Source organism: Herbidospora sp. NBRC 101105, from assembly GCF_030269205.1.
In the GTDB taxonomy this organism is placed as follows: domain Bacteria; phylum Actinomycetota; class Actinomycetes; order Streptosporangiales; family Streptosporangiaceae; genus Herbidospora; species Herbidospora solisilvae.
The window spans coordinates 568,071-624,057 of record NZ_BSSX01000001.1 but is presented as its reverse complement, the minus strand read 5'-3'; the positions used below and the strand labels follow the sequence as shown (position 1 = coordinate 624,057).

Here is a 55,987-nt window from a genome sequence, read left to right as displayed (position 1 = left end):
ACGTCTTCCGCTTCTACTCGTTCGTCACCTACCGCCAGCGGCTGGCCGGGGAACGCGCCGCCTCCGATGCCGAGGTGGCGAAACTGGCCGCGCTCACGGTCCGCTGGCCGCACCTGCTGTCGCGCCTGTCGGGTGGCAGCGTGCTGGGGAAGCTGGAGGAGGCCGCCCGCGACGGCGGCCGGTGGGAGGAGGCCCTGGCCGCCGCGGGCCTCGAACCGGGGCCGCGATGGGACCCGCTGAAGGTGCTGCTGGCCGCCCCACCTTCGGTGACCGACCTGGCCAGACGCCTGCTCTGAACACACCGATGCCGCGGTCTCGAAAGACCGCGGCATCGGTTCCCGGTGACCCAGGTTGGCGCCGCCGCTCCTGAAAGGATCCAGCCAATCACGTCAGGCGCGGCGGCCGTCTCGGTCGGGGGTCAGCGCTGGGCCTGGATCATCCAGTGCTGCTTCTCCAGCTCCCGGCAGATCCCGATCAGGAGGTCCTGGGTGAGCAGGTCGCTCTTCTCCGTCGCCTCGATGCGCTCGCGCATGCGGCGCACGATCGACTCCAGGATGTCGGTCATCGCGGCGATGACCTTGCCGTCCTCGATGTAACCGGGGTCGAGCTGGTGCAGGTGCGTGTGCTCGGCCAGCGTGCGCGCCCGGCCGTCAGGGTTGACGCCGATGGCGATGGCCCGCTCGGCCACACTGTCGGCGCTGTCGCGCGCCAGACTGACGATCTCGTCGAGCTGCAGGTGCAGCGAACGGAACGACCGTCCGATGATGTTCCAATGGGCCTGCTTGCCGAGCAACGACAGGTCCAGCAGATCGACAAGCGCCCCCTGAAGCGCCTCAGCCGTGACCTTCTTGTCTTCCGCGCTCAGAAGGCTGGTGATCGAAGCCATGAAAGCGGATCTCCCTCCCACATAAGTCGGTCTATTCCGCACAACAGTGGACGAATCGCCCGTATTCCCTAGTTGACAGTGTCATCGTGACAGTGTCACTGTGGAGGTATGGACGAGACCTGGACCATCGCCGAACTGGCCGAGCGCGCGACCGCCGCGCTCGCCGGGCTGGCGCCTGCCAACGGCCGGGTCAGCGACGTGCCGAACGAACGCCTGATCCGCTACTACACGACGATCGGCCTCCTCGACCCGCCCCTCGCCCGGCGCGGCCGGATCGCCCTCTACGGCCGACGGCACCTTCTGCAGCTGGTGGCGGTCAAGCGCCGCCAGGCCGAAGGCGCGTCCAACGCGGCCATCCAGCGTGAACTCCTCGGCGCGACCGACGACCACCTCGCCGCCCTGGCGGGCGGCCGCGCGACCTCCCTGAGCACCCACGACGCCGGAAGACCCACAGGCACCAGGCCCACGCCGGACATGGGCGACCTTGCCGCGCTCCCGGGCAACGGGGCCGGAAGACCTCCGGGCACCGGGCCCGCGCCGGAAGCGGGCGACCCGGCCACACTCCCCGAAAACCAGGCAGGAAGACCTCCGGGCACCGGGCCCGCGCCGGAAGCGGGCGACCCGGCCACGCTCCCGGCCAACGGCTCCGTCCATCCGCGTGACGCCGGGAGTCTCGCGGGCGACGGACCCTCCCGTGAGAGCCGGGAATCCGAAAGGACCGCCGCCGGCGACGTCGGCGGGCGGGCGGGCCCGGCGCCGAACCGCCCGCCGGCCCGGCAGGCCCCCGTGGAATCCCGGCCCCGGTTCTGGGCCACCCCGCCGCTCCCGTCGCCGCCCCGCCCGATCTTCCCGCCCGTGTTCCACGGCGTCAGCCTGACCCCGGAGGCGGCTCTGCTGCTCTCCCGCCCGCTCACCGACGACGAGCACGCGGCCGTCACCGTGGCCGCGCAACCGTTGATCGACCTCCTGACCGAGCTCGGTTTCACCGAAGGGATCCCGTCATGACCGTTCCCATCACGCCGATCAGGCCCGATGAGGTGCTGCCGGTTCCCGACGCGGGGTTCGGCGCCCTGGAGACCGAGAAGGGCAACCTGCCCCTGGAGTCGGTCGACGTCCGCGCCTCCGTCTCGGCCCTCACCGCCGGGGTCGCGGTCGTGCAGGGGTTCCGCAACCCGCACGACGTGCCGCTCGAAGCGACCTACGTCTTCCCGCTGCCGCCGCGCGCGGCCGTCACCGCGTTCCGCATGGAGGCCGACGGCCACGTTGTCGAGGGCGTGCTGAAGGAGCGCGGTCAGGCGCGGGCCGACTACACCCGCGCCCTCCACGAGGGCCGGCGGGCCGCCATCGCCGAGGAGGACCGGCCCGACGTCTTCGCCATCAGGGTCGGCAACATCGTGCCGGGCGAGCGGGTGACCGTCCACCTCGACCTGAGCCAGCCCCTGCCCTACGAGGACGGCGCGGCCGAGTTCCGCTTCCCGCTGGTCGTGGCCCCGCGTTACATCCCGGGCGCTCCCTTCGACGGCGAGCCCGCCGGGCCCGGCGTCGAACCCGACACCGACGCGGTCCCCGACGCCTCCCGGATCACGCCGCCGGTGCTGCTGCCCGGCTTCCCGAACCCGGTCCGCCTCGGCCTGAGCGTGACCGTCGACCCGGCCGGGCTCGACATCACCGAGATCCAGAGCAGCCTGCACGACGTCGACCGCGAGGGCGACACCCTCACGGTCCGGCCGGGCGAGCGGCTCGACCGCGACTTCATCCTCCGGTTCCGCTACGCCGCCTCGACCTCCCTCACGCTCACCCCCGACGCCGAGGGCGAGGAGGGCACCTTCGCGCTGACCGTCCTGCCGCCCGACGTGGCGCAGCGGCGCACGCCGCGCGACGTGGTGCTGCTGCTCGACCGGTCGGGCAGCATGTCGGGCTGGAAGATGGTCGCCGCCCGCCGGGCCGCCGCCCGGATCGTCGACACCCTCACCGCCGACGACCGGTTCGCGGTGATCTCCTTCGACCACGTCGTCGAGCAGCCCTTCCCCGGCCTGGCCGAGGCGAGCGACCGCACCCGCTACCGCGCGGTCGAGCACCTGGCCCGCCTGGAGGCCCGGGGCGGCACCGAGATGCTCCGGCCGCTGGAGACCGCGCTCGACCTGCTGGCCGACCCCCGCCGCGACCGGGTGCTGGTCATGGTCACCGACGGCCAGGTCGGCAACGAGGACCAGATCATCGAGCGCGTCGGCGCGCGGCTCACCGGCGACGTCCGGGTCCACACGGTCGGCATCGACCAGGCGGTCAACGCCGGTTTCCTGGGCCGCCTGGCGCTGCTCGGCGGCGGCCGCTGCGAGCTGGTCGAGTCGGAGGACCGCCTCGACGCCGCGATGGAGCACATCCACCGCCGCATCGGCGCGCCCCTGGTCACCGACGTGACCCTCCACCCCGAGGGCCTGACCGTCTCCGGTGTCACCCACGTCGGCTCGGTGTTCCCGGGCGTCCCGCTCACCGCTTTCGGCCGCTACCGGGCGGCGTCCGGACAGGCCTCGATCTCGGTACGCGGCCAGGCGGCCACCCCCTGGTCCGAGACCGTGACCGCGCGGGAGAGCGCCAACCCGGCCGTCCGCGCGATCTGGGCGCGCGCCGAGCTGCGGCGGCTGGAGGACCGGTACACGATCGGCGAGCACACCCTGGAGAAGCGCATCGTCGAGACGTCGCTGGCGTTCGGGGTGCTCTGCCGGTTCACCGCGTTCGTGGCGGTCGACGAGCGGGTGGTCGGCGACGGCCCGCCCGTCCACCAGGTGATCCAGCCGGTGGAGACCCCGGCGGGCTGGGAGGCGGCCGCGCCCGTCCAGCTGACCGCCGCCGGTGGCGTGATGCCGATGATGGCCCAGGCCAGTCTGGGGTTCAGCGCCCCGCCGCCCGCCGCACCCGGCGGCCCTCCGCCGATGCCGGCGCCGATGTCCCCGCCCATGGCCCCGCCGATGCCGCGCTCGGCTCCGAAGGCCGCGGGCAGGCTGCGCCGGGCGTTCGGCGGCGGAGGTGGCGGAATGGACCGCATGATGCCCCACCCGGGCCGGGAGCAGGCGCCGCAGACCGACCTGAGCGGCATCGTCCCGCTGCTGGAGGGCGAGCTGACCCGGCTGGCCCAGGCGAAGGGGCGGCCCGACGACGAGCGCCGCCGCTACCTGGCCGACCTGGCCAGCCGGTTGCGGGTGGCCGCCCAGATGGTGGGCGGGCACCACGAGCTGACCGCGCTGGCCAGCGAGCTCGAATGGGCCGAACGGGCCGACTTCGACCTCGCGCGCGGCTGGGCCAAGACCGAGGAGCTGCTGACCCGGCTGACGGGCGGCGCCCCGGAGCCGAAGCCCTTCTGGAAGCGCTGAACACGGTGAAGGGCCCGGACTTGACGAAGCCCGGGCCCTTTACAAAGTAGATCACTGGTTCTCTTTGGCCGCCTTCGCGGCGCGGACCATCTCGACCTTCGCGCTGGCCGCGTACTTGTCGACGTATTCCTGACCGGAGAGTTCCATGAGGGCGTACATGATCTCGTCGGTGACCGCCCGCAACACGTGGAAGTCGTTCTCCATCCCGTAGTAACGGGAGAAGTCGAGCGGCTTGCCGTAGCGGACGCCGGGACGGATGCCGAGCTTGGGGACGAGCCGGCCGGGCGGCATCATCTCGAAGGTGTTGACCATCGCCCACGGGATGACCGGCGCCCGCGATTCCAGGGCGAGCCGGGCCACGCCGGTCTTGCCCTTGTAGAGGCGGCCGTCGGGCGAGCGGGTGCCCTCGGGGTAGATGCCCAGCACGTTGTCCTCGCGCAGCACCCGCAGGCCGGTGTTGAGCGCGGCCTCACTGGCCTTGCCGCCCGACCGGTCGATCGGGACGGTGCCGACCCCGGAGAAGAACGCCCGGCTGACCAGGCCCTTCAGGCCGGAACCGGTGAAGTAGTCGGACTTGCCGAGGGAGATGACCTTGCGGGGCAGGAACAGCGCCCCGAAGAAGTGGTCGGCGAACGACAGGTGATTTCCGGCCAGGATGACCGGCCCCTCTTTCGGCACGTTGTCCACCCCTTCCGCCCATGGGCGGAAGACGAAGTGGAGGAAGGGCCAGAGGATGGCCTTGACCACCCAGTAGAACACTCAGGGGCTCCTTCTCTCGGCATTGCCTGTGCCATCTGTTCGTGTCATCTTGCCACGCCGACTCCCCTCGCACGACTACGCCTTAACGTGCGACTATCGGGCATATTTCCCATCGGGAGGTGCCATGCCGTTGTTGCCGGGCGCGGAGCCCTACCATCACGAGGGCGGACCGGTCGGGGTGCTGCTCTGCCATGGCTTCACGGGGACGCCACAGTCGCTGCGCCCGTGGGGTGAACACCTCGCGGATGCCGGGCTGACGGTCTCACTGCCCCGATTGCCGGGGCATGGAACCACCTGGCAGGAAATGAATCGAACCCGCTGGGAGGACTGGTACGCCGAAATAGACCGGGCCTTCACGGTGCTGAAGTCCAAGTGCGCGGACGTTTTCGTGATGGGCCTGTCGATGGGCGGCTGCATGGGCCTGCGGCTGGCCGAGGTGCACGGCCCCGCCGTGCGGGGCCTGGTGCTGGTCAACCCGTCGGTCGTGAACGACAACCCGGCGCTGAACTTCGCGCCGGTCCTCAAGTGGCTGCTGCCCTCGGTGGCGGGGGTGGCCAACGACATCAAGAAGGCGGGGGCGACCGAGCTGGCGTACACGAGAACGCCGGTGCGGGCGGCGGCCACGCTGCCGAAGCTCTGGCGCCTCACGCAGTCGCAGCTGTCGAAGATCACCCAGCCGGTGCTCGTCTACCGTTCCCCGGAAGATCATGTGGTCAAAGAGGCCAGCGTGGCGTTCCTGCGCGACAGAATGGGAGAGAACCTGGAAATCCGGGAGTGCGTGAACAGCTATCACGTGGCGACACTCGACAACGACGCCCCGCTCATCTTCTCGGGGAGCCTCGACTTCGTCCGCACGCACGCCTCGGTACCCTTGACCAAAGACCTGTGACCTGGGATCGATGTGACGCCGCAGAGTGACGAAGACGAGGTCTGGCGTCAAATCGTCGCCTCATTCAACGAGAGCGCCGGAGACGATCCGGCCGACCGGCCATGGCCCGACCGGGAGAACGTCCCGGACGGCGAGGAGCCGACGCCCAAGCCCACGCCCGAAGAGCTCGACGAGGTCGACGAGGTCGACGAGCCCCGCGACGAGACGGGCGACGAACCGGCCGAAGACGACGACCACGACCACTACGTCCCGCCGCCTCCGCCACCCCTGCCGAAGGCCGACCTGGTGACCCGGGTGGCCTGGACGGCCCTGTTCGGCGGGCCCGCCTACCTGCTGCTGGCCGCGATGCTGAAGCTCCCGATGGACCCGTGGATCGTCTTCACGGCGGTGGCCTCGTTCATCGGCGGCTTCGTGGCGCTGGTGGTCCGCATGGGCGACGGCCCGCCCAACGACTCGGGGTGGGACGACGGGGCCGTGATCTGAGCCCGGCCGCCCTAACGGACGGGTGAGCCGGCCGCCGGGCCGAAGGTCTCGACCAGGTCGCTGTAGTGGTCGTCGGCGAGCACGTGGCCGACGGCCATCGTCATGTCGTCGGTCCGGACGACCGCCTGGAGCCGAACCGACCGGTCGCCCGCGCCGGCCTCGCCGCGCAGGGGCTTCCACTTCTTGTCGGTGTAGCGGAGCAGGAAGGCCTCGCCCGGACGTTCGGCGTCGTAGCCCGACGCCCAGTAGCCGCCCTTGCCGTCGCCGGTCACGCCGTAGAGTTCGGCGTCGCCGGCGGGCAGGGTCTCGCGGTGCCACTTGCGGCCGTCCCAGCGCAGGATCAGCGGGAAGGTGGTGCCGTCTTCGGTGAACACGCCGCCGACCGCGACCGCGCGTTTGGCGCTGGTGATGTAGACGTCGCGCAGGTAGCCGCCCTCGATGCCGGGCAGGCTCACCGGCTTCCAGGCCCCGCCCGCCATCCGCAGGATCAGCGGCTCGTCGCCGTTGTTGCCGACGGCCCAGCCGTCCTTGCCGCGCAGCGCGACGCCGTGGAGGACGCCGTCGGGGCCTTCGTGCACCTTCCACGCGGGCCCGCTCGTCACCACGAGCACCCGCCCGCCGCGGCTGCCGACGATCACCGCCTTGCCGGGTTCGGCCGCCACGGCACGCAACCAGTCGCCTGCCCTGACCTGGGGAACCACGACCCGGTCGATGCCGCTGCCGCCGCCCCGCCCGACGTAGGGCACGCCGTCGTGGCCGTCGCCGACCACCCACACCTCGTTGTCGGAGACCGCGCTGACCGAGCGCAGCGGCCCGGCCCCGGTGGCGTCGCCCCGTGTGGGCACCTCGGTCCAGGAGGCGCCGTTCCAGCGGGTGACGATGCCACGGTTGCGCCAGACGTCCCACAACCCGGTCTGCCCGACGGCCCAGACGGCCGTGCCGGACACCCCGCTGACGTCGGCGAGCGCGGCGTCCCGGCCGAGGCGCGCCGACGAGGCCTGCCGCACGACCTCTTCGGGAACGGTCGCGGACCAGGCGGAGGCGGTGGACACGTGCGCGAGCGATGGTGCGAGCGGGAGCTGGCCGGCCAGCAGACCGGCGAGGAACACACACAACGGCACCGCACACCGCATCAAGCGGCGGGGCATGAACAAATCGTACGGGGACGCACGGCCCCCGCGGGCGATAGGACGGAATTCCCCCGGTCAAGACCACCTCCGAGAGCCCCCATCCAGGCCTAGATCGCCAACCTCAAACCCCAGAACCACCCAGGTCAGGGGAAGGACTTCGGCAATCGCGAGACAACCGGCCCACGCGGCCGCGTCCCCCTGGACCCGCACGGCGGACCGGATCGGCGCCCGGAACCCGGCGGATTCGCCGTTCACCCCGATGACGGCGACTAACAGAGAATAGGCCGGACGATCGGGCCGGCCGTATTCTTCTCGATCGCGAAAAACGACAAAGTCCGACATTGAAGACTTGTCAGATTCCGCAGGTCGTCAGCCCGGGACAGCGGCCAGGATCGCTCCCCGAAATTCCGAATCGCAACCTTTTCTCGAATGGGATCGGTCATCCCCGCGTTATCCGTGTCACTACCATTTACTCGTGCTTCCTGAGGAATATCCGACAAAAGCCGTCTTCGTGGATCAGAGCGGCCGCCGCCGCCGGTTGATGACGATGGTGTCGATCGGGTCGGGCATCCCGCTCGTGGCACTGGTCGTGATCCTGGTCGGCGGCCTGTTCTCCGACACGGGGCTCTCGGGGTTCGGATGGCCGGGCGATTCGCGCGGTGGGCCCGCCGACAAGGCCACACCCGATCCCGCCAGGGAAGCCCGCCCGAGCCGGCCGGAGCGACCGACGCCGACGGCCCGCCTGGGGAACCGTCCGGCCGTCAGCACCGCCCGCCCGGTCTCGCCGTCGGCGCGCCCGCGACCCCGGAGCAGCCCCCGGCCCAAGCTCAGCCCGCGGCCCTCGCGCGACCCTGCGCCACACCGGCGGCCAGAGCCTCCTTCCGGCTCCCCGAGCGCCGCGGCGCCCGACCTCACGACCGCCCCCACCCCAGGCGGCACGACGAACCCCTCCCCCGACGGCCCCACCGCACAACCCACGACCGGTGTGACGACCGAACCCACCGGCGGCTCAGCCACCGATCCCGCCACCCGCCTCACCAACGGCAGCCGACCACTCGGCCCGGGCACCACGACCCCAGACCATGACCAGGCGGCCCGATGACGCGCACCCGCTCCGGCCGCGCGCGCCCCTCCCGGTCCGGCGACGGTCAGGATTCGCGCGGAACGAGACCTCCGCCCAAAGGGCGCTCACCGCGCGGGCGACGCCGGCCGCCGGTGGCCAGGACCGCCACGGCCAACGGCCTGCCGTCCGGCCCCCGGGGGCACTGGTTCCTGGTCGCCGCCGGCCTCCTGGTGGTCGCCGCCGCGCTGACGCTCGACGGATACGCGGCCAACGTCGTCGGTGAGACGCGGCCGGGCCCGCCCGCCGGTTTCGCGTCCGCCGAGGCGGCCGAGGTCCGGCGTGGCGGTCCCGTCGTCAACGTCACGGGAGACCGGCCCGCCAGCGTGCGGCTGCCGGGCAGGACGGTCGCGCTGACGTTCAACGACGGCCCCGATCCCGAGTGGACCCCCCAGGTCCTCGACGTGCTCGCCCGGCACGGCGCCAAGGCCACCTTCTTCGTGGTCGGGTCGAAGGTCGCCAGGCACCCCGATCTGGCGCGGCGCATCGTCGCGGAGGGCCACGAACTGGGCAACCACACCTATTCGCACGCCGACCTGGCGGCCGTGCCCGCCTGGCGGCTGCGGCTGGAGTCCTCGCTCACGCAGCGGGCGCTGGCCGGAGCGACGGGGTTGCACACGACGCTGGCCCGGCCGCCCCACTCCCCCGCGCCCCCGGTGGTCACCGACCTCCAGTGGGCCGCCATGAAGGAACTTGCGGCCGAGGGCCACCTCGTCGTCCTGACCGACCTCGACGCCAAGGACTGGAGCCGCCCCGGCACGGCCGAGATCGTGGCGTCGTCGCTGCCCGCCGGGGGCGAGGGCGCGGTCGTCACGATGCGCGATTCCGGCGGCGACCGGCGGCAGACCGTCGAGGCCCTCGATCTGGTCCTGGAGAGGCTGAAGGGCGAGGACTACCGGGCCGTCACGGTGACCGAGGCGATCGGCATGCCGTCGGCGCACCGGCGGGCCGGCGCGGTCGACCGGTTCTTCGGCGCCGCCCTCAACCTGGCCCAGCGCGCCTCGGAGACCTTCACCGGCGTGCTGCGCTGGGCGCTGTTCATCGCCGGTGCGCTCACGCTGGGGCGGTTCGGCTTCTTCATCGTGCTCGCGGGCGTGCACGCGCACCGCACGCGCGGGGGCACGAGACGGAGGAACGCGGTGGGCGGATGGCCGATCCCTCCCCCGGTGACCGTGATCGTGCCCGCGTACAACGAGGCGGCGGGCATCCAGGCGACGCTCCGCTCCCTGGTCGCCACCTCCTACCGGGGCGAACTGGAGATCCTCGTCGTCGACGACGGCTCGACCGACGGCACCGCCGACCTGGCGGCCGCACCCGGGTTTCCCGGTGTGCGGGTGATCCGCCGCCCCAACGGCGGCAAGCCGGCCGCGCTCAACACCGGCATCGCGCAGGCCTCGCACGAGCTGCTCATCATGGTCGACGGCGACACCGTCTTCGAACGCGCCACGATCGGCCGCCTGGTCCGCCGGTTCGCCGACCCGGCGATCGGCGCGGTGAGCGGCAACACCAAGGTCGGCAACCGGCGCGGCGCGATCGGCCGCTGGCAGCACATCGAGTACGTCATCGGCTTCAACCTCGACCGCCGCGCCTTCGAACTGCTCGACTGCATGGCGACCGTGCCCGGGGCCGTCGGGGCGTTCCGGCGTTCGGCGCTGGTGGCGCTGGGCGGGGTCAGCGGCGACACGCTGGCCGAGGACACCGACCTGACGATGGCGTTGTGCCGGGCCGGGTGGCGTGTGGTCTACGAGGAGAACGCGGTGGCCTGGACCGAGGCGCCCGCGTCGCTCGGCGAGTTGTGGAGACAGCGGTACCGCTGGTGCTACGGCACTCTCCAGGCGATGTGGAAACACCGGCGCGCGGTCGTGGAGCGCAACCCGTTCGGCCGCCGCTGCCTGGGCTACCTGACGCTGTTCCACGTGCTGCTGCCTCTGCTGGCGCCCGTCGTCGACCTCATGGCGATCCACGCCATCGCCGTGGACGACCCTCTGCCGGTCGTGGCGGCCTGGGCCGGTTTCGTCCTGGTACAGGGGTTGATCGGCTGGTACGCCCTGCTCCTGGACGGCGAACGCGCCTCCGCGTTGTGGATCCTGCCGCTCCAGCAGTTCGTCTACCGCCAGCTCATGTATCTGGTGGTCATCCAGTCGCTGGCGACGGCGCTGCTGGGGGTGCGGCTGCGCTGGCACGGCATCCGCCGGGAGGGCACGTTCAACGAGTTCACGCAAGCCGCAGGTCGGTCACTACCGGCCGGTGGTCCGAGGCGACCGTGAGGTCGGCCTCGTCCGCGCCCGCGACTCCCCGCGCGAGCGCCGCCACGCCGCGCCCGGTGAAGATCGCGTCGATGCGCTTGCCCGCGAAGGTCGGCCCGTCGCCGCCCTCGTCGTACCGCGAGGCGAGGTGTCGCCACGCCGCCGCCTCCGGCAGTTCGTTCAGGTCGCCCGCCAGGACCGGCACCGCGTCGAAGCGGGCCGCCACCGACTCGGTCCGGCGCACGATCTCCACCGCGTGCGCCAGCCGGGCCCCCGCGTGGAGGTCGAGGTGGAAGGAGACCGCGGCCAGGCGCACTCCCTCGGCCTCGACCACGGCGACCGCCATCGACCGGCGTTCGAGGCCCGGGAACCAGCGCAGCCGGCGGTGTTCGGCGTGCACGACCCGTACACCCGGCCTGACCAGCACCGCCACCCCCGAGAAGCGGGAGTGGCAGGCCGGTTCCAGGCCGGTCAGCCGGGAGAAGGCGAGGCCGAGGCCGCGCTCCTGCACGCACAGCACGTCGGCGGCCAGCGCGCGCACCACCCGCGCCAGCGCGGCGCGGGAGTCGCGCAGCCCGTGCAGGTTGTAGGTGGCGACGCGGATCAGGGCAACCGGGCCAGATCAGCCGCGCCCACCACGCCGGCGGAGGCGCCGAGTTCGGCCAGCCGCACCTCGGCGACGGGGCGGTGGCCCCGGCCGGTCAGGCGTTCGGCGAAGGCCTCGCGGGCCTGGTCGAGCCAGAGGTCGGCGGCGTTGGAGACGCCGCCGCCGAGGATGAAGCAGCCGGGGTCGAGGATGGACGCCAGGTCGGCCAGCCCCTGGCCGATCCAGCGGGCCATGGTGGCGAACGCGTCGAGGGCGACCGGGTCGCCGGCCCGGCCGGCGTCGGTGACCTCGCGGCCCTCGATGCTCTCGGGGGTGCCCCCGGCCAGCTTGAGCAGCACCGCGGCCCGGTCGGGGTCGTCGGCGGCCATCCGCCGGGCGTCGCGGACCAGCGCGTTGCCGCTGGCGTACTGCTCCCAGCAGCCGAGGTTGCCGCAGCCGCACCGCACGCCGTCGGGCACGGTCTGCATGTGGCCGAGCTCGCCGCCCATCCCCCAGCGCCCCCGGTAGACCGAGCCGCCGAGGATGAGGCCGCCGCCGATGCCGGTGCCGACCGTGACGGCGATGAGATGGCTCTCGCCCCGGCCCGCGCCGAAGCGGAACTCGCCCCACGCCATCGCGTTGGCGTCGTTCTCGACCACGATGGGCAGGCCGGTCATCTCGGTGAGCTTGCGCTGGAGGGGCTCCTCGCGCCAGGCGAGGTTGGGCGCGAACCGGACGACGCTGCGGGTCTCGTCGATGAACCCGGCGGCGCCGACGCCGACGGCCTCGACCTCGTACGAGTCGGCCAGCTCCTTGATCGCCTCGGCCACGGTCTCGGCGACCTTGGCGGGGTTGTCGGCCGGGGTCGGCTTGAGGAGACTCTCGACGATCAGGCCGTGGGCGTCGACCACCCCCGCTGCGACCTTGGTGCCGCCGATGTCGATGCCGATGGTCAGCGCCATGTCGTCTCTCCCGTCAGGCTCAGCCCAGATCGATGTGCTCTACCTTCGAGTCACCCGCCGGATCGGCCGGCCCGCGCGGAGTCGCCGGGCGCTGCAGGGTGTCGACCGCCTGCCGGAAGGCCGCGAGCAACTCGCTTCCCGCCGCCATCAGATGGTCGCTCACGTCGCCGCCGGCGTCCCGTCGGGCCGCGATCACCCGGCAAACCGGGCAAGCCCGGCAGATGTACTCCTCGTGATCATGCCCTGAAACCGCCTCGCTCCACACATCCTGCGGGGCGGAAGTCGTGCGGGGGCGCTGGGTGGTGCCGGTCACCCCGGAGAAGGCGCCCTTCACGAAGCCCTTGCCGAGCTCCCGGCCGACCCGCTGCTGCAGCGCGTCGAGCAGCTTCAACGCCTCGTCGGCGGCCGAGCCGAAGGGGTCGGGACGTTCGTTGCTTTCCGTCATATCTCGAACCGTACCCGGAGGCGGCCGTCGCGGAGCGCCGCCTGCGCGACCTCTCGGCGGGCCAGTGCGGCGGGCAGCGCGATGACCCGGCGGTAGGGCCCGGCGGTGATGATCAGCTCGTCGGCCTTGCGGGCCAGGTCGATGTCGTTCTTGCCGGCCAGGGGCAGCGAGAGCACCACCTCGTCGGCGGTGAAGCGCAGCGGCGGCTCGCCGGTGACCGGGCCGAACGCGTCGGCGGTGCCGTAGAGCTCCTCGGCGACGACGGCCAGGGCCTCGACGCCGACCGGTTCCCCGGGCAGGTAGGGCACCCGCAGGATCGGCAGCGGCTCGAACGACTCGCGCACCGTCTCCATCTGGCGGGCCTGCGCCTCGACCCATCCGGCCCGCCACGGGTCGGCCCCGCCCTCGGGGAAGACGCGGTTGGCGATGACGGCGTCGACGCGGTATCCGTACAGGGAAAGAGAGGTGAGCGTGCGCCGGGCCTCGGCGACCACCACCGCCTCGGGGGTGAGCACCAGCCGGACCGACGCGTCGTCGCCGGTCAGCAGGACGCGCACCTCCATCAGGCCCTTGTGGAGCCGCTCCCCCGCGTTGAGCACGCCCTCTTCGGGCGCGCTGATCTTGGCGACGGCGCGGATCACGGGGGCGGCGGCGCGCATCACCCGGCGGCCGATCGGCAGCAGCCGGGTCACGTGCCAGTCGAGCGCCTCGGGCAGCGCCAGCAGGCGCAGGGTCTCGGCGGTGGGCGCGCAGTCGACCACGACGACGTCCCAGCGGCCGGTGCGGGCCTGCTCGCGCAGCTCCAGCAGCGCGATGATCTCCTCGGCGCCGGGCAGCACGGTCACCTCTTCGGAGGTGATGGCGTCGAGGCCCAGCTCGCTGAACAGGCCGCGCGCGTATTCCTGCAGGTCGCCCCAGTGGCGCTCCATGGCCTTCTGGGTGTCGACCTGCTGGAGGTAGAGGCCGCGGGCGACCTCGGCGGGCTCACCCGACGGGGTGGCCGCGAGCGCGTCGGCCAGCGAGTGGGCGGTGTCGGTCGAGACGACGAGGGTCTTGAGCCCGCGTCGGGCGGCGAGGGTCGCGGTGGCCGCGGCCGCCGTCGTCTTGCCGACGCCGCCCTTCCCCGTGAAGAGGAGGGTCCTCATGCCTTCTCGACGCGCTTCTTCAGCCCCTTCAGGGCCGTGTCGATGATGACCTTCTCGGCCTTGCGCTTGATCATGCCGATCATCGGGACCTTCAGGTCGACCGCCAGCTCGTAGGTGACCTCGGTCGAGGCGCCCTCGTCGGCCAGGCGGTAGCTGCCGGTCAGGCCGGACACCATCTTCCCGGCCTCGGCGATGCGCCAGCTCACGAGCTCGTCGGACCAGTCGTAGGCGAGCACGTAGTCGTCGCTGATCACGCCCGCGTCGAGGACGAACCGGACGGTCGCCGGCCGGCCGTCGCCGCCGGTCGTGAGGACCTGCGCCGACTTCACCTGCCCGGCCCACTCCGGATAGGAGGGGAAGTCGGCGATGACGGCCAGGATTGTCGACCGGCTCGCGCCGATCACGATGCTCGACGTGGTGCGATCAGCCATGCAGCCGACCTTAGCTCACAGGTCCAGGGTGAACGGTGTCCCGCGTCCCCGGAAATGCCCGACATTCAGGCATTCGGTACGCCCTATTCGTGTCCTCGGCGCCAGAGGTTGGTGGACGTGCCCGAAGAGGGCGTAGCGGGGCTGATAAGTCCGGATGTAGTCGAGGGTGGCCTCGCTGCCCCGCTCGAACCGCTTGGCCACCACGTCGTAGAGCAGGTCGGGGACCGCCGGGGGGATGTGGGTGCACAACACGTCGACCGGGCCGAGGGCGGCGACCTTGGCGGCGTAGACCTCGTCGGGGAGCTCGTAGGAGGTGCGGTAGCGGGTCTGCAGCCCGCCGCCCACGAAACCGAAGGTCAGGCCGCCGATCTCGGCCGTCTCGCCGTCGAGGACGTGCTGCCCCTCCCGCACGTAGTCGGGCCACAACGACGGCACGTCGACGTTGCCGTAGGTCAGGTAGGAGGGCACCGGCATGGCGGCGAACAGGTCGGCGTACTGGGCCCGGACCGCCTTCTCGATGTGCTCGCGGGGGTCGCCGCCGAGGTCGGCCCACAGGACCGCCGACAGGGCCCTGGCCTCGTCGAACCGTTTCTCGGTGCGCAGCCGGACGTACTCGGCGGCGCGCTCGTGGCCGAACAGGTCGGGGAAGATGCCCTGGGAGGTGTCGGCGTAGTCGATGAACAGCACCAGGTCCCCGAGGCAGATCAGGGCGTCGGCGCCGACCCCCGCCTTGGCGAGGGCGTCGGCACGGCCGTGGACGTCGCTCACGACGTTGATGCGCATGGCCGACATGATATTCCCGAGCAAGCGATTGGTCCCGATTTGGTGCCGGTGGGCGTTCGGGCAGTCACGGACTGATACCTTGCGATTGACCGGATAACGCCTGTGTGACGGCTCTATCCCTATCTCGTGTCACGCGGTAGCGTCCCGGGAAACCTGACCGAGCCGGGTCTCATGAGGAGTGACCGTGCAGGAGTACACCGTTCCCGTGCTGGTGGACGTTCCCTTGTCGGCCAACTGCACCGACGCGGTGTTCCAGCGGGCCGCCGACACGCCCAGCGCCGTCGTGATGAAGGTGCAGGACGGCGCCGAGTGGCGGCCGGTGACCGCCGCGGAGTTCCGGCAGAAGGTCGCCGGGGTCGCCAAGGGCCTCATCGCCACCGGCGTCGAGCCCGGTGACCGGGTCGCCCTGATGAGCCGCACCCGATACGAGTGGACGATCGCCGACTACGCCATCTGGGCGGCCGGCGGCGTCGGCGTGCCGATCTACGAGACCAGCTCCACCGAGCAGGTGCGCTGGATCGTCTCCGACTCGGGCGCGCGGGGCGCGTTCGCCGAGACGGCGAGCCACCGGGAGACCCTGCGCGAGGCCGCCCCCGACCTCCCCCACGTCTGGACCTTCGACGAGGGCGCGATCGAGGCGCTGATCGAGGCCGGCAAGGACGTCTCCGACGACACCCTGGCCGAGCGCCGGGCCTCGCGGGGCGGCCACGACCTGGCGACCATCATCTACACCTCCGGCACCACCGGCCTGCCGAAGGGCTGCCAGATCACCCACGACAACCTGCTGTTCACCGCGCGGAACGTGGCGCAGGGGCCGCTGGAGAAGATGTTCTCCATCGACGAGCGGGCCGTGCTGCTGTTCCTGCCGCTCGCGCACAGCTTCGCCCGCATGGTCGAGATCGTGACCGTCGAGACCGGCACCGTCCTGGCCCACACGCCGAACATGAAGAACGTGGCGCCCGACCTCCAGGCGTTCAAGCCGACGTTCCTGCTCGGCGTGCCGCGCGTGTTCGAGAAGGTCTACAACGGCGCCGAGCAGAAGGCCACCGCCGACGGCAAGGGCAAGATCTTCGCCACCGCCGCGCAGGTCGCCATCGACTACAGCAAGGCGAAGAACGACGGCGGGGCCGGGCTCGGCCTGCGGCTCAAGCACGCCGTCTTCGACAAGCTCGTCTACACCAAGCTGCGGGCCGCCACCGGCAGCCGCCTGACCCACGCCGTCTCCGGCGGCTCGGCGCTGGGCGAGCGCCTCGGCCACTTCTTCCGCGGCGTCGGCATCGAGGTCCTGGAGGGCTACGGCCTGACCGAGACCTCCGCCCCCTCCACGGTCAACATCCCCGGCGCCAACAAGATCGGCACCGTCGGCCGGCCGTTCCCCGGCGTCACGATCCGGATCGCCGACGACAAGGAGATCCTGGTCAAGGGCCGCCACATCTTCAGCGGCTACTGGAACAACGAGAAGGCCACCGCCGAGGTCATCGACGCCCAGGGCTGGTTCCACACCGGCGACGTCGGCGAGCTCGACTCCGACGGCTACCTGCGCATCACCGGCCGCAAGAAGGAGATCCTGGTCACCGCGGCCGGCAAGAACGTCGCCCCCGGCCCGCTGGAGGACAGCATCCGGGCCCACCGCCTGATCAGCCAGGTCCTGGTCATCGGCGACGACAGGCCGTTCGTGGCCGCGCTGGTCACCCTCGACCCCGAGGCGATGGCGGGGGTGAACCTGACCGAGGAGCAGATCCGGGCCGAGGTGCAGGGCGCGGTCGACAACGCCAACAAGATGGTGTCCAAGGCCGAGCAGATCAAGAAGTTCGTCATCCTCGAGGGCGACCTGACCGAGGAGAGCGGCCACCTGACGCCGTCGCTGAAGCTCAAGCGCAACATCGTGATGCGCGACTACGCCAAGCAGGTCGAGGAGATCTACGGCTGACCGACCGGCGCCCTCAGCAGTTCCCCGAAGCGGGCGGCGACCTGGTCCCAGGTCCACTCCCGTTCGATCCACTCCCGGCCGCGCGCGCCCATGGCCCGCGCGGCCTCGGGGTTTCTCAGCAGCTCGATCAGCGCGGCGGCGATCTGCCGTGCCGAGCCGCCGTCGACCACCAGCCCCGTCTCGCGGTGCCTGACCGCGTCGGGGGCCCCGCCCGACGCGCCCGCGACCACCGGCAGCCCGGTGGCCGAGGCCTCCAGGTAGACGATGCCGAGCCCCTCGACGTCGAGCCCGCCGAGGCGGGTCCGGCACGGCATGGCGAACACGTCGCCGGCGTCGTAGTAGGCGGGCAGGTCGCCGTCGGGCACCGGCCCGGTGAACCGGATGTCGCCCCGCCCCCGCGCCGCGCGCTCCAGGGCCGCTCTCCCCGGCCCGCCGCCGACCAGCAGCAACTCGGCGTCCGGTACGGCCCGCGCCACCTCGGGCCACGCCTCGATCAGCCGGTCCTGCCCCTTCCGGGCGACCAGGCGGGACACGCAGACCACCACGGGCCGCTCGCCCAGCCCGAGCTCCGCCCGCACCCGCTCGCCGCCCGCGCCGGGCCGGAAGACGTTCGTGTCGACCCCGGGCGCCAGCCGCGTCAGCTTCTCCGGCGGGATGCGGGCGGCCAGGTGGCGCCGCGTGTAGTCGCCGAGGTAGGTGACGACGTCGGCGTGCGCCCCGATCCGGCGCAGCACCGCGCCCGCGAGCGGCAGCCGGGCCCAGGAGGCCTCGTGGCCGTGGGTCAGCATCACCACCCGCCCGGCCCCGGCCGCCCGCAGCGCGCCGCCGAGCAGGCCGAGGGGCGCGGCGGCCCCGAACACCACCGTCGACCCCGGGACGATCAGCTCGCAGGCCCGCCGGGCCACGGCCCGCGTGGGCAGCATGAGGCTGGTCGGGTGGCGCACCACCTCGAAGCCCTGCCGGGCGTCGAACTCGGCGCAGCCCTCCCAGCGGGGGGCGTACACGACGACCGAGGAGGCGGGCAGCCGGACGGCCAGGGCGTGCACGAACGACTGGATGCCGCCGGAGCGCGGCGGGAAGTCGTTGGTGACCACCACGACCCGGGTCACGGCACCGGCCGGCCGTGGAAGAGCGCCCACGACCGGGCCATCGCGATGCGCTGCGGCGAGGTCGGGTGGGAGGAGTAGAGGACGTACTCCAGCGGGCTCGGGCTCAGGTCGGAGATGTTGCGGACGGCCAGGTTGCGCTGCATGGCGGCGAAGGTGACCGGGTCTTCGGTGATCGCCAGGGCGTGGGCGTCGGCGCGGGCCTCGATGTGGCGGCTGACGAGGTTCTGCGCGGGCCCCGAGAGCACCGTGCCGAGCGAGACGAGCCCGACCAGCAGCGCCGCCGCCTTCGGGTCGCCCAGCGACGGCACCCCGGTCCGGCGGCGCAGCAGGTTGCCCGCCACGAACAGCCCGCACGCCCCGAACGCCGCCCCCAGTGCCCCGACGAGGGTGCCGTGGAGGACGTCGTCGGTCTTGGCGTGGCCAAGTTCGTGGGCCACGATCAGCTCGATCTCGGGCTCGGGCACCTGCAGCAGCGTGTCGTAGACGACGATGCGCCGGGTCGCGCCGAACCCCGAGACGTAGGCGTTGAGCGCGGTCGTGCGCCGGGAGGCGTCGGCGACCAGGACGTCGTCGACCGGCACCCCGTCGCGCTCGGCCATCGCCAGCAGGCTCGCGCGCAGCGGCCCCTGCGGGAGCGGCCGGAAGTCGTTGAAGACCGGCTCGACGACGACCGGGTAGAGGAACGACAACACCAGCGTCAGCGAGAACGCCCCGAGCGAGGCGGGGATCCACCAGCGGCGCGGCCACCGGCGGGCCAGCGCGATGACCACCACGACCATGACGGCCGACAACAGCAGCTGGAGGCCGAAGTTCTTCAGCCGGTCGGCGCTCCAGGTCGCCCAGTTCTGGGTGGACAGGCCGTAGTCGCGCAGCACCGTCTCGAACCACACGCCGAGCGGCCACCGGATCGCCAGCGAGACCACGGAGATCCCGGCCACCGCGAGCAGCGCCCGCAGCCACCAGGGGCCCCGGAGCCGGTCGATCAGCCGGGCCCCCAGCGGGGTGGCGACGAGCACCCCCGCGATCACGAGCGTGACGGCGAGCGACAGGTAGGACGGCAGGCTGGTGGCGGCGTCGAAGGCCTCGGCGCGGGCGATCTCGGCGGCCCCGAAGTCGCGGACCGGATCGGGCCGCACCTCGGGCGCGCCGGCGGCGAGCGCGTGCCACGGCGTGGTCACCGCCACCACCGCGGCGATCGCCACCCCGAGCCCCGCCAAGGCCACGGCCGCGGCCTTCATCCCCGTACGTTCCACTCCGCCTCCGGAACACTTCGTATCACGTAGTCGCGCCAGGCCGCGGTCAGCTCGGCCTCGCCGACGCCCAGCGTGCGCCGCAGCGCCGTGGCCGGATCGGCCTGGGCCGCCCGGTAGAGGGCGGTCAGCGCGGCCTCGCCGTAGCGCTCGGCGATGTAGCGGCAGGCGAGCCAGGCCTCCTGGTAGGCCTGCGGGACCCGCGCGCCCCCCGCGCGGAAGTCGTCTCGTGTCGGCAGCTCCCGTGGCGCCCGCCGGTCGGCGGCGAGCTCGGCGGCCACCACCCCTGTCGGCAGCCCGCTGTCACGGTAGCCGACGTAGTCGGCGTAGCCCTCCACGAGCCAGACGGGCATGTCGGGCCGGGTCGCGGCCCCGGTGGCGACGTGGGTGAGCTCGTGGGCGAGCACGATCACTCTCCCCTGGGCCGAGAGCGAGGCCCAGCCGTGCGGCTCGATCACCACGAAGCCGGGGCCCGCCAGGGCGGCCATGCCGGTCACCGGGGCGGGACGGGCGATCTCGGCGGCCCGCTCGGTCGTGGCGGGCGCCAGGACGGTGGCGGTCACCGGCGCGCCCCACACCCGCGCCACGGCCTCGGCGGCCCGGTCGGCCTCCCCGGCCAGCCCGGGGAAACGCCGGTCGGCCGCCAGCACGTGGACATGCTGACCGTGGACGGCGACGGGCCAGCTCTGGCCGTACAGGACCTTCGGGGGTTGCCCGGCGGACAGGACGGCCAGCAGCACACTGACCGTCACCAGGAACCGCATGCCAACGGATGGTACAAACACCGCGGCCCCGCCCGCCGGGAAGGAGGCGGACGGGGCCGATCGGTACTTCGCCGGGGGTGTCTAGATCCCGGGCCGGACCGCGCCCACGAAGGTGCGCTTGCGGTAGGTGTCCAGCTTGTCGATCCGCACCCGCGAACCGGAGTTCGGGGAGTGGATCATCTTGCCGTGGCCGACGTAGATGCCCACGTGGCCGCCGCCGCTGGTGAACACGAGATCGCCCGGCTGCATCGCCTTCCAGCTGATCTTCTTCTTCACCGAGCTCTTCTGCGACCAGGTGGTACGGGGCAGTTTGACGCCCGCCTTGCGCCAGGCGAACTGGACCAGGCCGGAACAGTCGAACGCGCCGGGACCGGTGGCGCCCCACCGGTAGGGGTCGCCGATCTGCTTCTTCGCGACGGCCACCGCCTTGCTCGCCTGGACCCGCTGGCGCTGGGCCTTGCTGAGCTTCTTGACGCGCTTGGCGGACCTGCTCTTGGCCTGGGTCTTCGCGGCCGAGGGAGCGGCGGGCGCCGCCTCTCCCGAGGCCGGGACCGCCGTGGTGTTCCTCGTGACGGTGACCGTCACCTCATCGGCCCGCGCGGGAGGCGCCACGACCGCTCCGACCGAGGCCGTGAGCGTGACGCCGCCAAGGGAGAGGCGGGCGATGCGGGACAGGCATGCGGGGGTTGTGGACAGGATTGCTCCTTGGATCTTCCTCTGATGCCTACCGGGTTAGCTGACGGATTCGGGCAGGGAAGTAGCCCTACGGCGCGGAATTCTCACCGATTCACCCCTGGCTCCGCTGGGGAACCTTTTGGGTCCCCGGCTCCATGCCTCCTGGCTGCATGGATTCGGCTGTGTCGCGTGACGTGCGACACATGGATCTTTATTAAGACATCGGCGGCTACGCGCCGGACTGTCCGCGGACGGCATGGCTTGCTCGTCGCGAAGCCAGAAGTTACCGACTCCGCCATAAGTCGGCAAAGTTTTGGCAGAAGATAAAGATCAGATAAACTCCGGCGCTATTCGAAAACGCCTGCATATCGCGGGATTTAGGAGGGTGATGTGACTCTGGTCACACCCCTTGTCACAGAACCCGAAAAAAGCCCCATACGACACGCTAGGGACGAACGGCCTTGTCGGGGTTGTACTGCGCAAGAGGGGTGATCTTCACCACGTCGCCGGTCTGCGGCGCGTGCACGACCGAGCCCTGTCCGGTGTAGAGGCCGACGTGTCCGAAACCGCTGTGCCAGACCAGATCTCCGGCCTGGAGGTCGCTGATCGGCACCTGGCGGTTCTTGCCCCAGGCCCACTGCTCGTAGCTGGTGCGCGGCAGGCTCACGCCGCCGGCCCGCCAGGCGGCCTGGACGAGCCCGGAGCAGTCCCAGGCGCCGGGGCCGGTGCCGCCGTACTGGTAGGGCTTGCCGATCTGGGCGAAGGCGAAGTCGAGGGCGGCGCGGGCGTTGCCGGAGGCGGGGCCGTTGTAGACCTGGCCGGTGCTCTGCGGGTTGCCCGGGTTGAAGGCGCCCAGCTCGCGGAGCAGCTTCATCTGCTCGTCGACCATCTTGTCGGTCTTCTTCTTCTTGGCCGCCAGGTCGGCGCGGACCTCGGCGGCCTCCTCGAAGGCCGCCTTGCGCTGGTCGCGCTGCTGCTTCAGGCCCGCGATGGCGTCCTCGAACTCGGTGAGCCGGAGCTGGCGGCTGGTGGCGAGCTGGTTGATGATCGCCATGCCGCTGAGGGCGTTCTGGGGGGCCGCGGTGCCGAACATGCCCGAGAGGCTGCGGATGTCGCCCGTCTGGTAGCTGGAGACCGCCAGGCCCACCACGCCCGCCCGGAGCGTCTCGACCTTCACGTTCTGCTTCTTGAAGCCGGCGTTGATCAGGTCGTACTGCTTCTTCGACTTCTTGTACTTCTCGTTGGCCTGGTTGTACTCCTCGACCAACTGGTCGGCCTGCTTGTTCAGCTTCGCGAGCTTGGCCTTGGCCTGGGGGATGGTCGGCTTGGGATCGGCCGCCGCCCCCGTGATCGGAAGAAGCAGAACGAACGCCGCAAAACCAGCCACGGCCGGTACCCGCCCACGCACGCCCGAAACCCCCTCCATACCGGACAGACCTGGGTCGGGACTTTACTCAGGCGATCATGTACCCTCAACCGATTCGCCGGTATTCGCGCAGGTCATCACGTGGGGCGACGACGTGATCACGCACGGCCAAGGCGGCGGAGGAGCAATATGGAAGGAACCGGACGAGCGCCCATCTTCCGGACAGAGACCGCGACCTCGCGGTCGGACGACACCACCGCGATGGCGCGGCCCGGCGGCTCGATCTGGACCATCTGCCGGATGAGGTCGTCGGCTATCTGACCGGGCGCGCTGAACGCCACCCGCACCCCCCGGGGCGCCGACACCTGGACCGGGCCGTCGAGCTCGGCGCCGTCGAACACGCACGTGATCTCCACCCGCACCTGGACGGCCAGCCCGCCGAGCCCGGTCAGCAGGCGCTGCCGCTGGTCGGCGAGGGTGAGCGTGCCGTAACCCGACTTGGTCACGTTGTAGCCGTCGATGATCAGGTGGAGGTTCGGTATCGCGAGGAGCTGGTCGAGCAGTTGCGGGTCGTCGTCGGCCAGCGCGCGGGCCGGCACGTCGCGCACCGACGGGGCGGTGCCGCTGACGGCGGTCACGTAGTCGGCCGGCCGGCTGATCGTGGTCGGCAGGGCCAGTTCCTTGCGCAGGCCCTTGGCGGCGTCTTCGAGGGCGTCCATGAGCACGCGGATGCGGGCGTCCTCCACCGACCGGCCCTCGCGGGCGGCGCGGCGGCTGGCCTCCAGGTGCCGCTCGGCCTCGGCCAGGCGCTCCTTGAGGCGGCGCACCTCGGTCTCGGCGGCGGCCCCGGCCCCGGCGATCCGGGCGCGGGCGTCGGCCGTGGCGGCCTCGAGCTCGCCGGCCCGCTGCTCGGCGGCCTTGGCCCGCTCGCGGGCGTCGTGGAGTTTGCGGCGCAGGTCGGTGTTCTCGGCGCGGGCCGCTCTGAGCTGCTCGCGGACCCGGTCGATCTCCTCCTTGGCGGCGGTGCGCTGCTGGGCGAGCTGCTCCTTGAGCCGCCCTTCGGCCTGCTCGCGCTGGCTGTCGAGGGCGGCGGCCTGGTCGAGGTCTTCGCGCGCCAGTTCGACCATCGAGGCCCACCCGGGCGGCCGGGTCAGATAGGCTGCCGCCGCGACCAGCACGGGCTCGGCGGCGGGCGGAATCGTCTCCTCGGCGAGCGAGGCGACCAGTTCGGGCCAGGCCTGGGTGAGCGACTCGGCGACCAGTTCCCGGAACTTCTTGTCGTTCTCGAGCTGGGCCGCTATCGGCGCCGACCCCAGCCGGGCCCGCTTGCGCGGCTCGAACCTGGCCACGGCGCGCAGCGGCGCGGGCACGCCCGCGGCGGGCATCGTCCCGAGCACCTGGGCCGCCAGTTCGACGACGTGTGTTCGCACCTGCTCGGGCAGGGGACGAGACAGGCCCTCTCCGGCTGAACTCATCCCTGCTGCTCTCTTCCTGTCCTGGTCGTTCATTCAAGGGTACGGCTCTGCGAGTCCACTACATCACGTTCAGCGACGTGAACGGGGAGCAAGTAGGACACGAACCACTTGTCTCATAAATCGCTCACGTTACGTCAAGATCTCCTCACGGGATGTCACAATGGCGGGCGTGACGATCGCGAGTGACCATCTGCGCCGGCTGGCGGCCGAGATGGAAGAGGTGCTCGACCCCGTCTGGGCGCTGCGCACCTTCCCCAAGTGGACCGGCCCGGCCGCCCAGCGCTTCGACGGCGAGCTCCAGCGCCATCGCGCCCTCCTGACCGCCCTGACCGCCGAGGCCACACTGCTGGCCGCCCACCGGGAAAAAGAACTCGCCTGAGGCGTTCGTCCGGTTTAATCTGCCCGGATGCTCCGACCCGCGCTCCCGATCGAGACCTCCCGCCTGGTCCTGCGGCTGTTCACCCCCGACGACCTGACCGCCCTCCACTCCTTCTACTCCCGCCCCGACGTCGCCCGGTTCCTCTACTGGGAGCCGCGCGATCTCGTACAGGTGCGCACCGTGCTGACCGACAAGGCGGCCACCGCCGAGCTCACCGACGAGGGGCAGGCGTTGTGCCTGGCGGTCACCCTCCGGGAGACCGGCGAGCTGATCGGCGAGGCCCTCCTGTTCTGGCGCAGCCGCGAACACCTCCAGGGCGAGGTCGGATACGTCTTCCACCCCGACCACCACGGCAGGGGTTACGCCACCGAGGCGACCAGGGAGATGCTCCGCCTGGGGTTCGAGGGCCTCGGCCTGCACCGCATCGTGGCCCGCTGCGACGGCCGCAACACCGCCTCCACCAAGGTGATGGAGCGGCTCGGCATGCGCAGGGAGGCCCACCTGGTGGAGAACGAGATGGTCAAGGGCGAGTGGACCGACGAGATCGTCTACGCCGTGCTCCGGCGCGAATGGCGCTGAGGCGCTGAACTGTCGGTCGGGGTCTCTATGGTCGTCAGCGTGGAACAGGGCACGCTGGACGATCTCGGAACCCCGCTCGCCGACGTCACGTTCGTGGTGTTCGACCTGGAGACGACCGGCACCTCCCCTGCCGAGTGCGCGATCACCGAGATCGGCGCGGTCAAGGTGCGCGGCGGCGAGGTGCTGGGCGAGTTCGCCACGCTCGTCGACCCGGGCGGCCCGATCCCGCCCTTCGTCTCGGTGCTGACCGGCATCACCGACGCCATGGTGGTGGCCGCGCCGAAGATGACCGAGGTGCTGCCCAGCTTCCTCGAGTTCGCCAAGGGCGCCGCCCTGGTGGCCCACAACGCCCCCTTCGACATGGGGTTCATCAAGGCCGAGTGCGCCCGCCAGGGCTACCCGCCGCCGGTCAACGCGGTCGTCGACACCGCCGACCTGGCCCGGCGGGTGCTCACCCGCGACGAGACCCCCAACTGCAAGCTGTCCACGCTGGCCCGCCACTTCCGCAGCGCCACCGAGCCCTGCCACCGCGCCCTGGCCGACGCCCGCGCCACCGTCGACGTGCTCCACGGCCTGATCGGCCGGGTCGGCAACCTGGGCGTCCACTCGCTGGAGGAGCTCAGGGGCTTCGTCCGCATGCCCACCCCCGAACAGCGCAACAAGCGCCACCTGGCCGACGGCGTGCCCGACAAACCGGGGGTGTACGTCTTCGAAGACGCCCGCGGCGAGGCGCTCTACGTCGGCAAGAGCTCCAGCCTGCGCACCCGCGTGCGCAGCTACTTCACCGCGAGCGAGACCCGGCCGAGGGTCCGCGAGATGATCGGCATCGCCGAGCGGGTCCGCCACATCGTGTGCGCGACCCCGCTGGAGGCCGAGATCCGCGAGTTACGCATGATCGGCGAGACCAAGCCCCGCTACAACCGGCGGTCCCGGTTCCCCGAGCGGGTGGTCTGGCTGAAGCTGACCGACGAGCCGTTCCCCCGCCTGAGCATCGTGCGCGACCTGAAAGACGACGGCGCGACCTACCTCGGCCCGTTCGGCAGCAGCCGCACCGCCGACGACGCCCGCACCGCCATCCACGAGGCCCTCCCGCTGCGCCAGTGCACCGAACGCCTGTCGCTCACGGTGCGGCGCAGCGCGTGCGCGCTGGCCGAGATCGGGAAGTGCGGCGCGCCCTGCGAGGGCCGCGAGAGCCCCGGCGACTACGCCCGCCACGTCGCGGCGGCCCGTCACGCCATGCTGCTCGACGGCGGCGCGGTCTTCTCCGCCGTCGAGGCCCGCATGGACCGCCTGTCGGCCGAGCAGCGCTACGAGGAGGCCGCCGTCGACCGCGACCGGCTGGCCGCCTACGTGCGCGCCGCCGCCCGTATGCAGCGGCTCACCGGCCTGACCGCCATCAGCCAGATGGTCGCCGCCGCCCCCGCCAAAGACGGCGCCTGGGACATCCACGTGATCCGCCACGGCCGGCTGACCGCCGCCGGGGTGATGCCGCGCGGCGCCCACCCGGTCCCCTACGTCGAGGCGCTGGTCGCCACCGCCGAGACCGTCCACCCCGGCCCCGGCCCGATCCCCGTGGCCAGCGCCGAGGAGACCGAGACGATCCTGCGCTGGCTCGAGTCGCCGGGGGTGCGGCTGGTGCGCGTCGAGGGCGGCTGGAGCCTGCCCGCCCAGGGGGCCGCCCGGCTCAAGCAGCGCATCGACCGGGCGTACGACCAGGGAGGTTCCCGCTCAGCGAGGGAGGGCAGACCGCTGCGATAGGTTGGGGCCCTCGGAAAGGAGCACGTTTTGGTCACCGCGATCGTGCACATCAAGGCCGACGTCAGCCGGATCCCCGAGGTCGCCCAGGCGATCGCCGGGCTGGCCGGCGTCAGCGAGGTCTACTCGATCACCGGCGAGTTCGACCTGATGGCCATGGTCCGGGTCGCGCGCTACGAGGAGATCGCCGAGGTCGTGCCGGGGCGGCTCAACAAGATCGAGGGCGTGCTGGCGACCGACACCCACATCGCCTTCCGCACCTACAGCCGCCACGACCTGGAGGCCGCCTTCTCCATCGGCCTGCCCGACGCCGACTAGATTTCCGGCTAGATTTCCGGCCGTCCCCCCGACGCCCGAACCTCGGAGGGACCATGGACTTCACCGGCAGGACCGTCGTCGTCACCGGCGCGGGATCGGGGATCGGGCGCGCCGCCGCCCGGCTGTTCGCCGGGGCGGGCGCGCTCGTCCTGGGCGTCGGCCGCCGCCGCGAGGCCCTCGCCGAGACGGCGGGCCGCGACGAGGCGATCAGCGTCCATGTCGCCGACCTGCGCGAACCGGGTGCGCCTGAGCAGGTCGTCGAAGCGGCCGTGGCCCGCTGGGGACGGCTCGACGTCCTGGTGAACAACGCCGGGGCCGCGAAGATCATGTCGCTGGCCGAGACGACCGCCGACGAGATCACCGGCCTGTTCGCCCTCAACGTGACCGCGCCGAGCCTGCTCGCCCGGCACGCGCTCCCCCACCTGCGCGAGTCGAGAGGGTGCGTCGTCAACGTCTCCAGCACCTACGGCCACCGCCCCCTGCCCGGAGGCGCCCACTACGCCGCGTCGAAGGCCGCCGTCGAACAGCTCACCCGGAGCTGGGCGCTGGAACTGGCCGCCGACGGAGTCCGCGTCAACGCCGTGGCGCCCGGCCCCACCGAGAGCGAGGCGCTCACCGCCGCGGGCCTGCCCGCGGCGACCGTCGAGCGCGTCAAGTCCGACGAGGCGGGCCGCATCCCGCTCGGCCGCCGCGGCGACCCCGACGAGGTGGCGGCCTGGATCCTCCGCCTGGCCGACCCGTCGGCGACGTGGCTGACCGGCCAGGTCCTCACGGTCGACGGAGGCCTGGAACTGGTCTGAGCGCCGGCCGTCAGCCGGTTCGTTCTCCGATCAGGGCGCGGGTGCGGCCGCCGGTCAGCAGCCGTACCCGGATCTCGAAGCCGCCCGCCACCGGCCCGGCGGTGACCGAGCCGCCGAACAGGGCGGCGCGTTCCCAGATGCCCAGCAGGCGTTCGCGGGGGCCGCCGTCGTCCTGGACGCCCAGCTCGATCAGGCCGCTCTGCCAGCGCAGGGTCACCTGCGCCTTGCGGGCCGAGCCGTGCTCCAGGGCGTTGACCAGCGCCTCCTCCACGATGCGGTAGGCCGACAGCTCCAGCACGGGGCCGGGACGCCGCCGGCCCTCCTCGGCGAAGCCCACCGCCAGCCCGGCCGACCGGAACCGGTCGAACAGGGCGGGCAACGCCGCCAGGGTCGGCTGCGGGCCGGTGGTCGTGGCGCTCCCCGACCGCAGCAGGCCCGCCACCCGTTGCAGGTCGGTGAGGGCCTGGCGGCCGGCCTCCTCGGCGTCGCGGAGCGTCTGCCGGGCCCGTTCGGGGTCGCGGTCCATGATGACCCGGCCCGCGCCGACACCCAGGGTGAGCACGCTCAGGTCATGGGCCACCACGTCGTGGAGCTCCTCGGCGATCCTGAGCCGTTCCCTGGTCACGGCGTCCGCCGGGTCCGGTGACCGGCGTCGGGTCACCCGGGCCCTCACGTGGGCCGTCACTCGGGCCAGGCGGGCGATGAGGCGCGTCATGCCGGAAACATAAGCCGCCGCCCGGCCCGTGGGCGTCCTCCCAGGAGGTGAACGCGGATCAGCCCAGAGGGTTACCCGCGCAGCCCCTGGGAGACCTCGATCCAGCGGTCGAGCAGCGTCGCGGCGGCGCCCGAGTCGACCACCTGGCCGACCGTGGCGTAGGCGGCGGCGACGCGCGCGGCCAGGTCGTCGGCGGTCGGGCCCTCGTGGGCGACCAGCGCCGCGGCGGCGTTCAGCAGCACCGCGTCGCGGATCGGGCCGGTCTTGCCGCGGACCAGGTCGAGCACCGCGCCCGCGTTGAAGACGACGTCGCCGCCCCTCAGGTCGCCGGGCTGGGAACGCGCGATGCCGATGTCGGCGGGGTCGAAGGTGGTCTTGACGGCCTGGCCGTCGCGGACGACGTACACGACCGAGGGGGCGGCGGTGGACAGCTCGTCGAGGCCGTCGTCGCCGCGGAAGACCAGGGCCGAGACCCCGCGCTCGGCGAACACGCCCGCCACGACCGGCAGCATGCGCTCGTCGAACACGCCGATGGCCTGCGCCGACGGGCGGGCCGGGTTGGTCAGCGGGCCGAGGAAGTTGAACACCGTCGGGACGCCGATCTCCTTGCGGGTCGGCCCGGCGAACCGCATCGACGGGTGGTAGACCGGCGCGAAGCAGAACGCGATGCCGGCCTCCTGGGCCACCCGGGCGGTCGCCGCGGGCGACAGGTCGATCACGACGCCGAGGTGTTCGAGCACGTCGGCGGCGCCGCACTTGGAGGAGGCGGCCCGGTTGCCGTGCTTGACGACCCGGGCGCCCGCCGCGGCCACCACGATGGCGGCCATCGTCGAGACGTTCACCGTGTGGGCCCGGTCGCCGCCCGTGCCGACGACGTCGACCGCCGGGCCCTCGATCGCGAGCGGGGTGGCGATGGACAACATGTGACCGGCCAGGCCGGACACCTCGGCGACGGTCTCCCCCTTGGCCCGCAGCGCGACGACGAACGCCGCGATCTGGGACGGGGTGGCCGCGCCCGACATGATCTCGCCCATCGCCCACGAGGTCTCGTCGGCGGTCAGGTGCTCACCCGCGAGCAGCGCGTTGAGCAGCGAGGGCCAGGTGGTACGGGCGTCCATGGCGGTCCTTCGGATCGTGGATGTCAGGAGACGGCGGGCAGCCGCCCGCGCATCAGCCCGGCGATCGTCTCGGCGACGACCATCGGGTCGAGCGGCTGGGAGATCACGGCGTCGGCACGCGACCAGTTGGCCAGCCAGCGGTCGTCACGGCGGGCGATGATCAGGCAGATTGGCGGGCAGTCGTGCACCTCGTCCTTGGCCTGCTTGGCGATGCCCATGCCCCCCGCCGGCGCGGCCTCGGAGTCGAGGATCGCGATGTCGATCTCCCCCGAGTCGAGCTTGCGGACCACGGCGGCCTGGGTCGCGCACTCGACGATCTCCACCAGCGGCAGGTCGGCGGCGGGACGGCGCCCGAGGGCCAGCCGCACCTTCTCACGGGTGGCCGCGTCGTCGCTGTAGACGAGAACCTTCATGTCGCTTACTCCAGTCACCGGGTAGGGTCCACCAGGGATGCTATCGGCCCGCGGCGGCCCTCGACATCCCGGCTCGCACCCCCTATCGGGGGGCCGTGCGGCGACCCGGCCCCACGAGCCGCAATAATGACGGGCGTGGCGACAGCATCCGCAATTACTACGACGACGACAGCCCACTCGTCGCGCCGGCCCAACCTGGTCAGCGTAGGGACGATCATCTGGCTGTCCTCTGAGCTCATGTTCTTCGCGGCGCTGTTCGCGATGTACTTCACCATCCGCTCGGTGAGCGTGGGTCAGGACCCGGCAAGCTGGCCCGGCGCCCACCTGAACGTCCCGTTCGCGACGGTCAACACGATCATCCTGGTGCTGTCCTCGGTGACATGCCAGTTCGGCGTGTGGGCCGCGGAGAAGGGCCAGGTCAAGAAGCTCCGGTTCTGGTACTTCGTCAGTTTCCTCATGGGCGCGGTCTTCGTCGCCGGGCAGCTGATCGAGTACGCCGAACTGGTCAAGGAGGGCACGACCCTCTCCTCCGACGCCTACGGCTCGGTGTTCTACCTGACCACGGGCTTCCACGGCCTTCACGTGACGGGTGGTCTGATCGCGTTCCTGTTCCTCCTGGGACGCACGTACGCCGCGAAGCGCTTCACGCATGAGCAGGCCACCAGCGCGATCGTCGTGTCCTACTACTGGCACTTCGTCGACGTCGTCTGGATCGGCCTTTTCGCGACCATCTACATCATCAAATGATCGGAACGGGGATTTCGGTGAACTCCATCACCGCGCGACGGCGGCGGCATCCCCTCGCGCGCCTCGCGGTCGTGGCGCTCGCGCTGGGCCTGCTGGGCGGCGGATACGCCGCCGCCGCGCCCAGTGACAGCACCGCCGACGCGGCGGTCGCGTCGGGCAAGGCCGACGACGTCGCCGAGGGCAAGAGCCTGTTCGTGGCTCACTGCGCGAGCTGCCACGGCCTGAACGCCGAGGGCACCTCCATGGCCCCGCCGCTGGTGGGCGTCGGCGCCGCCTCGGTCGACTTCCAGGTCAGCTCGGGCCGCATGCCGGCCGCCGACCCGGCCGCGCAGGCGCCCCGCAAGCCGCTCGCCGAGTGGGTCACGCCCGAGGCGATCAACCAGCTCGCGGCCTACGTCCAGAGCCTCGGCGGCGGCCCCACGCGGCCCACCGCCGACATGGTCGACCCGTCCAAGGGCGACCCGGCCAAGGGCGGCGAGTTGTTCCGCGCCAACTGCATCCAGTGCCACAACTTCGTCGGCGCCGGCGGCGGGCTCACCTACGGCAAGTACGCCCCGAACCTGAACCCGGCGACGCCGGAGCAGATCTACGAGGCGATGATCACGGGTCCGCAGGCCATGCCGGTCTTCAACGACTCGATCATCACGCCCGAGCAGAAGCGCGACATGATCGCCTACATCACCCAGGTCCGGGGTCAGACCGACCCGGGCGGGTTCGGTCTCGGTCGCATCGGCCCGGTCACCGAAGGCCTCGTCGCCTGGATCGCCGGGATCAGCTTCATGTCCCTCGCCGCCATCTGGATCACCGCCAAGAAGCGTAAGAGAACATCAAAATGACAGAAAACGAGCTTCCCGGCCCCGATGACGAGGCGCGCGTGCCGCGTCGCGTCATCGGCACCCCGGCTCAGGGAACCGCCGTACTCGGCACCCGCCCGGCCACGGCCGAGGTGGAGACGCCCGGCGTGACGCTCCCCGACCCCGCCGACGCCCGCAAGGCCGAGCGCACGGTCACCCTGCTGTTCTTCATCGCCTTCCTGGCGGGCATCGCCTTCATCGCGTCCTATGTGATCTTCCAGGTCGGCGACATCGACAGCACCGGCGTCTCCAACGCCGCCCTCGGCGGCAGCCTGACGGTGGCCCTGCTGGCCCTGTCGGCGGGCGTGGTGGTCTGGGTGCGGCGGATCATGCCGAAGTACAACATCGTCCAGGAGCGCCACGAGATGCGCTCCGACGGCGACACCCGCGAGTACGTCGGCAAGACGTTCGTCGCCGGCGCCAACGAGAGCGGCTTCGTCAAGCACAAGATGATGCGCCGCACGCTCCTGCTGGCGGCGGCCCCGCTCGGCCTGGCCCCGCTGGTGCTGCTGAAGGACCTGGGCCCGCTGCCCGGCACCTCGCTGCGTCACACGGTGTGGAAGAAGGGCATGAAGCTGGTGGTCGAAGGCACCGGGCAGCCGATCCTGGCGTCCGACTTCGACTCCCCGGGCGGCATCCTGTCGGTCGTGCCCGAGGGTTACGAGCACGACCTCAACGCCCTCGCCAAGGCCACCCTGATCTTGATCAAGTTCCGTCCCGAAGACCTCAAGGCGGGCACGATCAAGAACTGGACCTACGATGGCATCGTCGCCTATTCGAAGATCTGCACTCACGTGGGCTGTCCCGCGGCGCTCTACGAGCAGACGACCCACCACATCCTGTGCCCCTGCCACCAGTCGACGTTCGACGCGACCGACGGAGCGAAGGTCATCTTCGGTCCGGCCGCGCGGCCGCTGCCGCAGCTGCCGATCGGCGTCGACGGCCAGGGCTACCTCATCGCCCAGGCCGACTTCGACGTCCCCGTCGGTCCCAGCTTCTGGGAACGCGGCGACGCCGAGGCCGACGCCCGGGAAGCCAGGGGGAACCAGTCGTGAACGAGACTCCGAAGCCCATCGCGGGCACCGCGTCCTACCTCGACGACCGGCTCGGCGCGGGCAGCTTCCTGAAGCGCAACCTGCGTAAGGTCTTCCCCGACCACTGGTCGTTCCTGCTCGGCGAGATCGCCCTCTACTCCTTCATCATCCTGCTGCTCACCGGCACGTTCCTGACGTTCTGGTTCAAGCCGAGCATGCAGCACGTCATCTACGACGGCTCCTACCAGCCGCTCGTGGGCGTGGGGATGTCGGAGGCCTACGCCTCGACGCTGCACATCAGCTTCGAGGTCAGGGGTGGTCTGCTGATCCGGCAGATGCACCACTGGGCGGCCCTGCTGTTCGTGGCCGGCATGACCGTCCACATGCTGCGCGTGTTCTTCACCGGCGCCTACCGCAAGCCGCGTGAGCTCAACTGGATCATCGGCGTCCTGCTCCTCACGCTGGCCCTGGCCGAGGGTCTGACCGGCTACTCCCTCCCCGACGACCTGCTCTCCGGCGCCGGTCTGCGGATCACCGAGGGTGTCGCGATCTCGATCCCGGTGGTCGGCACCTACATCACGTTCTTCCTGTTCGGCGGGGAGTATCCGGGTGAAGACGTCATCTCGCGCTTCTACTCGCTGCACATCCTGCTGATCCCCGGCATCCTGCTGGCGCTCATCTCGGCCCACATGGTGCTGATGTGGGTGCAGAAGCACACCCAGATGCCCGGCCCGGGCCGCACCGAGCACAACGTGGTGGGCGCGCCGTTCTACCCGGCCTTCATGGCCAAGGCGGGCGCCTACTTCCTGTTCACGTTCGCGTGCATCGCGGGTCTGGGCACGTTCGCGCAGATCAACCCGATCTGGTTGTTCGGCCCCTACACCCCGGCCGACATCTCGGCGGGATCCCAGCCCGACTGGTACATGGGCTTCCTGGAAGGCGCGCTGCGGCTGATGCCGTCGTGGGAGATCAACTTCCTCGACCACACGGTGCCGCTCAGCGTGCTGATCCCGGCGCTGGTGCCGATGGGCATCATCATGACGGGCCTGGCGGTCTACCCGTTCGCGGAACAGTGGATCACCGGCGACCGTCGTGAGCACCACCTGGCCGACCGTCCCCGCAACGCCCCGGTCCGCACCGCGATCGGCATGAGCGGCGTGACGTTCTACGGCATCCTGTGGCTGATGGGCGCCAACGACTGGATCTCGGCGTACTTCCACATCGGGCTCTACGAGACGACGATCATCGGCCGGTTCGCCATCTTCATCGGCCCGGCGATCGCCTACTGGGTCACCTACCGGATCTGCCTCGGCCTCCAGCGCCGCGACCAGGACATCCTGTCCCACGGCGTGGAGTCGGGCGTGATCAAGCGGCTGCCCCACGGCGAGTACATCGAGGTCCACGTGCCGCCGGCCGAGGACATCGCCGAGCACATGCGCGGCAAGAAGGAGATCCCGATCGTCCCCGGCGACGAGGACAAGGACGGCATCCCGCCCAAGGGCGTGCGCGGTCCGATCGGCAAGCTCCGCGCCAAGGCCAGCAAGTTCTACGGCACCGACCACGTCCCGCTCGACGGCCACGGCCATGACGGCCACGACGAGCACGCCGCGGTCGGCGCGGGCGACAAGCCGCGCGAACTGCACTAGCCCGTTCTCTCACGGAGAGACCCGGAGCGTTCTTCGCTCCGGGTCTTCTTCTTTTCCTGGACGATCACATGGTGACCCACCGCGTGCAGGCGACCGCCCCGCCACGGGCCTGCCCGCAGGCACGCAGGCTCTGGTAGCGGTCCCACATCGGCGGCGTGACCGCGCTCGTCAGGAGAGGCTGGACCCTGGTCAGCCCCAGCTGGATCCAGGTGACGCCCAGGTTCCAGGAACGGTCCACCCACACGGCGTCACCCGGCGCCCCGCCCCCGATGCGCCCCACGGCGAACGGCTCCTCGGCGCCCGTGTAGAGCCGGACGACCCGCCCCGAGGGAGTGACGACGGCGGCGGCCGGATAGACCCGTCCCACGCCGCGCAGGAGCGCGTGCAGGACCCGCCCCTCCCCCCGGCAGGCGACGCCCCTGAACGACTCCCAGCCCTGGTAGCGGCCACAGAGGGCGTACACGTCGGCCAGGAACCGGTCGTCGACGCGCCGGCGCCCCTCGGGGGTGAGGCGGCCCTGCGCCCGGAGGTTCCGGTAGCCGAAGTCGTGCCGCCGGCAGGCGTCGTCGAAGTCGAAACCGCCCTCGCCGAACAGGCAACCGCCGGTGACCCAGACGAGCCCCCGGTCCTTGTTCTCATGGTCGGCCCGGGCGATGAAGTCGCGGAGCGGGATCTGGAACAGCAGCCGGTCGGTCCTCTCGACGAGCTCGTCGTCGGCAGCGGCAGAACCGTCCGCGCCGACCAGGACCAGCGCGACGGCCAGCACCGTCGCCACGGCGACTCGCAGCGGACCACGGGTCGAACGGGTCACGTCTCGCCTCTTTCCATCTCAACGCACAACGCGGTGAGACCTTGGTTCGCCCCTCTTCTGGGGACCGTTCCAAATTCGGCCCGCCAGAACAGCCCCATGCATGGCGGGAATGAGCGGCAGCGCGAGCAGCGTGAGCGGCGGCGCGTTGCCGGGCTTCGCATTTCACCCCTGGAGAGGGTCCGCGTGGCGCCACGCGACTGCGCCGGAGAGCCAACGGGTACTCGTCCGGCAACGGCTCGACCGGGTGAACAGGTGGTGCACCGAGGGCGGCAGACGGCAGGTCCTGCTGCACGACAGGTCCCGTTTTCTGGCACGTCCGGCCACGGCACCAGACATTTCGCCCACCACATCCGGCCCCAATCACATCCGGCCCCAATCACATCCGGCCCCAATCACATCCGGCCTCACCAGATCTCGCGACCGGTCGTCTGGCCATCCGACGCGGCGGCTCCCGGCATGGCGGCGCATGGTGTGGCCGCACTGGACCTCTGGGCACCCGACATCTGGGCACCCGACATCTGCGCTCCCCACATCTGCGCACCCGATGACGCCGCAAGCAGCGAGGGCGCAGCCACGAAGCCTTGGGGCGCGGCGGATATGGGCGGGCGCTTGCGGCCCGCTCTCAAGGAGTCGGTCCGCAGCGCCCCATGCCATTCCTTCCGGCCGTGGTCGCACCGAAGTCCCGCCTCCGTAATAGTGGAGAAATGGGGCGTTTCCGATTGCGCGCCGACCGAGTGCCATTCTTGGGCTCCGAAGCCGAGCGGCTCCCGCCCTCGACAGGCCGCCTGCGCGCGAGGGCGGGAGTTCCAGGTGGCCGCCTGTACCCCCGGTGACATGGCCCGGAGTCTACGCCGGAATTCACGTCAATTGAGATGACAATCCAGCCATGAATTGCTATTCCACGATTTCGTCCACAACCCTGTAATCCAATTACCGGGGCGCCACGTGACCGATTCGGAAAAGGTTTCCGGGGTCCACCCGGTTCCTGATCTCGGCCAGCCGCCGCCGGGTCGCCTCCGGCCAGGCGCGCCCCGTCGTCGTCAGGTCCGCCCCGTGCATGTTGATCAGCGATCCGCCCGTCGACCACGGCGCGAGCGCCCCCACGACCGCCCCGGGGTCGCTGCCCGGCAGCCCGATCGCCAGCACGTTGAACACGCCGTCCCGCCCGCCGACCGCGTTCGGCTCCTTCGGCTCGCGGGCCAGCGCCCCGCCCAGGTGCCGGATCTCGACCACCGGGATCGGCAGCTCGACCGACGGCCCGGCGACGGTCAGCAGGGTCTCCACCGCCTCGGGGGTCAGCTCGCGCAGCAGGGTGCTGCGCTCGACGGCCGGCATCGGGTCGGTGGGGTCGTTGTGGATGCGGTCGAGCTGCGTGTACGGCAGCTCCCCCACCCCGCCGAGCACCGGCTCGGCCACCCCGAGCATCGGCGCCAGGAGGGCCTCCTGAGGCTCGGGAGAGGCCACCCGCAGGTGGGCCACGAACTGCCCGCGCAGCGGCGGCGGTAGCTGCGGGAGCGGCGGCAGGCGCAGGAAGGCGAGCGAGGTGGTCAGCGTCTCGGGCAGGCCGGGCGCCCAGCGCTGGTAGGCCCGCAGCACGGCCGGGGCGTCGGCGGCGGCGTAGTAGAGGCCGCCGCCCCACACGGTGGCCAGCGGGAACAGGTCGACGGTCAGCGAGGTCACCACGCCGAAGCCGCTCTTGCCGCCGCGCAGCGCCCAGAACAGGTCGGGCTCGCTGCCGGGGTCGGCGACCCTGACCGCGCCGTCGGGCGTCACCACGGTCAGCGACCGGACGTGGTCGGCCGCGAACCCGTAGGTGCGGGCCAGCGGGCCGATGCCGCCGCCCAATGTGAAGCCGACGGCGCCGACGCCTGAGGCGGAGCCGCACAGGGGCGCGAGCCCGAAGGGGGCCGCCGCCTGGACGACCTCGGCCCACGTGCAGCCGGCGCCGATGGTCGCGGTGCGCTCGACGGGGTCGATCGTCAGGGAGCGCATCCGCGAGGTCAGGATCAGGACCGCGCCGTCGGCGGCCTGGACGGCTCCGTGGCCGGTCGCCTGGACGGCCACGGGCAGGTCGCGGGCGGCCGCGTGGGCGAGGGCCTCGGCGACGTCGGCGGGGGTCTCGGCCTCGGCCACGAGGGCGGGGTGGTGGCGGACCGCGAGGTTGAATCCGGAGATTTCGTTCATGGGAGAGGTTGTCCCATGGTGTCCTCGTATGCGGCTGAGGCGGCATCCTAGTGTGGTCCTAGTCATCAGGGAGGAACGGCGATGCGGCACGACTTCCGGGTCCTCGGGCCCGTGGAGGTCCTCAGCGAGGGGCGGGCCGTCGACCTCGGCCCGCGCAAGCAGCGGGCGGTCATGGCGTTGCTGCTCACGCACGCCCCGAGGGTCGTGGCGCTCGACCAGATCATCGACGCCCTCTGGCAGGACGAGCCGCCCTCCAGCGCGACCGGAACGCTCCAGGCGTACATCTTTCAGCTCCGCAAGGCCCTGGAGCCCGAGAGGAGCCCGCGCACCCCGGCGCGGATCCTGCGCACCCGCGAACCCGGCTACCTGCTCGACATCGACCCCGACCAGATCGACTCCCACCGGTTCCTGCGGGCCATGGAACAGGCCGAGGCCGCCCCGCCCGAGCAGGTGGAGAAGATCCTCACCCCCGCGCTGGACCTGTGGCGCGGGGAGCCGTACACGGGACTGCAGGACGAGGAGTACCTGCGGCCCACCATCGCCCACCTGACCGAGGCCCGGCTGACGGCGCTGACGACCCGGGCGGAGGCGCGGCTGGCCCTCGGACGTTCCGCCGAGGTGGCGCTGGAGGTCGAGCGGCTGCTGGAGGCGGCGCCGTACCGGGAAGGGCTCTGGTCGCTGCTCATCCGGGCGCTCTACACCGACCGGCGGCAGGCCGACGCGCTGGCCGCCTACCAGCGCTGCCGGGCGCTGCTCGACGAGGAGCTCGGGCTGCTGCCGGGCCCCGAGCTGCGGGCGCTGGAGCAGGCGGTGCTGCGGCAGGAGGAGCTGCCGCCCTCGCGCGTCGCCGTGGTCGCCGCGCCCGCTCCGGCGCAGGTCGAGCTGCCCCGGTTCGTCGGCCGGGCGGCCCAGCAGCGGCGTGTGCACGACCGCGTCGCCGACGCCGCCAAGGGCTCCGGCGGGGTGCTGCTGATCGGCGGGGAGGCGGGCATCGGGAAGACCACCCTGGCCGAGGCCGCCGCCGAGCTGGCCGCCCGGCAGGGGTTCACCACCGCGTGGAGCCGCTGCGCCGAGGACGCGCCCGCCTTCTGGCCGTGGATCCAGGCCCTGCGGCTGCTCGACCCGCCCATGGCCGAACGCCTGTCGGCCCCCGGCGAGGCCGCCGACCCCGACGCCGCCCGTTTCCTGCTGCACGACGCGGTCGCCCGCGCCCTCGAACGGCGCGCCGCGCGCGGCCCGGTCATGATCGTGCTGGAGGACGCCCACTGGGCCGACGCGGCCACCCTGAAGCTCCTCACGTTCCTCGGCGCCGACCTGCACCGGATCCCGCTCCTGGTGGTCGTGACGGTACGCCACCACGACACCCCCCAGCCCGTCGACGTGTTCGCCGAGCTCGCCCGCCAGCGCGGCACCGAACGGCTCACGGTCGGCCCGCTGACCACCTCCGACGTCGCCGACTACCTCGACGGCCGCGACCCGGCCCTGCGCGAGCACGTGGCCGTGCTCCACGACCGGACCGGCGGCAACCCCTTCTACCTGGGCGAGCTGCTCCGCCTGGCGGCCTCCACCCGGTCGGCCGACATCGCGGCCCTGCCCGTACCGGACGGAGTGAGAGACGTCATCGCGCAGCGCGTCTCCCGCCTGCCCGAGGAGACCCAGGCGCTGCTGCGGACCGCGTCGGTGGCCGGCCGCGACGTCGACTCCGACGTGCTGGCCGCCGCCGCGGGCATCGACCCGGCCCGGCTGCTCCTGCTGCTCGAACCGGCCGTCGCGACCGGCCTGCTCGTCGAACTCGACGGCGGCTGGGACTACCGCTTCTCCCACGCGCTGGTCCAGGAGTCCCTGTACGGCGAGCTCACCCGCCTCCAGCGCGCCCGGCTGCACGGGAAGATCGGCGAGGCGGCCGAGTCGTTCGGCGGCGGCGACCTCGACCGCGTCCCGGTGCTGGCCCACCACTTCGCCCAGGCCGCCCGCGTCGGCCACGCCGAGAAGGCCGTCGCCTACGCCGTCAAGGCCGCCGAGCAGGCCGCCGCGGGTCTGGCCTACGACGAGGCGGTGCGCTACTGGGAGCTCGCGCTGGCCTCCCACGGCCCGGCGGGCACCTCCCGGCGTTGCCGCCTGCTGATCGAGCTCGGCCGGGCCCGGCGCGTCACGGGCGACGTGCTGGGCGCCCGCGCGCCCCTCGACGAGGCGGTCGACCTGGCCATGCGGCTGGGCGAGGACGACATGGCGATCGAGGCCACCAGCGTCTTCGGCGGCGTGACGCTCTGGAACTGGTGGTCCTACGGCGTCGTCAACCCGCGCATGGTGAACGTGCTGCGCGACCAGCTCGCCCGGTTGCCCGCCGACGACCTGGCCCGCCGCGCCGCCCTCCTCGGCACCCTCGCCGTGGAGCTCTACTACGGCCCCCGCGACGAGGGCCTGGCCTGCGCCGCCGAGGCGGTCGCCCTGGCCCGCCGGACCGGCGACCCGCAACTGCTGGCCCGGACCCTGAACAACTACGTCATCGCCGCCTGGTCGCCCGAGCACGACGCCGAGCGGTTCGCCGCGGCGGCCGAGATCCTCACCCTGCCCGGCCTGCCCAAGCTGACCGAGGTCATCTCACGCCTGCACCGCATGCAGGGCCTGATGCAGGACGGCGCGATCGCCGAGTACGACGCCGAACTGGCCCGCTGCCTGCGGCTCACCGAGGAACTGCGCATCCCCGAGATCACCGCCCAGGTCAACTACGCCGCCTCGGGCCGGGCCATCCTGCACGGCGACTGGGCCGAGGCCCGGCGCTACAGCGCGCTGGCCGGCGAGTGGTACCGCCGCACCAGCCTGTGGGGGCCCGACTTCGTCGACCTGCTGAGCGAGTTCTACATCGGCTGGTCGCGGAACGCGGTGCCGGCGGCCCTGGTCGCCACGCTCGTCGAGCGGGCCGAGGACCCGTCCGACCGGCTGCTGCGCCCGACGGCGATCCTGGCCCTGTGGGAGTCGGGCGACCAGACGGGCGCCAAGGAGCTGCTCGACCGCTGGGGCGTCACCCTCGAACGCAACTGGGCCTGGCAGTTCTCGGCCTGGCAGTGGGCGCTGGTCGCGGCCCGCATGGGCCGCCCGGCCCCCGAGGAGATGCTGACGGCCCTGCTCCCGGTCGCCGACCAGATCGCCACCCTGGGGACCGGCTGCGTCTCGTGGGGCTCGATCCACGAGGCCGTCTCGGGTCTGTACGAGGCCCTCGGCGACCTGGACCGCGCCCGCGACCACGCGGGTCAGGCGGCCCGGGTGCACCGCAGGCTGGCCATCCCCCATCTGGAGCGCCGCAGCGCGGCGCTCCGGGACCGGCTCGGCTAGACCATCGGGTCGGTCGTCGCGTCGCGCAGCCGGCTCCACTTCAGCCAGTCCTTCCACTTCGGCTGCCAGTGGCCCCAGCCGTTGGTGGGTTCGAGCTGGCGAGGGGAGCCGGTGAGGATGATCGGGTCGCCGATCAGCGTCTGCTCCTTGTACCACTTGGCGTTCGACGGGCTGATGTTCACGCAGCCGTGGCTGACGTTGGAGTTGCCCTGCGAGCCCACCGACCAGGGCGCGCCGTGGACGTACTCGCCGCTGTTGGAGATGCGGACGGTGTCGTAGACGGTTTGCTGGTAGTAGCCCGCCTGACCGGGGCCCGCGTCGGGCGAGGTCATGACCGTGACGTCCTCGCGCGACATGGCCAGGTGGATGCCGCTGGTGGTGTGGTACTTCCACACGCCGCCCTTGCCGGCGCTGAACGGGATCGTCCGGATGACCTTGCCGTCGCGGATCACGTCCATCGTGTGCTTGGTGATGTCTCCCTTGGTGATCTGGGAGCGGCCGATGGTGAAGTCGCGGACGACGTCCTTGCCGCCGTAGAGGCCGTTGTCGCCGCGCACGCCGGCCATGCGGGCGGTCACCCGGACCTTGGTGCGGGGCGGCCAGAACTTCTTCGGCCGGTAGGCGATCGTCTTGTCGTCGAACCAGTGCCAGGCGCCCTCGACCGGCTTGGACGCCTGCACGAGCAGGTTGCGCTCGATCGACACCCGGTCCTTCACGGCCGTGTTGAAGGTGATCATGATCGGCATGCCGACGCCGACCGTCAGGCCGGTGTAGTCCTTGTTCGGCAGCAGCGTGTCGATCTCGAACGTCTTGGTGGCCGCGAGGGTGGAGAACGAGCTGCTCCCCCGCGCCGACCCGGCGGTCGCCGCGACCGTGTAGTGGGTGCCCGGCATCATCGGCCGCACGCTGCGCCACATCGTGCGGTCGGCGCTGTAGACCCCCTCGACCGGCTTGCCGCCCTCGGCGGTGACGGCCACCGACCCCAGCGGGGCGCCGGACGCGTAGATCTTGATCGGGAGCTCCGGCGGCAGGTTCGCGGCCCCGTTGGTCGGAAAGATCATGACCGACTCGGCCTTCTTCTGCTGGGCGGCGTCCTCCCCTGCTGTGGCGGTGGTGGCACAACCGGTCACCATCAGTAGGGCCAACGCCCCCGCACCACGACTTCGCACGCGGATCTCCCCCCGGGTCACCTTGATCACTATCTCTGAGTTATTACCCGATTACGGGGAGTTCGGTCGCGCGACACTCCTTTCGAAGGCAAAGAAAAAGTCCCGGCCCGCCCAAGGCGAACCGGGACCAAGCTGCGGGAACTAGTGCGAGAAGTGCCCGCGGTAGTACTGGAAGACGAAGCCGATCGTGCTCATGATCACCGCGAAGACGCCGATGATGAAGAGCCACCAGCCGATGACGAAGCCGAAGAACGTCAGCGCGGCCGACAGGCACACGAACAGCGGCCACCACGAGTGGGGGCTGAAGAAGCCCAGCTCACCCGCGCCGTCACTGATCTCGGCCTCCTTGTCGTCCTCGGGCTGGTCGCCGATGCGACGGGCCGTGAACAGCAGGTAGTAGCCGATCATGAAGGCGAGGCCCACCGAGATCGCCATCGCGGTGGTGCCGGTCACCTCCTTGGACCAGAACCAGTAGACGACGTCGGCGGCGGCGAAGAACGCGCCGGTGAGGATGAACATCCATCCCTGGACCTTCACGACTTGACCTCCTCGATCTCCGGCTGGGCCTGGCCAGGCGTGATGTGCGGGTACTTGAGGTCGAACGCCGGGCGCTCCGACCGGATGCGGGGCAGCCGGTGGAAGTTGTGCCGCGGCGGCGGGCAGGAGGTCGCCCACTCAAGCGAGCCGGCGTAGCCCCACGGGTCGTCGACCGTGACCTTGGGCGCGTTGCGCCAGGTCGTCCAGACGTTCCAGAGGAACGGCAGGGTGGAGGCGCCGAGCAGGAAGGCGCCGACCGAGCTGATCATGTTCAGGTCGGTGAAGCCGTCGACCGCCGCGTAGTCGGCGTAGCGGCGCGGGAAGCCGATGACACCCAGCCAGTGCTGGACCAGGAAGGTCAGGTGGAAGCCGAAGAACAGCGTCCAGAAGTGGACCTTGCCGATCTTGTCGTTCAGCATCTTGCCGGTGAACTTCGGCCACCAGAAGTAGAAGCCGGAGAACATCGCGAACACGACCGTGCCGAACACCACGTAGTGGAAGTGGGCCACCACGAAGTAGGAGTCGGAGATCGAGAAGTCGAGCGGCGGCGAGGCCAGGATGACGCCGGTCAGGCCACCGAAGAGGAAGGTGACCAGGAAGCCCACGGCGAAGAGCATCGGCGTCTCGAAACTGAGATGCCCTCGCCACATCGTGCCGATCCAGTTGAAGAACTTCACGCCCGTCGGCACGGCGATGAGGAACGTCATGAAACTGAAGAACGGCAGCAGCACCTGGCCGGTGACGAACATGTGGTGCGCCCACACCGTCACCGACAGGCCCGCGATGGCGATGGTCGCGCCGACCAGGCCGATGTAGCCGAAGATCGGCTTGCGGCTGAAGACCGGCAGGACCTCGGTGATGATGCCGAAGAACGGCAGGGCGATGATGTAGACCTCGGGGTGGCCGAAGAACCAGAACAGGTGCTGCCACAACATCGCGCCGCCGTTGGCGGCGTCGAAGACGTGGGCGCCGAGCTTCCGGTCGGCCTCCAGCACCAGCAGCGCCGCCGCGAGCACCGGGAAGGCCAGCAGCACCAGGATGCTGGTGAGCAGGATGTTCCAGGTGAAGATCGGCATGCGGAACATCGTCATGCCGGGCGCGCGCATGCAGATGATCGTGGTGATGAAGTTGACGGCGCCGAGGATGGTGCCCAGGCCCGACAGGGCCAGACCCATGATCCACAGGTCGCCGCCGATGCCCGGCGAGGTGACCGCGTTGGACAGCGGCGCGTAGGCGGTCCAGCCGAAGGCGGCCGCGCCGCCCGGGGTGAAGAAGCCGCCGACGGCGATGATGCTGCCGAACAGGTAGAGCCAGTAGCTCACCATGTTCAGGCGCGGGAACGCCACGTCGGGGGCGCCGATCTGCAGCGGCATGAGCTCGTTGGCGAAGCCCGCGAACAGCGGGGTCGCGAACATCAGCAGCATGATCGTGCCGTGCATGGTGAACAGCTGGTTGAACTGCTCGTTCGAGACGACCTGCAGGCCCGGCTGGGCCAGCTCGGCGCGCATGACCAGGGCCATGACGCCGCCGATGAGGAAGAACACGAACGAGGTCATCAGGTAGAGATGACCGATGATCTTGTGGTCGGTCGTCGTGAGCCACTTCACGACGACGGAGCCCTTGCGGTAGGGCCGCGCGGGGATGCCCGCGCTTTCGGCGTGGGCGGTCACTGTGCGCCTCCGGCGGCGGACTGGGTGGTCATGTACTGGTCGAACTCCGCCTGCGGGACCAGCTTGACCGAGAACAACATCTTGCTGTGGTCGACACCGCACAGCTCGGCGCACCGTCCGAAGAACACCCCGGTCTTGTCGAGGGTGTCGAGCTCGAACTTGTTGTGCACGCCCGGGATGACGTCCTGCTTGAAGAGGAACGCCGGCACCCAGAACGAGTGGATGACGTCGGGCGACTCGAGGGCGAACTCGACCTTGGTGCCGACCGGCAGCACCAGCTGCGGGCCCTGCGGGTTGGTCGTGCTCTGCTTCGACAGGTCGACCGGGACGCCGGCCACCGTCGCGGTCTTGCCCTGGGCCTCGGTCGTGAAGCGCCAGCTCCACTGGTAGCCCTCGACCTTGACCTTCACCGGGGCGGTGCCGGAGACCTTGATGATCTCGGCCTCGTCGCGCGCGGTGAAGTAGAAGAAGACCGCCACCATGACCAGCGGAACGAGCGTGTAGAGCATCTCGATCGGCAGGTTGTACCGCACCTGGGGCGGCAGCTGCTGGTCGGAGTTCTTCCGCCGGCGGTGGAACAGCACCGACCACACGATCAGGCCGAAGACGACGACGAACGTCGCGAAGGCGGCCACCCACGAGCCCAGCCACAGGTCGAGCATCAGGTTGCCCTGCCGCGTCTGCGGCTCGGGCTGGGCCAGCCGGGACCACTGGTCTGCTGCCTCGGAACTACACGCCGACGCGGACGCGACCAGAACCGCCACACCGGCGAGACTGGGCAGCCGGCGGCGGGCCAACGATCGCCGTGTCGTACGGCGGGTCGGACTCACGGATCGCCTACCCCACACTTGAAGCCCATGGGGCACACCCCTGGGCGGTTTTCGAGGATTCCACACAGCCGGGGGAATCTTCTCCCCCGCTTTACTTGATTCACTTCAATGCCGAGACACTTTAGCGCGGACCGGCACCGGTCCTCGTTCCAGCCCCCGTTAATGTCCTCACTGTGGCGTACCTCGACGCGGCATCGACCGAGCCCCTCCACCCAGCGGCCCGCGAAGCACTGCTCGCGGCCCTCGACGTGGGGTGGGCCGACCCCGCCCGGCTCTACGGCTCGGCCAGACGGGCGCGGCTGCTGCTCGACCAGGCGCGGGCCGAGATCGCCGAGGTGCTGGGCGCGCGTCCGGACGAACTGTCGTTCACCACGTCGGGCACGCAGGCCGTCCACCTGGGCGTCCTCGGCGCGCTGCAGGGCCGGCGCAGGGCCGGGCGTCACCTGGTGGTGAGCGCGGTCGAGCATTCGAGCGTGCTGCACGCGGCGGGCGTCCACGAGGGGGCCGGAGGCAGCGTACAGACCATAGGCGTCGCGATCACCGGGCGGGTCGACCTGACCTCCTTCGCCGAGGCGGTGGCCGCCGAAGGGGTCGCGGCAGCGGCGCTCCAGACGGCCAACCACGAGGTCGGCACCCTCCAGCCGGTGGCCGAGGCGGCCGAGGCGTGCCGGGCGGCGGGGGTGCCGCTGGTCGTCGACGCGGCCCAGTCGGCCGGGCGGCTGCCGATCCCGCCGGGCTGGTCGGTGCTGACGGCCAGCGCCCACAAGTGGGGCGGGCCGGCCGGGGTCGGGGTGCTGGCGGTGCGCAAGGGCACCCGCTGGCGCTCCCCCTATCCGGAGGACGAGCGGGAGCTGCGCCGGGTGCCGGGCTACGAGAACGTGCCGGCCGTGGTGGCCGCCGCGGCGGCGCTGCGCGCCCGCGCGGCCGAGTCGGCGGCCGAGAACGCCCGCCTGTCGGCGCTGGTCGACCGGATCCGCGCCGAGGTCCCGCGCCGGGTCCCCGACGTCGAGGTGATCGGCGATCCGGTGGACCGCCTCCCCCACCTGGTGACCTTCTCGTGCCTGTACGTCGACGGCGAGGCGCTCCTGACCGAACTCGACAAGGCCGGTTTCGCCGTCTCGTCAGGAAGTTCGTGTACGGCGAGTACGCTTCGTCCATCACACGTGCTGGAGGCGATGGGCGTGCTTACGCACGGGAACGTCCGGGTATCGCTGCCCCGTGGGATACCCGAAGACGATGTCGAGCGGTTCCTCACCGTTCTCCCCGACATCGTGCGTCGCGTCCGCCAGCGTCTGGGGGTGCAGTGATCTGGCGTAAGAAGTCGCCCGAGCCGCCTGCCGAAGCGCCTGCGCCGGTGATTCCGCCGGCCGCGCTGACCATCGACGCGCTGGGCCGCAAGTGCCCGATTCCGATCATCATGCTGGCCGAGCGCGTCGGCGAGGTGCCCGTGGGCGCGGTGATCTCGGTGCTGGCCGACGACCCGGCCGCCTTCACCGACGTCCCGGCCTGGTGCCGCCTGAAGTCCCACCAGCACGTCGAGAGCTACGAGCTGCCGCAGGGCGGCTGGGCGATCCACGTACGCCGGCAGTACTGAAAAAGGCCGCCCCGAAGGGCGGCCTTTCGCGTGAGGGCTACGGGCGCAGGCAGCGCAGGTGGGCACCGACCTCCTCGGCGGCGTCCTTGCCGTAGCAGGCGCCGAAGCGCTCCAGGAAGTCGGCCTGGCCGAGCTCGTATTCCTGGCCGCCGACGCGCTCCAGCACGTGGGTGGCGGTGAGATTGCCGATCTGGGCGCAGCGCTCCAGGCTCAGGCCCCAGGTCAGGCCGGCCAGGAAGCCGGAGCGGAACGCGTCGCCGACGCCGGTCGGGTCGGCCTTGCCGCGCTCGGGGGCCGGGGAGACGTGGATCGACGGCTCGCCCTTGCGGTCGATGCGGGAGCCCTTGGGGCCGAGCGTGGTGATCCGCACGCCGACGCGGTCGAGGACCTCCTCGTCGGACCAGCCGGTCTTCTGCTCGATGAGCCCCTTCTCGTAGTCGTTGGAGAAGAGGTAGGCCGCGCCGTCGATCAGCTCGCGGATCTGCTCACCGGGCATGCGGGCGAGCTGCTGGGAGATGTCGGCGGCGAACGGGATGCCGCGCGACTTGCACTCGGAGGTGTGGCGCAGCATGGCGTCGGGATCGTTGGGGCCGATCAGCACGAGGTCGAGGCCGCCGACGCGGGCCGCGATCGGGCCGAGCTCGATGTTGCGGGCCTCGGCCATCGCGCCGGTGTAGAACGACGCGATCTGGTTGTGGTCCTGGTCGGTGGTGCACAGGAACCGCGCGGTGTGGTGGAGCTCGGAGATGTGGACGGAGTCGCAGTCGACGCCGTGGCGCTCCAGCCACGACCGGTAGTCGGCGAAGTCGTCGCCGACCGCGCCCACGAGGATCGGCCGCAGCCCCAGGCCGCCCATGCCGAACGCGATGTTGCCCGCGCAGCCGCCGCGCCGGATCTCCAGCTCGTCGACGAGGAACGACAACGACACGCGGTCGAGCTGCTCGGCGATGAGCTGGTCGCCGAAGCGGCCGGGGAACGTCATCAGATGGTCGGTCGCGATGGAGCCGGTGACGGCGATGCGCACGGGGTGATCTCCTCGTTGTCAGCAGCGCGTGGACGCCCGCCGGATCGCGAGCCCCGCAAGAATACGCGATATTCAGGCTGACCCGGGACATGGCGAGACACCCGCGCGCCCGAGCGGGGTGCGCGGGTGTCTGGCCGGGCGCTCCTTAGTTGAAGGAGTCGCCGCAGGCGCAGGAACCCGTGGCGTTCGGGTTGTCGATCGTGAAGCCCGACTTCTCGATCGTGTCGACGAAGTCGACCGTCGCACCGATCAGGTAGGGGGCGCTCATCCGGTCGGTCACGACCGAGACGCCGCCGAAGTCGGAGACAACGTCGCCGTCCATCGAGCGGTCGTCGAAGTAGAGCTGGTAACGGAGGCCGGAACAGCCCCCCGGCTGCACGGCGACGCGGAGGTGCAGACCCTCCTCGCCCTGCTGCTCCAGCAGGCTGCTGACCTTGGCGGCGGCCGCGTCAGTCAGGATCAGGCCCTGCTTCGTGGTCTCGCTGCTCTCAACCGACATCTTGGTGACTCCCAGCGTCTGTATCTGACGTCCTTCTAGAACGGTAGCAACACGTTGGCCCTGTCCCTACATTCCCGGTCCGGACACCCCAGGGGAATACCTCCCAAAGCGGATGTGTAATTATTAGTCGTCAGTTCGACGATAAGTCCCCGAAGGGGGTGTGGTCGTGACGACCACGAGTCTTCCGCTCTTCGTCCTCGGGCAGGGCGTCGACCCGCACAGTGAGCGCGGTGTCGACTGCCCCGGTGAGCTGCCCCCCGCGTCCGACCCGGAGCTGGTGGCGCGGGCCCGCAAGGCCAAGGAGGCGCTCGGCGACCGGCTGTTCGTGCTGGGCCATCACTACCAGCGGGACGAGGTCATCCAGTTCGCCGACGTGACGGGCGACTCCTTCAAGCTGGCCCGCGAGGCGGCGGCCCGGCCCGAGGCCGAGTTCATCGTGTTCTGCGGCGTCCACTTCATGGCCGAGTCGGCCGACATCCTGACCTCCGACCGGCAGAAGGTGATCCTGCCCGACCTGGCGGCCGGCTGCTCCATGGCCGACATGGCCACCTTCGACCAGGTCGAGGAGGCCTGGGAGGTGCTGGAGGACGCCGGGATCGCCGGGGTCACGGTGCCGGTGACGTACATGAACAGCAGCGCCGACATCAAGGCGTTCTGCGGGCGGCACGGCGGCGCGGTGTGCACCTCGTCCAACGCCAAAAGGGCCCTCGACTGGGCCTTCGAGCAGGGTGAGAAGGTGCTGTTCCTGCCCGACCAGCACCTGGGCCGCAACACCGCCGTGCTGGAGATGGGCCTCTCGCTGGACGACTGCGTCGTCTACAACCCGCACCGCCCGAACGGCGGCCTGACCGACGAGCAGCTCAGGAACGCCAAGATGATCCTCTGGCGCGGCCACTGCTCGGTCCACGGCCGCTTCACCGCCGAGAACGTCGACGACGTGCGGGCCCGCGTCCCCGGCGTGAACGTGCTGGTCCACCCCGAGTGCCGCCACGAGGTGGTCACCAAGGCCGACTACGTGGGGTCGACCGAGTACATCATCAAGCAGCTGGAGGCCGCCCCCGCCGGGTCGACCTGGGCCGTGGGCACCGAGCTCAACCTGGTGCGGCGGCTGGGGGCGATGTTCCCCGACAAGACGGTGATGTTCCTGGAGAAGACCGTCTGCTACTGCTCGACGATGAACCGCATCGACCTGCCCCACCTGGTGCGCTCGCTGGAGTCGCTGGCGGCGGGACAGGTCGTGAACCAGATCACGGTCGACCCGGAGACCACCCACTGGGCCAAGGTCGCGCTCGACCGCATGCTGGCGCTGCCGTAACGGCTAGCGGAGCTCGAAGACGACCCTGACGTTGACGCCCACCGACTGGCGGCCCGGCGAGATCGACTTGTCGGCCGCCATCAGGTGGACGCCCTCGAACGGGATCGGGGCGCGCCCCTCGCCGTCTTCGCTGACGCTCAGCACCCGGCCGAGCCTGCGGCCGGTCAGCTTGGCGTACTGCCTGGCCTTGGTCTCGGCGTCCTTGTACGCGGCGTCGCGGGCGGCGGCCAGGGCGGTCGCGGGGTCGCCGATCTCGAAGGAGATGCCGTTCAGGCGGGCCTCCTCCCCGGCGGAGGCGACGGCGTCGACCACCCGGTCGGCGATGTCGAGGTCGCGGACGAGCACCTCGACGCCCTGCCCGGCGCGGTAGCCGGCCACCTTCGGGTAGTCGTCGTATTCGGGGCCGAGGGAGATCTCGCTGGTGCGCAGGTCGTCTTCGTCGACGCCGGCGTTCAGCAGGGCGGTGCGGAGGGTCGCGGCGGCCCTGCGGGCGTCGCCGAACGCGGCCCCGGCCGTCGCGCGGCGGACCTCGACGCCGGCCTGGAGGCGCATGCGGTCGGGGGCGGCCGAGACGGCGCCGTTGCCGGTGACGGTGATCTTCGCGTCGTCTGCCACCACCCCGGCATACCCGGCGGGCGTGGCGGCGAACGCCGCCGGGGTGGTCAGCAGTCCGGCGGCGAGGAAGGCGGCCGCGGCCGCGTACCTGAAGGTGATCATGGGCGCGATCCCATCACCACCCCGGCCGGCCGGGCCGCCGCGCCACGCCTCCTTGGTCACATCGTGGAGTTGTCGGCCCAGCGCTTGAGCAGGGCCGAGTCGCCCTCGACGGAGTAGTCGCCGTAGCCGCGGCGGCCCCACATCAGCAGCAGGATGTCGGCCGCCGTCGAGGTGCGGACGGTGACCTCGCCGGGCATCGCGGACGGCTCGTAGGTGTAGCCGTCGGGGTAGAGGGTGACGAGGAAGCCCACGCCGGTGTCGGACTGCCACGAGAGCCGCTCGCCGTCGCCGGTCAGGTCGCGGGGCTTCCAGTCGGCGTAGGGGAGGTTGTCGAGCAGTTCGCTCACGCCGTCGGCGGCGACGGCCTCGTCGATACGCGGGGCCTGGCCGAGGGCGATGGCGGCGTCGGCGGCGTGGACGGCGTTCTCGCAGAGCTGGCGGCGGCCCCACCAGACCACGGGGCGGAGGCCGGCCCACGTCCAGACGACCGTCGACGGGTCGTGCGCGAGCAGGCTCCTTCTGAGCGGTTCGGCCCCGGCGGCGAACCAGTCGGCGTAGCCGCCGTCGTCGGCGGGCAGGCCCAGGTCGACGGCCGCGCGGTCGAGCCGCTCCTGGCGGGCCTCCCCGGCCACGATCGCGGCCCGGCGATGGGTGCTCCCGGTGTGCTCGACCAGGTCGCGCAGGCTCCAGCCGGGGCAGGTCGGCACGGGCCTGGCCAGGTCGTGCCCCCGCACGGCGTCGGCCATGGCGGTGATCTGCGCCGCCACCGCGTCGGCGTACTCCCGCTGGTCCACAGGCCCCCCTACAGTCCGGGCGCTCCCCACACCGCGAACCAGCGGGACAGGTCGGCCTCGATGGGCAGGTCGCCCGCGAGCGTGCCGCGCGCCTGCAGTTCCAGGGCGTTGTCGCGCCGCTGGCCCGGCAGTGGGGCGAACGGGTAGAACGTGCCCTGCTTGTAGAGATATACCAGGGCGAGCCGCCGCCCGCCGGGATCGGCGAAGACGACGGTCGTGCACAGCAGCGAGGAGCCGAACCCGGCGCCCTCCAGGCTGGAGTTGGCCCCGTGGAGGTTGGTCACCAGCGAGGACACGTCGTCGTCGCGCACGGTCAGCCACGTGAAGCCGTAGTCGTCGTTGGTGATCTCCGGGCTGCCGACGAGCTGCCGCACGTCGTCCTGGAGACGGGCGAACGCGGCCCCCTCGGCGGCGCGGAAGCAGACCGAGCCCACGCCGGCCGGCCCGAACGCGGTCGCGACCTGCAGCGTCACCGCAGCCGAGGGCAGCGCGAACAGCGCGTCGAGATCGGGCCTGGCCTGTTTCGAACGGCCGAGCAGCGCGTCGAACCAGCCCATCAGGCCTCCCTTCCGAGTTCGCCGGAGATCCGGGCGAGTTGTTCGAGCCGCTTCTCCAGCGGCGGGTGGGTGGCGAACAGCGTCGCCACGCTCGCCCGGTTCAGCGCGGGCGCGAAGTAGAACGCGTTGAACGACTGCGCCTCGCGCAGGTCGCGCGTCGGGATGCGGGCGATCTCGCCGGAGACCTTGGTCAGGGCGCTGGCCAGCGCGGACGGACGCTGGGTGAGATAGGCCCCGGCCCGGTCGGCCGCCAGTTCGCGGTAGCGCGACAGCAGCCGGGTCAGCACGAAGCTGACGCAGTAGACGATCGTGGAGACCAGCACGATGATCAGGCCGATCGGCAGGCCGCCCTGGTTGTCGCGGTTGCGGCCGAGGCCGGCGTACAGGGCGAAGCGGGTCATCAGCCCGGCCACCACGCCGAGGAACGAGGCGATCGTCATGACCGCGACGTCACGGTGGGCCACATGGGACATCTCGTGGGCCAGGACGCCTTCGAGCTCGGGCGGGTCGAGCCGCCGGAGCAGGCCGGTCGTCACGCAGACGACGGAGTTCTTCTGGTTGCGCCCGGTCGCGAACGCGTTGGGCACGTCGCTGTCGGCGACGGCCACGCGGGGCTTGGGCATGTCGGCGAGGGCGCTCAGGCGGTCGATCACGGCGTGGAGCTGCGGGGCCTCCTGCGGTGACACCTCTCTGCCGCCCATCGCGTACAACGCGATCTTGTCGGAGAAGAAGTACTGCACCAGCAGGAAGCCCGCGGCGATGACCAGGACGACGACCGCCCGCGCCCCGGCGGCGATGAGCACCGCCACGAACACGACATAGAGCAGGCCGAGCAGGAACATGGTCAGCACCATGCGGCGGGTCAGCCCGGAGTCGGGCCTGAACCGGGACACGGCGCTAACCCGGGATGAGCCCCTGGTCGCCCAGCATCTCCCGGACCTCGTCGATCGAGGCGTCCGCGGGGGGCAGAATCAGCTCAGACGGTTCAAGGGCATCGTCCGCGAGGGGCTTGCCGACATGGCGGACCTTGTCGAGAAGCGCGTGCAGCGCGGATCGGAACGTGGTCTCGTCGTCGGCCTCGATGGCCGACTCGAGTTCGGTGTCGAGGTCGTTGAGCACGCCGAGATCGCCGTCGGCGATCTGGACCTGCCCCTCCCCCATGATTCTGACGATCACTACTGTGCCTCCCCCGGCTGACGGTATTGCTGGGTGTGCTGGGGCTGCGGCTGGGCGGCCGGCTGCCCCTGCTCGATGGCGCTCTTCGGCGCCGGGCCCTGCCCCAGCTCGGCCTTCATGCGGGCCAGCTCCAGCTCCACGTCGCCCCCGGCGCCCATGCGGTCGAGCTCGGCCTGGATGTCGTCGCGCTGACCGGTGTAGTCGTCGAGCGCGCCGCTGGCCAGCAGCTCGTCGATGGCGCCCGCGCGGGCCTGCATCTGGGCCGTCTTGTCCTCGGCGCGCTGGATCGCCAGGCCGACGTCGCCCATCTCCTCGGAGATGCCGGAGAAGGCCTCGTTGATCCGGGTCTGCGCCTCGGCGGCGGTGTAGGTGGCCTTGATCGTCTCCTTCCGGGTGCGGAAGGCGTCGACCTTGGACTGGAGACGCTGGCTGGCGAGCGTCAGCTTCTCCTCTTCACCCTGCAGGTTGTTGTACTGGATGCGCAGGTCGGCCACCTGGGCCTGGATGGCGGTGCGGCGCGAGAGGGCGTCGCGGGCCAGGTCTTCGCGACCGGCGGCCAGGGCGCTCTTCGCCTGCTGCTCACGCTTGGCGGCCTCGGCCTCGGCCTGGTTGATCTGCAATTCGACCCGCTTGCGGCTGGTCGCCACGTCCGCCACGCCGCGCCGTACCTTCTGGAGCAACTCGAGCTGGCGCTGATATGAGTAGTCCAGGGTTTCCCGCGGATCCTCCATCTTGTCCAGGGCCTTGTTGGCCTTGGACCTGAAGATCATGGAAAGTCTCTTCATCACGCTCATGCGCGTCGGCCGTCCCCTTCTTAGGTTGTGCGTGGGTAACCCCAGCCGTTTCAAGCCCCGCAAAGGCGGCCAAGGCCGCCTGGGTTCACCCTACGCATAACGCACGGGGGCGTCACTAAGTTGCACTCCCGGTACGCTGGACAACGTGTTCCGACGTCGTACCCAGACCACCACGGACGCTACCCCCGTCCCTGATGTTGATCCTAAGCCTGTGACGACCCCGGCGAAGGGCCGTCCGACGCCGAAGCGCGCGGAGGCCCAGGGGCGCCGGCGGTCACCTGTCACCGCGCCGAAGAACCGCAAAGAGGCCTACCGGCAGGCCCGCGAACGTGACCGGCTGCTCCGCGAGAAGGCCCGCGAGGGCATGATGCGCGGCGAAGACCGTTATCTCCCGGCCCGTGACCGGGGCCCGGTCAGGAAGTTCGCGCGCGACTTCGTCGACGCCCGCAGGCTCCCGGGGCAGTACTTCCTGCCCGCCGTGCTGGTCATCATGCTGCTGTCGATGATTCCCTTCCCGATCGAGATCCGGCGCTGGGTGCTGACCGTCTACACGATGTCGCTGCCGGTGGTGCTGGTGCTGGTGGTCGGCAGCTCCTTCTACGTCGCGGGCCGGGTCAAGAAGCTCGCCGCCGCGCGCTTCCCCGACGAAGACCTGAAGGGCGTCGGCTTCTACGCCGCCATGCGGTCGTCGCAGATCCGGCGGCTGCGCTTCCCCAAGCCGACCGTTCGGCCTGGTGGCGCCCCGGTTCCCGACAGCTCCCCCAAGAAGTAGAACTTCGTTCTGGTTGTCTAGAGTTGGCCCATGGAATTCCGCCATTTGGGCCGAAGTGGCCTCGTCATCAGCGAGATCAGCTATGGCAACTGGATCACCCACGGCTCCCAGGTCGAAGAGGAGGCCGCCCGCGCTTGCGTGAAGGCCGCCCTCGACGAGGGCATCACGACCTTCGACACCGCCGACGTCTACGCGGGCACCCGCGCGGAGGAGGTGCTGGGCCGCGCCCTCCAGGGGGTCCGCCGCGAGTCACTGGAGATCTTCACGAAGGTCTACTGGCCGACCGGGCAGGGGCGCAACGACCGGGGGCTGTCGCGTAAGCACATCATGGAGTCGATCAACGGCTCCCTGCGCCGCCTGCAGACCGACTACGTCGACCTCTACCAGGCCCACCGCTACGACGTCGAGACCCCGCTCGAGGAGACGCTGCGGGCCTTCGACGACATCGTGCGGCAGGGCAAGGCGCTCTACATCGGCGTCAGCGAGTGGACCGCCGACCAGATCGCCGCGGCGCTGAAGCTCGCCGACCAGATGGGCTTCGACCGCATCGTCTCCAACCAGCCGCAGTACTCCGCGTTGTGGCGGGTCATCGAGGGCGAGGTCGTGCCGCTGTCGGAGAAGGAGGGCATCGGCCAGATCGTGTTCTCGCCGATCGCCCAGGGCGTGCTGACCGGCAAGTACCTGCCGGGCCAGCCGCCGCCCGAGGGCTCGCGGGCGCTCGACCCGAGCGGTGGCAACTTCATCAAGCGCATGCTCGACGACGACCTGCTGACCCGCGTCCAGGAGCTCAAGCCGGTGGCCGCCGACCTGGGCCTCTCGATGGCCCAGTTCGCGGTGGCGTGGGTGCTGCAGAACCCCAACGTGTCGTCGGCGATCGTCGGCGCCTCGCGGCCCGAGCAGGTGCGCGACAACGTCAAGGCGGCCGGGGTCAAGCTCGACGCCGACGTCATGAAGAAGGTCGACGACATCCTCGGCCCGGTCGTCGTGCGCGACCCCTCCCTCACGAGTACCAACGCTCCCAAGAAGCGCCCCTGAAAACAAAAGGCCCGCCATTTCTCGGCGGGCCTTTTTCATTCCTGTGGACGCAATGACATGCCTTGGTATTCGACCCGGTCGCCGTCGAGCAGCGTCACCTGTTCGACCCCGGATTCCAGCAGGTCACGCCAGCTTTCTCCAAGCCACGACTCGGCGTCGGCCTGACTGGGAAATACCTCGCGCGACAAATCGGCGGCGGATACCTCACCACCATTAGCGTTTTCATAACGCCAGCGCCATGTCATGCCTATGCTCCTGTTCGCGGCCGGTCGTTCCCTCAAGGGGAAATCCGAAGGGTGCCTGGGAACCCTATCTCCCCGAGATCTCCCCGAGCGTCATCACCCGAGCACGGAGGCCATTCCATGCTGCCCTCACACCCCCGCAAAGCACTGATCCGCGTCATACTCGGCGCGGTGGCCCTGGCCGCGGTCGCGGCGTTCGCACCCCAGCCCGGACCCGACACCCCCCGCCAGTGGACCTTCTGGCAGAGCGACGGCCTGGCCTGGCTCGCGCCGGAGGCCGGCGCGGTGCCGGCCGACGGTTCGGTCATCGGCTGGCGCTTCGGCGTCTCCCCCGACGGCACCGGCACCGACTCGCCCCGCGAGGTCCCCGCCTTCGACGACGTCTGCGGCGGGCAGGCCGCCGCCTCGGGCCGCAAGCGGGTCGTCCTGGCGGTCGACTTCGGCGACGGCGAGGTCGACGCCTACCCCGGCGACACCCCGCCCCAGAGCACCGTGACCTGTGTCGTGGCCCCCTCGTCGGCCACGTCACTCCAGCTGCTCTCCTCGGAGGCGACCCGGCCGAGGGTCGACGACAGCGGCAACGTGGTGGCCGTCAGCGGCTACCCCGCCAAGAACAACACGACGGGCAAGGAGCTGCCGATCAGCCAGGCGGCCGGCGCCCCGTCCGCCTCCGCGTCCGCCGAGGACGGCGCGCCGGTCCTGCTGATCGCGGGCGGCGCGGTCGCGGTCGCGGCGGGGGTGGGCGTCTTCCTCCTCCTGCGCCGCCGGTCGGCC

Annotated in this window: 57 protein-coding genes and 1 riboswitch (2 of these 58 only partly in view); of the genes, 24 read left to right on the top strand and 33 right to left on the bottom strand. The window is 71.2% G+C overall.

The window, feature by feature from the left end:
* Positions 1-296, top strand: partial view of a KAP family P-loop NTPase fold protein gene (locus QSK34_RS02855; RefSeq protein WP_285579547.1) — the 3' portion only. 2,530 nt of this gene lie to the left of the window's left edge; only the last 296 of its 2,826 coding nucleotides appear in the window; its start codon lies beyond the left edge, outside the window; the stop codon is at positions 294-296.
* Between the two features lie 122 nt (positions 297-418).
* On the opposite strand, the gene QSK34_RS02850 is transcribed toward QSK34_RS02855, so the two are convergent.
* The gene (locus QSK34_RS02850) at positions 419-886 is read right to left on the bottom strand and encodes a Dps family protein (protein ID WP_161480147.1); all 468 of its coding nucleotides are present in this window, start codon (positions 884-886) and stop codon (positions 419-421) included.
* Between the two features lie 108 nt (positions 887-994).
* On the opposite strand from QSK34_RS02850, the gene QSK34_RS02845 reads away from it, so the two are divergent.
* Complete coding sequence (locus tag QSK34_RS02845) at positions 995-1,891, top strand: MerR family transcriptional regulator (RefSeq protein WP_285579544.1); 897 nt, start codon at positions 995-997, stop codon at positions 1,889-1,891.
* The gene (locus QSK34_RS02840) at positions 1,888-4,254 is read left to right on the top strand and encodes a VIT domain-containing protein (protein ID WP_285579542.1); all 2,367 of its coding nucleotides are present in this window, start codon (positions 1,888-1,890) and stop codon (positions 4,252-4,254) included. Before QSK34_RS02845 ends, QSK34_RS02840 begins: the two co-directional genes overlap by 4 nt.
* A gap of 51 nt (positions 4,255-4,305) precedes the next feature.
* On the opposite strand, the gene QSK34_RS02835 is transcribed toward QSK34_RS02840, so the two are convergent.
* Positions 4,306-5,013, bottom strand: coding sequence for a lysophospholipid acyltransferase family protein (locus QSK34_RS02835; protein ID WP_285579540.1), 708 nt, complete (start codon positions 5,011-5,013; stop codon positions 4,306-4,308).
* A 124-nt stretch (positions 5,014-5,137) separates the two neighbouring features.
* Here QSK34_RS02835 and QSK34_RS02830 point away from each other — a divergent pair, with 124 nt between their 5' ends.
* Positions 5,138-5,902, top strand: coding sequence for an alpha/beta hydrolase (locus tag QSK34_RS02830; protein WP_285579538.1), 765 nt, complete (start codon positions 5,138-5,140; stop codon positions 5,900-5,902).
* Between the two features lie 12 nt (positions 5,903-5,914).
* Positions 5,915-6,385 carry a hypothetical protein gene (locus tag QSK34_RS02825; protein WP_285579536.1) on the top strand — a complete coding sequence of 157 codons (471 nt, stop codon included), beginning with the start codon at positions 5,915-5,917 and terminating at the stop codon, positions 6,383-6,385.
* A gap of 11 nt (positions 6,386-6,396) precedes the next feature.
* Here QSK34_RS02825 and QSK34_RS02820 read toward each other — a convergent pair whose 3' ends face one another.
* Complete coding sequence (locus QSK34_RS02820) at positions 6,397-7,533, bottom strand: hypothetical protein (protein WP_285579534.1); 1,137 nt, start codon at positions 7,531-7,533, stop codon at positions 6,397-6,399.
* Between the two features lie 457 nt (positions 7,534-7,990).
* Here QSK34_RS02820 and QSK34_RS02815 point away from each other — a divergent pair, with 457 nt between their 5' ends.
* Both QSK34_RS02815 and QSK34_RS02810 read left to right on the top strand, forming a co-directional pair.
* Positions 7,991-8,617 (top strand): hypothetical protein, encoded by a 627-nt coding sequence (locus QSK34_RS02815; protein WP_285579532.1) that lies wholly within the window; start codon positions 7,991-7,993, stop codon positions 8,615-8,617.
* A 113-nt stretch (positions 8,618-8,730) separates the two neighbouring features.
* Entirely contained in the window at positions 8,731-10,902 is a 2,172-nt protein-coding gene (locus QSK34_RS02810) for a bifunctional polysaccharide deacetylase/glycosyltransferase family 2 protein (protein ID WP_285579531.1), read from the top strand.
* Here the strand turns inward: QSK34_RS02810 and QSK34_RS02805 are convergent.
* The 6 genes from QSK34_RS02805 to QSK34_RS02780 are packed head-to-tail and all read right to left on the bottom strand — an operon-like array spanning position 10,850 to position 15,233.
* A complete protein-coding gene (locus QSK34_RS02805) occupies positions 10,850-11,425 on the bottom strand; it encodes an endonuclease/exonuclease/phosphatase family protein (protein ID WP_285579529.1) in 576 nt (191 codons plus the stop codon). The genes QSK34_RS02810 and QSK34_RS02805 overlap by 53 nt on opposite strands.
* 59 nt (positions 11,426-11,484) lie before the next feature.
* Positions 11,485-12,429 carry an ROK family glucokinase gene (locus tag QSK34_RS02800; protein WP_285579527.1) on the bottom strand — a complete coding sequence of 315 codons (945 nt, stop codon included), beginning with the start codon at positions 12,427-12,429 and terminating at the stop codon, positions 11,485-11,487.
* A 19-nt stretch (positions 12,430-12,448) separates the two neighbouring features.
* Positions 12,449-12,874 carry a DUF5304 family protein gene (locus QSK34_RS02795; protein WP_161480157.1) on the bottom strand — a complete coding sequence of 142 codons (426 nt, stop codon included), beginning with the start codon at positions 12,872-12,874 and terminating at the stop codon, positions 12,449-12,451.
* Positions 12,871-14,019: an ArsA family ATPase gene (locus QSK34_RS02790; protein WP_285579526.1), complete on the bottom strand. Its 1,149-nt coding sequence runs from the start codon at positions 14,017-14,019 to the stop codon at positions 12,871-12,873. Before QSK34_RS02790 ends, QSK34_RS02795 begins: the two co-directional genes overlap by 4 nt.
* Positions 14,016-14,450 carry an SRPBCC family protein gene (locus QSK34_RS02785; protein ID WP_285579524.1) on the bottom strand — a complete coding sequence of 145 codons (435 nt, stop codon included), beginning with the start codon at positions 14,448-14,450 and terminating at the stop codon, positions 14,016-14,018. Before QSK34_RS02785 ends, QSK34_RS02790 begins: the two co-directional genes overlap by 4 nt.
* 15 nt (positions 14,451-14,465) lie before the next feature.
* The gene (locus tag QSK34_RS02780) at positions 14,466-15,233 is read right to left on the bottom strand and encodes a metallophosphoesterase family protein (protein ID WP_285579522.1); all 768 of its coding nucleotides are present in this window, start codon (positions 15,231-15,233) and stop codon (positions 14,466-14,468) included.
* A gap of 184 nt (positions 15,234-15,417) precedes the next feature.
* Here QSK34_RS02780 and QSK34_RS02775 point away from each other — a divergent pair, with 184 nt between their 5' ends.
* Positions 15,418-17,163: an AMP-dependent synthetase/ligase gene (locus QSK34_RS02775; RefSeq protein WP_285579520.1), complete on the top strand. Its 1,746-nt coding sequence runs from the start codon at positions 15,418-15,420 to the stop codon at positions 17,161-17,163.
* Here QSK34_RS02775 and QSK34_RS02770 read toward each other — a convergent pair.
* The 6 genes from QSK34_RS02770 to QSK34_RS02745 all read right to left on the bottom strand — a co-directional run bounded on the left by QSK34_RS02770 (position 17,154) and on the right by QSK34_RS02745 (position 23,802).
* A complete protein-coding gene (locus QSK34_RS02770) occupies positions 17,154-18,272 on the bottom strand; it encodes a glycosyltransferase family 4 protein (protein ID WP_285579518.1) in 1,119 nt (372 codons plus the stop codon). The two genes, QSK34_RS02775 and QSK34_RS02770, sit on opposite strands and share 10 nt — an antisense overlap.
* Positions 18,269-19,510, bottom strand: a complete 1,242-nt coding sequence (locus QSK34_RS02765; RefSeq protein ID WP_285579516.1) for a M48 family metallopeptidase — start codon at positions 19,508-19,510, stop codon at positions 18,269-18,271. Before QSK34_RS02765 ends, QSK34_RS02770 begins: the two co-directional genes overlap by 4 nt.
* On the bottom strand, positions 19,507-20,286 hold the full coding sequence (locus QSK34_RS02760; protein ID WP_285579514.1) for a gluzincin family metallopeptidase: 780 nt from the start codon (positions 20,284-20,286) through the stop codon (positions 19,507-19,509). The genes QSK34_RS02765 and QSK34_RS02760 overlap by 4 nt, the downstream gene beginning before the upstream one ends.
* A gap of 81 nt (positions 20,287-20,367) precedes the next feature.
* Positions 20,368-20,898 (bottom strand): C40 family peptidase, encoded by a 531-nt coding sequence (locus tag QSK34_RS02755; protein WP_285579512.1) that lies wholly within the window; start codon positions 20,896-20,898, stop codon positions 20,368-20,370.
* 94 nt (positions 20,899-20,992) lie between these two features.
* Positions 20,993-21,153: riboswitch (cyclic di-AMP (ydaO/yuaA leader) on the bottom strand.
* Between the two features lie 253 nt (positions 21,154-21,406).
* Entirely contained in the window at positions 21,407-22,348 is a 942-nt protein-coding gene (locus QSK34_RS02750) for a C40 family peptidase (RefSeq protein WP_285579510.1), read from the bottom strand.
* Positions 22,349-22,485: 137 nt separating this feature from the next.
* The gene (locus tag QSK34_RS02745; RefSeq protein WP_285579508.1) at positions 22,486-23,802 is read right to left on the bottom strand and encodes an NYN domain-containing protein; all 1,317 of its coding nucleotides are present in this window, start codon (positions 23,800-23,802) and stop codon (positions 22,486-22,488) included.
* A gap of 169 nt (positions 23,803-23,971) precedes the next feature.
* Here QSK34_RS02745 and QSK34_RS02740 point away from each other — a divergent pair, with 169 nt between their 5' ends.
* From QSK34_RS02740 to QSK34_RS02720, 5 genes are read left to right on the top strand one after another with little or no spacing between them, the layout of a single operon-like run.
* Positions 23,972-24,181, top strand: a complete 210-nt coding sequence (locus QSK34_RS02740) for a hypothetical protein (RefSeq protein WP_285579506.1) — start codon at positions 23,972-23,974, stop codon at positions 24,179-24,181.
* Between the two features lie 27 nt (positions 24,182-24,208).
* Entirely contained in the window at positions 24,209-24,760 is a 552-nt protein-coding gene (locus tag QSK34_RS02735) for a GNAT family N-acetyltransferase (RefSeq protein ID WP_285579505.1), read from the top strand.
* A 39-nt stretch (positions 24,761-24,799) separates the two neighbouring features.
* Entirely contained in the window at positions 24,800-26,518 is a 1,719-nt protein-coding gene (locus QSK34_RS02730) for a DEDD exonuclease domain-containing protein (RefSeq protein WP_502875347.1), read from the top strand.
* A 27-nt stretch (positions 26,519-26,545) separates the two neighbouring features.
* A complete protein-coding gene (locus QSK34_RS02725; protein WP_030450459.1) occupies positions 26,546-26,833 on the top strand; it encodes an Lrp/AsnC family transcriptional regulator in 288 nt (95 codons plus the stop codon).
* Between the two features lie 53 nt (positions 26,834-26,886).
* Positions 26,887-27,633 carry an SDR family NAD(P)-dependent oxidoreductase gene (locus QSK34_RS02720; protein ID WP_285579501.1) on the top strand — a complete coding sequence of 249 codons (747 nt, stop codon included), beginning with the start codon at positions 26,887-26,889 and terminating at the stop codon, positions 27,631-27,633.
* Positions 27,634-27,643: 10 nt separating this feature from the next.
* On the opposite strand, the gene QSK34_RS02715 is transcribed toward QSK34_RS02720, so the two are convergent.
* The 3 genes from QSK34_RS02715 to QSK34_RS02705 form a co-directional block, all read right to left on the bottom strand.
* Complete coding sequence (locus tag QSK34_RS02715) at positions 27,644-28,348, bottom strand: sensor histidine kinase (protein WP_161480171.1); 705 nt, start codon at positions 28,346-28,348, stop codon at positions 27,644-27,646.
* A 71-nt stretch (positions 28,349-28,419) separates the two neighbouring features.
* Positions 28,420-29,466: an anthranilate phosphoribosyltransferase gene (trpD, locus tag QSK34_RS02710; protein ID WP_285579497.1), complete on the bottom strand. Its 1,047-nt coding sequence runs from the start codon at positions 29,464-29,466 to the stop codon at positions 28,420-28,422.
* Positions 29,467-29,489: 23 nt separating this feature from the next.
* On the bottom strand, positions 29,490-29,879 hold the full coding sequence (locus tag QSK34_RS02705; protein ID WP_030450462.1) for a response regulator transcription factor: 390 nt from the start codon (positions 29,877-29,879) through the stop codon (positions 29,490-29,492).
* Between the two features lie 126 nt (positions 29,880-30,005).
* Here QSK34_RS02705 and ctaE point away from each other — a divergent pair, with 126 nt between their 5' ends.
* The 4 genes from ctaE to qcrB are packed head-to-tail and all read left to right on the top strand — an operon-like array spanning position 30,006 to position 34,160.
* The gene (gene ctaE / locus QSK34_RS02700; protein WP_030450463.1) at positions 30,006-30,626 is read left to right on the top strand and encodes an aa3-type cytochrome oxidase subunit III; all 621 of its coding nucleotides are present in this window, start codon (positions 30,006-30,008) and stop codon (positions 30,624-30,626) included.
* A 17-nt stretch (positions 30,627-30,643) separates the two neighbouring features.
* Positions 30,644-31,462 (top strand): cytochrome bc1 complex diheme cytochrome c subunit, encoded by an 819-nt coding sequence (gene qcrC, locus QSK34_RS02695; protein WP_285579494.1) that lies wholly within the window; start codon positions 30,644-30,646, stop codon positions 31,460-31,462.
* A complete protein-coding gene (qcrA, locus tag QSK34_RS02690) occupies positions 31,459-32,535 on the top strand; it encodes a cytochrome bc1 complex Rieske iron-sulfur subunit (protein WP_161480174.1) in 1,077 nt (358 codons plus the stop codon). The genes qcrC and qcrA overlap by 4 nt, the downstream gene beginning before the upstream one ends.
* Positions 32,532-34,160: a cytochrome bc1 complex cytochrome b subunit gene (gene qcrB / locus QSK34_RS02685; RefSeq protein ID WP_285579493.1), complete on the top strand. Its 1,629-nt coding sequence runs from the start codon at positions 32,532-32,534 to the stop codon at positions 34,158-34,160. Before qcrA ends, qcrB begins: the two co-directional genes overlap by 4 nt.
* 64 nt (positions 34,161-34,224) lie before the next feature.
* Here qcrB and QSK34_RS02680 read toward each other — a convergent pair whose 3' ends face one another.
* Both QSK34_RS02680 and QSK34_RS02675 read right to left on the bottom strand, forming a co-directional pair.
* Entirely contained in the window at positions 34,225-34,971 is a 747-nt protein-coding gene (locus QSK34_RS02680; protein WP_285579492.1) for a phospholipase A2, read from the bottom strand.
* A gap of 930 nt (positions 34,972-35,901) precedes the next feature.
* Complete coding sequence (locus QSK34_RS02675; protein WP_285579491.1) at positions 35,902-37,155, bottom strand: FAD-binding oxidoreductase; 1,254 nt, start codon at positions 37,153-37,155, stop codon at positions 35,902-35,904.
* Between the two features lie 81 nt (positions 37,156-37,236).
* Here QSK34_RS02675 and QSK34_RS02670 point away from each other — a divergent pair, with 81 nt between their 5' ends.
* Positions 37,237-40,488 carry an ATP-binding protein gene (locus QSK34_RS02670; protein WP_285579489.1) on the top strand — a complete coding sequence of 1,084 codons (3,252 nt, stop codon included), beginning with the start codon at positions 37,237-37,239 and terminating at the stop codon, positions 40,486-40,488.
* Here the strand turns inward: QSK34_RS02670 and QSK34_RS02665 are convergent.
* From QSK34_RS02665 to ctaC, 4 genes are all read right to left on the bottom strand, one after another.
* Positions 40,485-41,633, bottom strand: a complete 1,149-nt coding sequence (locus QSK34_RS02665) for a L,D-transpeptidase (protein ID WP_285579487.1) — start codon at positions 41,631-41,633, stop codon at positions 40,485-40,487. The genes QSK34_RS02670 and QSK34_RS02665 overlap by 4 nt on opposite strands.
* Positions 41,634-41,798: 165 nt before the next feature.
* On the bottom strand, positions 41,799-42,194 hold the full coding sequence (locus QSK34_RS02660; RefSeq protein WP_285579485.1) for a cytochrome c oxidase subunit 4: 396 nt from the start codon (positions 42,192-42,194) through the stop codon (positions 41,799-41,801).
* The gene (gene ctaD, locus QSK34_RS02655; RefSeq protein WP_285579482.1) at positions 42,191-43,864 is read right to left on the bottom strand and encodes an aa3-type cytochrome oxidase subunit I; all 1,674 of its coding nucleotides are present in this window, start codon (positions 43,862-43,864) and stop codon (positions 42,191-42,193) included. The genes QSK34_RS02660 and ctaD overlap by 4 nt, the downstream gene beginning before the upstream one ends.
* On the bottom strand, positions 43,861-44,628 hold the full coding sequence (gene ctaC, locus QSK34_RS02650; protein ID WP_231515278.1) for an aa3-type cytochrome oxidase subunit II: 768 nt from the start codon (positions 44,626-44,628) through the stop codon (positions 43,861-43,863). The genes ctaD and ctaC overlap by 4 nt, the downstream gene beginning before the upstream one ends.
* Before the next feature lie 239 nt (positions 44,629-44,867).
* On the opposite strand from ctaC, the gene QSK34_RS02645 reads away from it, so the two are divergent.
* Together QSK34_RS02645 and QSK34_RS02640 are read left to right on the top strand one after the other, a co-directional pair.
* Positions 44,868-46,001 (top strand): cysteine desulfurase family protein, encoded by a 1,134-nt coding sequence (locus QSK34_RS02645; protein ID WP_285579478.1) that lies wholly within the window; start codon positions 44,868-44,870, stop codon positions 45,999-46,001.
* A gap of 47 nt (positions 46,002-46,048) precedes the next feature.
* On the top strand, positions 46,049-46,288 hold the full coding sequence (locus QSK34_RS02640; protein WP_030450475.1) for a sulfurtransferase TusA family protein: 240 nt from the start codon (positions 46,049-46,051) through the stop codon (positions 46,286-46,288).
* Between the two features lie 37 nt (positions 46,289-46,325).
* Here QSK34_RS02640 and QSK34_RS02635 read toward each other — a convergent pair whose 3' ends face one another.
* Complete coding sequence (locus QSK34_RS02635) at positions 46,326-47,312, bottom strand: carbohydrate kinase family protein (protein WP_285579475.1); 987 nt, start codon at positions 47,310-47,312, stop codon at positions 46,326-46,328.
* A 145-nt stretch (positions 47,313-47,457) separates the two neighbouring features.
* Positions 47,458-47,811, bottom strand: a complete 354-nt coding sequence (locus QSK34_RS02630) for a HesB/IscA family protein (protein WP_030450477.1) — start codon at positions 47,809-47,811, stop codon at positions 47,458-47,460.
* A 160-nt stretch (positions 47,812-47,971) separates the two neighbouring features.
* Here QSK34_RS02630 and nadA point away from each other — a divergent pair, with 160 nt between their 5' ends.
* The gene (gene nadA / locus QSK34_RS02625) at positions 47,972-49,126 is read left to right on the top strand and encodes a quinolinate synthase NadA (protein WP_161480186.1); all 1,155 of its coding nucleotides are present in this window, start codon (positions 47,972-47,974) and stop codon (positions 49,124-49,126) included.
* 3 nt (positions 49,127-49,129) lie between these two features.
* Here nadA and QSK34_RS02620 read toward each other — a convergent pair whose 3' ends face one another.
* The 6 genes from QSK34_RS02620 to QSK34_RS02595 are packed head-to-tail and all read right to left on the bottom strand — an operon-like array spanning position 49,130 to position 53,164.
* On the bottom strand, positions 49,130-49,843 hold the full coding sequence (locus tag QSK34_RS02620; protein ID WP_285579467.1) for an SIMPL domain-containing protein: 714 nt from the start codon (positions 49,841-49,843) through the stop codon (positions 49,130-49,132).
* 56 nt (positions 49,844-49,899) lie between these two features.
* Positions 49,900-50,637 carry a maleylpyruvate isomerase family mycothiol-dependent enzyme gene (locus tag QSK34_RS02615; RefSeq protein ID WP_285579466.1) on the bottom strand — a complete coding sequence of 246 codons (738 nt, stop codon included), beginning with the start codon at positions 50,635-50,637 and terminating at the stop codon, positions 49,900-49,902.
* An 8-nt stretch (positions 50,638-50,645) separates the two neighbouring features.
* Positions 50,646-51,194 (bottom strand): PspA-associated protein PspAB, encoded by a 549-nt coding sequence (gene pspAB / locus QSK34_RS02610; RefSeq protein WP_285579463.1) that lies wholly within the window; start codon positions 51,192-51,194, stop codon positions 50,646-50,648.
* Entirely contained in the window at positions 51,194-52,087 is an 894-nt protein-coding gene (gene htpX, locus QSK34_RS02605) for a zinc metalloprotease HtpX (RefSeq protein ID WP_030450482.1), read from the bottom strand. The genes pspAB and htpX overlap by 1 nt, the downstream gene beginning before the upstream one ends.
* A 4-nt stretch (positions 52,088-52,091) precedes the next feature.
* The gene (gene pspAA, locus QSK34_RS02600) at positions 52,092-52,370 is read right to left on the bottom strand and encodes a PspA-associated protein PspAA (protein ID WP_062351547.1); all 279 of its coding nucleotides are present in this window, start codon (positions 52,368-52,370) and stop codon (positions 52,092-52,094) included.
* Positions 52,370-53,164: a PspA/IM30 family protein gene (locus QSK34_RS02595; protein ID WP_081898195.1), complete on the bottom strand. Its 795-nt coding sequence runs from the start codon at positions 53,162-53,164 to the stop codon at positions 52,370-52,372. The genes pspAA and QSK34_RS02595 overlap by 1 nt, the downstream gene beginning before the upstream one ends.
* A gap of 211 nt (positions 53,165-53,375) precedes the next feature.
* Between QSK34_RS02595 and QSK34_RS02590 the strand changes: the two genes are divergently transcribed.
* Both QSK34_RS02590 and QSK34_RS02585 read left to right on the top strand, forming a co-directional pair.
* Positions 53,376-53,936: a DUF3043 domain-containing protein gene (locus tag QSK34_RS02590; RefSeq protein WP_285579450.1), complete on the top strand. Its 561-nt coding sequence runs from the start codon at positions 53,376-53,378 to the stop codon at positions 53,934-53,936.
* Positions 53,937-53,966: 30 nt separating this feature from the next.
* Complete coding sequence (locus tag QSK34_RS02585; RefSeq protein WP_285579447.1) at positions 53,967-54,971, top strand: aldo/keto reductase family protein; 1,005 nt, start codon at positions 53,967-53,969, stop codon at positions 54,969-54,971.
* A gap of 35 nt (positions 54,972-55,006) precedes the next feature.
* Here QSK34_RS02585 and QSK34_RS02580 read toward each other — a convergent pair whose 3' ends face one another.
* A complete protein-coding gene (locus QSK34_RS02580; RefSeq protein WP_081898196.1) occupies positions 55,007-55,216 on the bottom strand; it encodes a hypothetical protein in 210 nt (69 codons plus the stop codon).
* 117 nt (positions 55,217-55,333) lie between these two features.
* Here QSK34_RS02580 and QSK34_RS02575 point away from each other — a divergent pair, with 117 nt between their 5' ends.
* A protein-coding gene (locus tag QSK34_RS02575; RefSeq protein ID WP_285579443.1) for an SCO2322 family protein crosses the window boundary here: on the top strand, positions 55,334-55,987 show its 5' portion. Its footprint extends 3 nt past the window's final position; 654 of the gene's 657 nt are visible here — the first part of the coding sequence; the start codon lies at positions 55,334-55,336; its stop codon lies beyond the right edge, outside the window.

Excerpts from the sequence above, each read along its gene's own strand:
- QSK34_RS02850 (WP_161480147.1), bottom strand. The coding sequence starts at position 886 with ATGGCTTCGATCACCAGCCTTCTGAGCGCGGAAGACAAGAAGGTCACG.
- QSK34_RS02845 (WP_285579544.1), top strand. The coding sequence starts at position 995 with ATGGACGAGACCTGGACCATCGCCGAACTGGCCGAGCGCGCGACCGCC.
- QSK34_RS02840 (WP_285579542.1), top strand. The coding sequence starts at position 1,888 with ATGACCGTTCCCATCACGCCGATCAGGCCCGATGAGGTGCTGCCGGTT.
- QSK34_RS02830 (WP_285579538.1), top strand. The coding sequence starts at position 5,138 with ATGCCGTTGTTGCCGGGCGCGGAGCCCTACCATCACGAGGGCGGACCG.
- QSK34_RS02820 (WP_285579534.1), bottom strand. The coding sequence starts at position 7,533 with ATGCCCCGCCGCTTGATGCGGTGTGCGGTGCCGTTGTGTGTGTTCCTC.
- QSK34_RS02800 (WP_285579527.1), bottom strand. The coding sequence starts at position 12,429 with ATGGCGCTGACCATCGGCATCGACATCGGCGGCACCAAGGTCGCAGCG.
- QSK34_RS02795 (WP_161480157.1), bottom strand. The coding sequence starts at position 12,874 with ATGACGGAAAGCAACGAACGTCCCGACCCCTTCGGCTCGGCCGCCGAC.
- QSK34_RS02790 (WP_285579526.1), bottom strand. The coding sequence starts at position 14,019 with ATGAGGACCCTCCTCTTCACGGGGAAGGGCGGCGTCGGCAAGACGACG.
- QSK34_RS02785 (WP_285579524.1), bottom strand. The coding sequence starts at position 14,450 with ATGGCTGATCGCACCACGTCGAGCATCGTGATCGGCGCGAGCCGGTCG.
- QSK34_RS02780 (WP_285579522.1), bottom strand. The coding sequence starts at position 15,233 with ATGCGCATCAACGTCGTGAGCGACGTCCACGGCCGTGCCGACGCCCTC.
- QSK34_RS02765 (WP_285579516.1), bottom strand. The coding sequence starts at position 19,510 with ATGAAGGCCGCGGCCGTGGCCTTGGCGGGGCTCGGGGTGGCGATCGCC.
- QSK34_RS02760 (WP_285579514.1), bottom strand. The coding sequence starts at position 20,286 with ATGCGGTTCCTGGTGACGGTCAGTGTGCTGCTGGCCGTCCTGTCCGCC.
- QSK34_RS02745 (WP_285579508.1), bottom strand. The coding sequence starts at position 23,802 with ATGAGTTCAGCCGGAGAGGGCCTGTCTCGTCCCCTGCCCGAGCAGGTG.
- QSK34_RS02735 (WP_285579505.1), top strand. The coding sequence starts at position 24,209 with ATGCTCCGACCCGCGCTCCCGATCGAGACCTCCCGCCTGGTCCTGCGG.
- QSK34_RS02720 (WP_285579501.1), top strand. The coding sequence starts at position 26,887 with ATGGACTTCACCGGCAGGACCGTCGTCGTCACCGGCGCGGGATCGGGG.
- QSK34_RS02715 (WP_161480171.1), bottom strand. The coding sequence starts at position 28,348 with ATGACGCGCCTCATCGCCCGCCTGGCCCGAGTGACGGCCCACGTGAGG.
- trpD (WP_285579497.1), bottom strand. The coding sequence starts at position 29,466 with ATGGACGCCCGTACCACCTGGCCCTCGCTGCTCAACGCGCTGCTCGCG.
- QSK34_RS02705 (WP_030450462.1), bottom strand. The coding sequence starts at position 29,879 with ATGAAGGTTCTCGTCTACAGCGACGACGCGGCCACCCGTGAGAAGGTG.
- ctaE (WP_030450463.1), top strand. The coding sequence starts at position 30,006 with ATGACGGGCGTGGCGACAGCATCCGCAATTACTACGACGACGACAGCC.
- qcrA (WP_161480174.1), top strand. The coding sequence starts at position 31,459 with ATGACAGAAAACGAGCTTCCCGGCCCCGATGACGAGGCGCGCGTGCCG.
- QSK34_RS02675 (WP_285579491.1), bottom strand. The coding sequence starts at position 37,155 with ATGAACGAAATCTCCGGATTCAACCTCGCGGTCCGCCACCACCCCGCC.
- QSK34_RS02670 (WP_285579489.1), top strand. The coding sequence starts at position 37,237 with ATGCGGCACGACTTCCGGGTCCTCGGGCCCGTGGAGGTCCTCAGCGAG.
- QSK34_RS02630 (WP_030450477.1), bottom strand. The coding sequence starts at position 47,811 with ATGTCGGTTGAGAGCAGCGAGACCACGAAGCAGGGCCTGATCCTGACT.
- QSK34_RS02620 (WP_285579467.1), bottom strand. The coding sequence starts at position 49,843 with ATGATCACCTTCAGGTACGCGGCCGCGGCCGCCTTCCTCGCCGCCGGA.
- pspAB (WP_285579463.1), bottom strand. The coding sequence starts at position 51,194 with ATGGGCTGGTTCGACGCGCTGCTCGGCCGTTCGAAACAGGCCAGGCCC.
- QSK34_RS02595 (WP_081898195.1), bottom strand. The coding sequence starts at position 53,164 with ATGAGCGTGATGAAGAGACTTTCCATGATCTTCAGGTCCAAGGCCAAC.
- QSK34_RS02585 (WP_285579447.1), top strand. The coding sequence starts at position 53,967 with ATGGAATTCCGCCATTTGGGCCGAAGTGGCCTCGTCATCAGCGAGATC.
- QSK34_RS02580 (WP_081898196.1), bottom strand. The coding sequence starts at position 55,216 with ATGACATGGCGCTGGCGTTATGAAAACGCTAATGGTGGTGAGGTATCC.